The organism is Microcystis sp. 49638_E5, from assembly GCF_021300285.1.
Taxonomy (GTDB): Bacteria; Cyanobacteriota; Cyanobacteriia; order Cyanobacteriales; family Microcystaceae; genus Microcystis; species Microcystis aeruginosa_C.
In genome coordinates, this window is record NZ_JAJTDH010000037.1 from 1 (window position 1) to 49,334 (window position 49,334).

The 49,334-nt window shown below is 42.6% G+C and carries 49 protein-coding genes; 27 read left to right on the plus strand and 22 right to left on the minus strand.

Annotation, left to right across the window (positions count from 1 at the left end):
* On the minus strand, positions 1–857 hold an 857-nt coding region (locus LW728_RS12240; RefSeq protein ID WP_287766807.1), incomplete at its 3' end, for an RNA-guided endonuclease InsQ/TnpB family protein.
* 713 nt (positions 858–1,570) lie between these two features.
* On the opposite strand from LW728_RS12240, the gene LW728_RS12245 reads away from it, so the two are divergent.
* Complete coding sequence (locus LW728_RS12245; protein ID WP_002739006.1) at positions 1,571–1,771, plus strand: NblA/ycf18 family protein; 201 nt, start codon at positions 1,571–1,573, stop codon at positions 1,769–1,771.
* 133 nt (positions 1,772–1,904) lie between these two features.
* Positions 1,905–2,786 (plus strand): universal stress protein, encoded by an 882-nt coding sequence (locus tag LW728_RS12250; RefSeq protein ID WP_287766809.1) that lies wholly within the window; start codon positions 1,905–1,907, stop codon positions 2,784–2,786.
* A 292-nt stretch (positions 2,787–3,078) separates the two neighbouring features.
* Here the strand turns inward: LW728_RS12250 and arsC are convergent, their stop codons facing one another.
* The 4 genes from arsC to LW728_RS12270 form a co-directional block, all read right to left on the minus strand.
* Positions 3,079–3,477: an arsenate reductase, glutathione/glutaredoxin type gene (gene arsC, locus LW728_RS12255; RefSeq protein ID WP_002802325.1), complete on the minus strand. Its 399-nt coding sequence runs from the start codon at positions 3,475–3,477 to the stop codon at positions 3,079–3,081.
* A gap of 23 nt (positions 3,478–3,500) precedes the next feature.
* Entirely contained in the window at positions 3,501–4,148 is a 648-nt protein-coding gene (arsH, locus tag LW728_RS12260; RefSeq protein ID WP_287766810.1) for an arsenical resistance protein ArsH, read from the minus strand.
* A gap of 9 nt (positions 4,149–4,157) precedes the next feature.
* On the minus strand, positions 4,158–5,303 hold the full coding sequence (gene arsB / locus LW728_RS12265) for an ACR3 family arsenite efflux transporter (RefSeq protein ID WP_002737294.1): 1,146 nt from the start codon (positions 5,301–5,303) through the stop codon (positions 4,158–4,160).
* 125 nt (positions 5,304–5,428) lie between these two features.
* On the minus strand, positions 5,429–5,767 hold the full coding sequence (locus LW728_RS12270) for an ArsR/SmtB family transcription factor (protein ID WP_287766811.1): 339 nt from the start codon (positions 5,765–5,767) through the stop codon (positions 5,429–5,431).
* 194 nt (positions 5,768–5,961) lie between these two features.
* Between LW728_RS12270 and psb30 the strand changes: the two genes are divergently transcribed.
* The 4 genes from psb30 to LW728_RS12290 all read left to right on the plus strand — a co-directional run bounded on the left by psb30 (position 5,962) and on the right by LW728_RS12290 (position 12,010).
* Positions 5,962–6,081, plus strand: coding sequence for a photosystem II reaction center protein Ycf12/Psb30 (gene psb30, locus LW728_RS12275; RefSeq protein WP_002736367.1), 120 nt, complete (start codon positions 5,962–5,964; stop codon positions 6,079–6,081).
* A gap of 224 nt (positions 6,082–6,305) precedes the next feature.
* Positions 6,306–8,636 carry an NACHT domain-containing protein gene (locus LW728_RS12280; protein ID WP_288105266.1) on the plus strand — a complete coding sequence of 777 codons (2,331 nt, stop codon included), beginning with the start codon at positions 6,306–6,308 and terminating at the stop codon, positions 8,634–8,636.
* Between the two features lie 10 nt (positions 8,637–8,646).
* On the plus strand, positions 8,647–10,062 hold the full coding sequence (locus tag LW728_RS12285; protein WP_287766813.1) for a hypothetical protein: 1,416 nt from the start codon (positions 8,647–8,649) through the stop codon (positions 10,060–10,062).
* A 391-nt stretch (positions 10,063–10,453) separates the two neighbouring features.
* A complete protein-coding gene (locus LW728_RS12290) occupies positions 10,454–12,010 on the plus strand; it encodes a M16 family metallopeptidase (RefSeq protein WP_287766815.1) in 1,557 nt (518 codons plus the stop codon).
* A gap of 270 nt (positions 12,011–12,280) precedes the next feature.
* Here LW728_RS12290 and LW728_RS12295 read toward each other — a convergent pair whose 3' ends face one another.
* Positions 12,281–12,682: a sll0565 family protein gene (locus LW728_RS12295; RefSeq protein ID WP_287671536.1), complete on the minus strand. Its 402-nt coding sequence runs from the start codon at positions 12,680–12,682 to the stop codon at positions 12,281–12,283.
* A 72-nt stretch (positions 12,683–12,754) separates the two neighbouring features.
* Here LW728_RS12295 and LW728_RS12300 point away from each other — a divergent pair, with 72 nt between their 5' ends.
* Positions 12,755–13,036, plus strand: a complete 282-nt coding sequence (locus LW728_RS12300) for a DUF6439 family protein (protein ID WP_002800662.1) — start codon at positions 12,755–12,757, stop codon at positions 13,034–13,036.
* Here LW728_RS12300 and LW728_RS12305 read toward each other — a convergent pair.
* The 5 genes from LW728_RS12305 to menA form a co-directional block, all read right to left on the minus strand.
* Positions 13,033–13,434: an ATP-binding protein gene (locus LW728_RS12305; protein ID WP_002800661.1), complete on the minus strand. Its 402-nt coding sequence runs from the start codon at positions 13,432–13,434 to the stop codon at positions 13,033–13,035. The two genes, LW728_RS12300 and LW728_RS12305, sit on opposite strands and share 4 nt — an antisense overlap.
* Positions 13,435–13,775: 341 nt before the next feature.
* Positions 13,776–15,143 (minus strand): 23S rRNA (uracil(1939)-C(5))-methyltransferase RlmD, encoded by a 1,368-nt coding sequence (gene rlmD, locus LW728_RS12310; RefSeq protein WP_287766816.1) that lies wholly within the window; start codon positions 15,141–15,143, stop codon positions 13,776–13,778.
* 2 nt (positions 15,144–15,145) lie between these two features.
* Entirely contained in the window at positions 15,146–15,598 is a 453-nt protein-coding gene (locus LW728_RS12315) for a DUF29 domain-containing protein (RefSeq protein ID WP_002800657.1), read from the minus strand.
* Positions 15,599–15,654: 56 nt separating this feature from the next.
* Entirely contained in the window at positions 15,655–17,349 is a 1,695-nt protein-coding gene (locus LW728_RS12320; protein ID WP_002800655.1) for a helicase HerA domain-containing protein, read from the minus strand.
* Between the two features lie 172 nt (positions 17,350–17,521).
* Positions 17,522–18,430 (minus strand): 2-carboxy-1,4-naphthoquinone phytyltransferase, encoded by a 909-nt coding sequence (gene menA, locus LW728_RS12325; protein WP_287671531.1) that lies wholly within the window; start codon positions 18,428–18,430, stop codon positions 17,522–17,524.
* Positions 18,431–18,659: 229 nt separating this feature from the next.
* Here menA and LW728_RS12330 point away from each other — a divergent pair, with 229 nt between their 5' ends.
* On the plus strand, positions 18,660–18,953 hold the full coding sequence (locus LW728_RS12330) for a hypothetical protein (protein ID WP_002760270.1): 294 nt from the start codon (positions 18,660–18,662) through the stop codon (positions 18,951–18,953).
* Here LW728_RS12330 and hrcA read toward each other — a convergent pair.
* The gene (gene hrcA / locus LW728_RS12335; RefSeq protein WP_002800652.1) at positions 18,940–20,016 is read right to left on the minus strand and encodes a heat-inducible transcriptional repressor HrcA; all 1,077 of its coding nucleotides are present in this window, start codon (positions 20,014–20,016) and stop codon (positions 18,940–18,942) included. The two genes, LW728_RS12330 and hrcA, sit on opposite strands and share 14 nt — an antisense overlap.
* 338 nt (positions 20,017–20,354) lie before the next feature.
* Positions 20,355–20,693, minus strand: coding sequence for a rhodanese-like domain-containing protein (locus LW728_RS12340; RefSeq protein ID WP_002800651.1), 339 nt, complete (start codon positions 20,691–20,693; stop codon positions 20,355–20,357).
* Positions 20,694–21,070: 377 nt separating this feature from the next.
* On the opposite strand from LW728_RS12340, the gene sbcC reads away from it, so the two are divergent.
* From sbcC to recJ, 3 genes are all read left to right on the plus strand, one after another.
* The gene (gene sbcC / locus LW728_RS12345; protein WP_287766818.1) at positions 21,071–24,094 is read left to right on the plus strand and encodes an exonuclease subunit SbcC; all 3,024 of its coding nucleotides are present in this window, start codon (positions 21,071–21,073) and stop codon (positions 24,092–24,094) included.
* A gap of 19 nt (positions 24,095–24,113) precedes the next feature.
* Positions 24,114–24,368: a MoaD/ThiS family protein gene (locus LW728_RS12350; protein WP_287766819.1), complete on the plus strand. Its 255-nt coding sequence runs from the start codon at positions 24,114–24,116 to the stop codon at positions 24,366–24,368.
* 69 nt (positions 24,369–24,437) lie between these two features.
* Entirely contained in the window at positions 24,438–26,720 is a 2,283-nt protein-coding gene (gene recJ, locus LW728_RS12355; RefSeq protein ID WP_287766820.1) for a single-stranded-DNA-specific exonuclease RecJ, read from the plus strand.
* 57 nt (positions 26,721–26,777) lie between these two features.
* On the opposite strand, the gene LW728_RS12360 is transcribed toward recJ, so the two are convergent.
* Positions 26,778–27,758 carry a spermine/spermidine synthase domain-containing protein gene (locus tag LW728_RS12360; protein WP_287766822.1) on the minus strand — a complete coding sequence of 327 codons (981 nt, stop codon included), beginning with the start codon at positions 27,756–27,758 and terminating at the stop codon, positions 26,778–26,780.
* A 174-nt stretch (positions 27,759–27,932) separates the two neighbouring features.
* Between LW728_RS12360 and accA the strand changes: the two genes are divergently transcribed.
* Positions 27,933–28,922, plus strand: coding sequence for an acetyl-CoA carboxylase carboxyl transferase subunit alpha (accA, locus tag LW728_RS12365; protein ID WP_002744097.1), 990 nt, complete (start codon positions 27,933–27,935; stop codon positions 28,920–28,922).
* Positions 28,923–29,409: 487 nt separating this feature from the next.
* On the opposite strand, the gene LW728_RS12370 is transcribed toward accA, so the two are convergent.
* The 3 genes from LW728_RS12370 to rplU all read right to left on the minus strand — a co-directional run bounded on the left by LW728_RS12370 (position 29,410) and on the right by rplU (position 30,928).
* Entirely contained in the window at positions 29,410–30,087 is a 678-nt protein-coding gene (locus LW728_RS12370; RefSeq protein ID WP_287766824.1) for a phytanoyl-CoA dioxygenase family protein, read from the minus strand.
* A 147-nt stretch (positions 30,088–30,234) separates the two neighbouring features.
* Positions 30,235–30,504, minus strand: coding sequence for a 50S ribosomal protein L27 (gene rpmA, locus LW728_RS12375; RefSeq protein WP_002744094.1), 270 nt, complete (start codon positions 30,502–30,504; stop codon positions 30,235–30,237).
* A 34-nt stretch (positions 30,505–30,538) separates the two neighbouring features.
* Entirely contained in the window at positions 30,539–30,928 is a 390-nt protein-coding gene (rplU, locus tag LW728_RS12380; RefSeq protein ID WP_002800643.1) for a 50S ribosomal protein L21, read from the minus strand.
* A 194-nt stretch (positions 30,929–31,122) separates the two neighbouring features.
* Between rplU and murQ the strand changes: the two genes are divergently transcribed.
* The 9 genes from murQ (at position 31,123) to LW728_RS12425 (ending at position 38,040) form a co-directional block, all read left to right on the plus strand.
* Positions 31,123–32,043: an N-acetylmuramic acid 6-phosphate etherase gene (gene murQ / locus LW728_RS12385; protein ID WP_287766826.1), complete on the plus strand. Its 921-nt coding sequence runs from the start codon at positions 31,123–31,125 to the stop codon at positions 32,041–32,043.
* A 27-nt stretch (positions 32,044–32,070) separates the two neighbouring features.
* A complete protein-coding gene (locus LW728_RS12390) occupies positions 32,071–33,561 on the plus strand; it encodes a site-2 protease family protein (RefSeq protein ID WP_002800641.1) in 1,491 nt (496 codons plus the stop codon).
* 180 nt (positions 33,562–33,741) lie between these two features.
* Complete coding sequence (locus LW728_RS12395) at positions 33,742–34,107, plus strand: DUF4164 domain-containing protein (RefSeq protein ID WP_287766827.1); 366 nt, start codon at positions 33,742–33,744, stop codon at positions 34,105–34,107.
* A 109-nt stretch (positions 34,108–34,216) separates the two neighbouring features.
* Positions 34,217–34,795, plus strand: coding sequence for an esterase/lipase family protein (locus LW728_RS12400; protein ID WP_002800639.1), 579 nt, complete (start codon positions 34,217–34,219; stop codon positions 34,793–34,795).
* Between the two features lie 94 nt (positions 34,796–34,889).
* Entirely contained in the window at positions 34,890–35,312 is a 423-nt protein-coding gene (locus tag LW728_RS12405) for a ssr2422 family thylakoid membrane protein (protein ID WP_287664160.1), read from the plus strand.
* 69 nt (positions 35,313–35,381) lie between these two features.
* Positions 35,382–35,840, plus strand: coding sequence for a 50S ribosomal protein L9 (gene rplI / locus LW728_RS12410; protein ID WP_002737358.1), 459 nt, complete (start codon positions 35,382–35,384; stop codon positions 35,838–35,840).
* Positions 35,841–35,939: 99 nt separating this feature from the next.
* The gene (locus LW728_RS12415; RefSeq protein ID WP_045358415.1) at positions 35,940–36,524 is read left to right on the plus strand and encodes a chromophore lyase CpcT/CpeT; all 585 of its coding nucleotides are present in this window, start codon (positions 35,940–35,942) and stop codon (positions 36,522–36,524) included.
* A 22-nt stretch (positions 36,525–36,546) separates the two neighbouring features.
* On the plus strand, positions 36,547–37,347 hold the full coding sequence (gene xth / locus LW728_RS12420) for an exodeoxyribonuclease III (protein ID WP_287766828.1): 801 nt from the start codon (positions 36,547–36,549) through the stop codon (positions 37,345–37,347).
* 138 nt (positions 37,348–37,485) lie between these two features.
* The gene (locus LW728_RS12425; protein ID WP_002800635.1) at positions 37,486–38,040 is read left to right on the plus strand and encodes a hypothetical protein; all 555 of its coding nucleotides are present in this window, start codon (positions 37,486–37,488) and stop codon (positions 38,038–38,040) included.
* On the opposite strand, the gene LW728_RS12430 is transcribed toward LW728_RS12425, so the two are convergent.
* The 4 genes from LW728_RS12430 to LW728_RS12445 form a co-directional block, all read right to left on the minus strand.
* Entirely contained in the window at positions 38,041–38,358 is a 318-nt protein-coding gene (locus tag LW728_RS12430) for a hypothetical protein (protein WP_002782546.1), read from the minus strand.
* A gap of 119 nt (positions 38,359–38,477) precedes the next feature.
* Complete coding sequence (gene crtR, locus LW728_RS12435) at positions 38,478–39,371, minus strand: beta-carotene hydroxylase (RefSeq protein WP_002800634.1); 894 nt, start codon at positions 39,369–39,371, stop codon at positions 38,478–38,480.
* Positions 39,372–39,532: 161 nt separating this feature from the next.
* Positions 39,533–39,952, minus strand: a complete 420-nt coding sequence (locus LW728_RS12440) for a helix-turn-helix domain-containing protein (RefSeq protein ID WP_002800633.1) — start codon at positions 39,950–39,952, stop codon at positions 39,533–39,535.
* Positions 39,936–40,235, minus strand: coding sequence for a type II toxin-antitoxin system HigB family toxin (locus LW728_RS12445; protein ID WP_287766830.1), 300 nt, complete (start codon positions 40,233–40,235; stop codon positions 39,936–39,938). Before LW728_RS12445 ends, LW728_RS12440 begins: the two co-directional genes overlap by 17 nt.
* Positions 40,236–40,667: 432 nt before the next feature.
* On the opposite strand from LW728_RS12445, the gene LW728_RS12450 reads away from it, so the two are divergent.
* From LW728_RS12450 to LW728_RS12470, 5 genes are all read left to right on the plus strand, one after another.
* Positions 40,668–41,222: a PEP-CTERM sorting domain-containing protein gene (locus LW728_RS12450; RefSeq protein WP_287766832.1), complete on the plus strand. Its 555-nt coding sequence runs from the start codon at positions 40,668–40,670 to the stop codon at positions 41,220–41,222.
* A 119-nt stretch (positions 41,223–41,341) separates the two neighbouring features.
* Positions 41,342–41,641, plus strand: a complete 300-nt coding sequence (locus tag LW728_RS12455; RefSeq protein WP_287766834.1) for a nucleotidyltransferase family protein — start codon at positions 41,342–41,344, stop codon at positions 41,639–41,641.
* Positions 41,642–42,079: 438 nt separating this feature from the next.
* Positions 42,080–42,361: a DUF433 domain-containing protein gene (locus tag LW728_RS12460; protein WP_104396872.1), complete on the plus strand. Its 282-nt coding sequence runs from the start codon at positions 42,080–42,082 to the stop codon at positions 42,359–42,361.
* Between the two features lie 160 nt (positions 42,362–42,521).
* Complete coding sequence (gltB, locus tag LW728_RS12465) at positions 42,522–47,096, plus strand: glutamate synthase large subunit (protein ID WP_287766835.1); 4,575 nt, start codon at positions 42,522–42,524, stop codon at positions 47,094–47,096.
* Between the two features lie 94 nt (positions 47,097–47,190).
* Positions 47,191–48,492 carry a Swt1 family HEPN domain-containing protein gene (locus LW728_RS12470; RefSeq protein ID WP_287766837.1) on the plus strand — a complete coding sequence of 434 codons (1,302 nt, stop codon included), beginning with the start codon at positions 47,191–47,193 and terminating at the stop codon, positions 48,490–48,492.
* 163 nt (positions 48,493–48,655) lie between these two features.
* Here the strand turns inward: LW728_RS12470 and LW728_RS12475 are convergent, their stop codons facing one another.
* Positions 48,656–48,775 carry a type II toxin-antitoxin system Phd/YefM family antitoxin gene (locus tag LW728_RS12475; RefSeq protein WP_002777099.1) on the minus strand — a complete coding sequence of 40 codons (120 nt, stop codon included), beginning with the start codon at positions 48,773–48,775 and terminating at the stop codon, positions 48,656–48,658.
* A 244-nt stretch (positions 48,776–49,019) separates the two neighbouring features.
* On the opposite strand from LW728_RS12475, the gene LW728_RS12480 reads away from it, so the two are divergent.
* On the plus strand, positions 49,020–49,259 hold the full coding sequence (locus LW728_RS12480; protein ID WP_052275296.1) for a hypothetical protein: 240 nt from the start codon (positions 49,020–49,022) through the stop codon (positions 49,257–49,259).
* Positions 49,260–49,334: the final 75 nt, after the last annotated feature.

Below are 49,334 nucleotides of genomic sequence, written 5' to 3' on the forward strand. Positions count from 1 at the left end.
ACTAAGTTTCTTACCTTTAAAGCTTCATAGACTACCAGATCATTAGACTGGACTAACGCCAAAGCGTCTTTAATTGCTTTGTCTTTACGTTGTCTTGATACTTTAAGATGAAGCCTAGCTACTTTTATCCGTTGCTTGTGATAGTTGTTAGACTGTTTCTTTCCTTTGCGAAATTGTTTTGATAATCTCCTTTGTGCTTTTTTCAGTCGTTTTTCTGACTTTCTTAAATAACGTGGATTCTCTACAGTATTGCCTTGAGCGTCAGTATAAAACTCTTTTAACCCTAAGTCAATTCCTGTTATTTGTCCCGTCGGTTTATGGTATTCTTGCCGTTCTACGTCAATCAGAAACTGGCAATAATAACCGTCAGCACGTCTAACAACTCTTACCCGTCTAATCTGTTGCTCTGAATAATAAACTAAGGTCTTTTGACTACACCATAAATCAAATTCTCCTGCTTTAAAGCCATCAGTGAACTTGATTTTACGTCGATCATCTGATAGTTTGTAGCCCGTTAGTTTATACTCAACCGAACGGTTATGTTTTTTGAACCGAGGAAACCCCTTTTTTCCCGGTATCTTAGCATGACAATTATGGTAAAACCTAGTAATTGATTGCCAGGCTCTATCAGCAGCCGATTGACGAGCTTGAGAGTTTAATTTATTAACCCATGGTGTCTCTTTATTATTAGCTAGTACCGCGCAAAGTTTTTGGAGATCATTGCGGGTTGTCCCTTGATTGGACCGCCAATAACGAACACAAGAATTACGCACAAACTGAGAAGTTTTGATAGCTTCATCAAGCCGGTGATATTGCTCTGGTGTTCCGTTTTTTAGCTTTGCTTCTACGACTAGCATCTAACAATCCTCGACCCTTGGCTAAGTTAATTATAACACAGTTTACCCACAGATGGTGGAATTAAACCGATGCTCTGCGGTTGATATTCTGGTCGGATTTCATCCCCCGCAAAGCTGAGTATCTTGTCGAAAAATGTAGCGGGGGCATTCATCCGACATTTTAGGTAAAAACTTGTGCGACATTCCGTGCCTGTATGCTGATTTTTTTAAGGCAAACAGAGCTAAGGAGGATGTTTCCCAGCGATAAGCTTGTAGTTTCTGCACGATAGCGGCTGTGTCCGTCAATTTTGACTATCCTTAACGATTTCAACGAGAGGAACGGAATCTAGGGGTTACGTTTTTAGCTGTTAACAGGGCTAATCATTCAACTTACCCGATTTATGTCGCTCTCTTCGATTATTACAGAATCTTTACACAATTTGTCAAATATTTTCTCTCGCTCTGGTCGGCCCTGGGGAAAAATAAGTATAACTACTTAAGTATTTGTTCACAGTAAGCAAAATTTTATTAAAACTCTTGCTAAATGTATCATTATATGCTTCTTTCCTTTTGGCGGCGGGGTATCCTAGCTAACAGGAGGGAAAAAGCAAAACCCTCTCTACAGGTACATTGACACTTTGTCAAGTATTTGTTACATTAGTTAAAGAAAAGAGGTGATACCGATCACCCATCTCGCTTGTTATCAACCACTGTCTTCATCGAGGAGGAACACCATGTCTCAACCGATCGAACTTTCCTTAGAACAACAGTTCAACATTCGTTCTTTTCAGACTCAGGTAGAAAAAATGAGTCAGGAGCAAGCGCAGGATTTCCTGATCAAGCTCTACGAACAAATGATGGTCAGAGAAAATATGTACAAAGCTTTTCTCAAACACCAGTGGGGTCTAGATTCTAATCCCTGGGCCCCCCAATAACTCATTTCACCCCTGCGGGCGACCTCTTTCTCCGGCTGGGTTTCTGCGGAAACGAGCTAGGGATGCGGGGCGCATTTCTTCACCTTTTTAGCTATTCTTAGGGAAGAATAACCGAATTGCTAGGGGTTAATTTATGTTCGAGCGCGCTTTGATCTGTACAGATCTTTTCGATGGTCTCCATCGTCTTGTCCATTGTGTGCCACACTTAGCCCTGAGCGGCTTAAAACAAGTTATCTTCCTCCACAGTATTCCGGTTTGGGAACAACCCACCCTAGCTGCCGTAGATCAAGCGAAAATTGACGCGGCTAAAGAAAAATTATCCCCAGCTTTAGCAAATATTCCCGACGGTATGACAGTTAGTCTGGAAATCTCTAACCGTCGTCCCGTGGATGCCGTGCGGGAAATCCTCGCGCATCACTCTATTGACGTGATTTTGATGGGAAATCCCATGCGCGGTGCCGTCCAAGAAAAATTATTCGGTAGTACCAGTTTAGCGATCGCAGGTATTACCGATATTCCGCTGCTGATTTTCCGACCGCAATTATTATCAGTTTATACTCACGATGAATTAGCCCTGCGCTGTCAGCATCTCTGGAAACATTTATTAATTCCCTACGATGGCAGTCCCGACGCGATTTATCTAATTGAACAGATGGAAAAATACGCCCAAACCCGCGCCCCCGGCTCTTTTGAGCAATGTCTCCTCGTCCGGGTAGTGGAAAATATCAGTCGCGATCCCAGTGTCACCGAATCTCGTTTAAATGATGCCCGTCGGGAATTAGAATCGGTGCAAGTGCGACTAGAAAAACTCGGTTTGCAAGTACAGAGCCAAGTGCGACAAGGAACACCTGTATTAGAAGTTTTGACGGCAGCGGAAGAAGATGACATCAGTGCCATCGCAGTGGCTACCTGCCATCGTTCCAATATGTTGGAATGGTTAGCCGTGCGTCGGATTAATGAAGATATTCTTCATCAACTGTGGTTCCCCTTATTATTTTTCTCACCGAAGGGATAGACTGGAAAAAAAGGCTCTCTTGGGGATAAACCACAGAGACACAAAGGACAGAGAGAGGAAGACAGATTCGATCACTAAAATCGATCACACAAACGACAAGAGAGCCGCAAAAATTTGGGATAAATTAACTTAAGTAAGTAGTTATAATTAAATTAAAAATAGATTTTGCCTCTGATCCCCCCTGCCCCCCCTAGGGTTGATTCATAGTAGGGTTGATTCATAGTAGGGTTGATTCATGAATCAACCCTACCCAAACTCCTTGATAAGGTGGGGATCTGAAAACTTTTAACAACTACCTACTTAACTGTTCAATTAATCCCACAACTTTAGCCTTAATTTCATCGCGAACTCGGCGAAAAGTTTCGATAGGTTGACCATCGGGATCATCAATTAACCAATCCTCGAAAATTTCCTGTAAAACCCATCCTTCCGGCAGATTGACACCGCAACCACATAGGGAGATAACGGCATCATAATCTTCAGGATTAAAATCCCTAATTGGTTTAGAAGTTTGGTCGGTAATATCGATACCAATTTCCTGCATAACTGCGATTGCTCCGGGGTGAACTTTGGCCGCTTCTAATCCAGAACTGGTGACGGCAATTTTACCCGCACCTAAAGTTTTAGCGAAACCTTCGGCGATTTGGGAACGACAGGAATTTTTTCTACAGGCAAACATAACTTTTTTCATGATTTTAACTCCTAGAAATTGATTTAATTAATAGCTTTATGGGCAATTGTGGCTATTTCTTGGGCGGATTTTTCCTTCCTTTCACTATAGCGATCAGTCAGATAATCTACCTGATCTCGCAGGAGAATGGTAAACTTATAAAGTTCCTCCATTACATCAATAACTCGATCTCGATAGGGGGAATCTTTCATCGTGCCATCCTCGTGAAACTCTTGATAAGCTTTAGCCACCGAAGATTGATTAGGAATAGTAAACATTCGCATCCAACGACCAAGAATTCGCAGAGTATTAACCGCGTTAAAAGATTGGGAACCTCCGCTTACTTGCATGACTGCTAAGGTGCGGCCTTGGGTAGGTCTAACCGCACCAATACTTAAGGGAATCCAATCAATTTGGTTTTTGATAATGCCGCTAATATTGCCGTGAAGTTCGGGAGATGACCAGACTTGACCCTCAGACCATTGACTTAATTCTCGTAATTCTTGCACCTTGGCATGAGTATCGGGAACACTGCCATAAATCGGCAATTCACGGGGATCAAAAAAGCGCACTTCTGCCCCATATTCAGTGATAATTCTGGCCGCTTCTTCTGCTAGTAAACGACTGTAGGAACGTGGCCGCAAAGAGCCATACAGAAAAAGAATTCTCGGTTTGTGAGTCGATTGGATCATGGTGAATAATTATTTGTAAGAACTCAAGCAACGAGGATCAAGAAGGGTGGCTTTTTCTGGATCTCTGGGAAACCAAAAGGCGGTTTTTTTACAGAATTCTACCAACATTAACATCACAGGTACTTCAATCAATACCCCCACTACTGTCGCTAAAGCAGCCCCCGAATTCAATCCGAATAACATCACAGCAGTGGCGATCGCTACCTCGAAATGATTACTAGCACCAATTAAAGCAGCGGGAGCGGCATCTTCGTAAACTAAATTGAGTTTGAGAGCGGCCACATAACTAAGTAAAAAAATCAGATTAGTTTGAATAAAGAGGGGAATAGCAATCAGGAAAATATGCAGGGGATTACTAACAATTAAATCGCCTTTGAAAGCAAAGAGGAGGATTAAGGTTAACAATAAGGCAGTGATTGCCACAGGACTGAGATAGTGAAGAAAACGCGATTCAAACCAGGCCCGTCCTTTATGTTTAAAAATCCAGTGACGGCTATAGATACCGGCAATAAGCGGTAAACCAACGTAGATTAACACAGAAAAAACAATGGTCTGCCAGGGGACTACAAAATTATTAGCTGCCAGTAACCATTTACCTAGAGGAGCGTAGAGAAAAAGCATCGCTAGGGAATTGACTGCTACCATAATTAGGGTATGACCCTGGTTACTGTAGGAAAGATAGCCCCACATCAAAACCATGGCCGTACAGGGAGCAATTCCTAGTAAAATAGCTCCAGCAGTGTAGGAACTAGCTAAACTTACCGTCTGTCCTCGGATAATCTCCGTTTGACTCAACCAAGGCAGAAACAGCCAGCCGAGAAAAAATTGAGCCAGCGCCACCATGGTAAAGGGTTTGATCAGCCAATTAACCACTAAAGTTAAAATAACTGGTTTGGGAGTACGGGCAGCCCGGAGAGCCTGAGAAAAGTCGATCTTAACCATGATCGGATACATCATGAAGAAAAGACAGATGGCGATCGGAATAGAAACGTTATAGATACTCATGGCATCTAAAGTCCGCGCTACGTCCGGAAATGACCGACCGAGGGCAATTCCCGCCAAAATACAGAAAATAACCCAAAGGGTAAGGTATTTTTCAAAAATACTAAGGCTACCGCCAGCTTTGGCGGCTTTAGGATTGATTTGATTAGTCATCGCACAAAGGTGGAAAGAGAATAATGGGAGATTGGGTAATCCACCTTTATTATTTCAAAAAAAGTTGATATGTCAAGAGGAAAAGCTAGTTATAAAGCTTTAATATTTCTAAAAATCTTGATTGGTTACTTATTTTCCTCGCAGAAACGAGCGGGGACGAGGGAACTAAAACGACGATATTCGGATAGATATTCTTCTAGGAGAAGAAATTGAGATAGATTCAGGCTGTAGTAGATCCAACGACCCTCTTGACGACTGCGGACTAAATTAGCTTCTTTTAGCGTTTTTAGGTGAAAAGATAATTTAGATTGGGCGATATCGAGATGATCGCGCAATTCACAGACGCATAATTCCTGATGTCGCAACAGTTGCAAAATTTGCAGCCGTAGGGGATCCGAGAGTGCCTGAAAACCAGTGTAAATTTGGGTTAACGAGTCGGGAGATGTGGCCAGAGAGTTGAACATTGAGATAGTCCCTCGGTGGGAAGGAAATAGGAAAGCGGGAAAATTCAGAATTGCAACAAAACTTTATGTATTTTTGTATCGAATCAGGAAAACCAGCGAATCATCCCCTGTATGATAGACAATGGTTTTGACCAGAGACAATGGTTTTGACCAGATTAGCCTTTTAAATCATTGTAAACAGGTTAGGAGACATCATGGAATTATTTGCGGCTCTCAATTTAGAACCCATTTTTCAACTCACCTTCGTGGCGCTAATCATGTTAGCTGGCCCCTTTGTCATTTTCCTACTAGCTTTTCGTGGTGGCGACCTATAAAAATCGCCTCCCCCCCATTGTTATTCGTGCTTTTTTTGACTTCTCTCCTCTTTAGGGAGAGATTTTTTGTCTAAAACCCAGTCATCAGTTATCAGTTATCAGTCATCGGTTATCATACTGAATCTGGTTATTAAAAACTGATTATTTATTCCCCCTCGTGCATGAGTGCCTCTCCTTAATATGTAGCCTATACTGTATAAATCAGTGTTATATTGGTAGCCAGGATGTGGGAAAAAGGCAAAGAAACGGTACAGACAATGAAGTTTATTCACTGGAAAAAGCAGCAGTTATTGATGATTTTTGTCCTAGCGCTGGCAATTTCAGTCGCGTGGGGGACAATTTTGCCTGTTTCTACTAAAAAGCTTCCTGCACCTAATCCCTGTAACCAACTTAGGGGAGATATTCAAAATCGGGCAAAAAAAGATGCAGAAGCTGACCGTTTGAACTTTTTTAATACTGATAAAAAGAAAAAGACAATTGGTGATATTTTAAATTTGTATAAAGAGGTAAATTCTCAAGCTTCTTGTTTTCCACAGGATGAATTATGGGATATCTATGAACAACAATATGATATTAATAAATATCCTGCCTGGATACCTGGGCTTGTTATTCTTGTTTTGGGTGGTATTTTGTGGAATGTTATTAGTGATACCTTAAAAAAATGGCTCAATCAGTCTTTAGAAGCGATTAGTAAATGGATTTATAAAACCTTCGCTGGAACACCCTTATTTGAAAATATTGCTCTTAAAAAGTATCGACAAGCATTAATTAATAAATATCAAAAACTTAATATACCTTTTCGTCCTCATCGTCCCCTAGAAATGCGGGAGATTTATGTTTCTTTAAAAGCTTTTAAAGCGAGCGATCGCTCTTTGATTGAAGCAGAAAATGCGGTGCAAAAATACCGCCGCTTAGTGGTTAAAGGTGCGCCTGGTTCGGGAAAGTCGATGTTATTAAAGTATCTAGCACTTTCCTATTCAGAAGGACGATTCAAAAATTTATCCGATCGTCCCGTGCCAATTTTACTAGAATTGAACCGCCTCAATGAGGCTAATTTGACAGTAGAAAAGTTAGAACAACATTTAGTAGAAGTTTGCGATCGCCATAATTTTCCCAAAGCTAATCGTTTCATCTCTCAAGGTTTAAAAGACGGACGTTTGCTGCTGCTTTTAGATGGGTTAGATGAGGTTAGTAGTGGCGTTCGCTCTTCTGTTGTTCGGTGTCTTAAGGACTTTTTAGAATTAGAAAATTATAAAAAATGTCGAGTAATTATTACCTGTCGGACGGCTGTTTATCATAATGAGTTTGTCGATAATACCGAGGAAACTTTAGAGATTGACGAATTTAGTGATCAACAAATGCGCCGCTTTTTGCAAGCTTGGAAGTCGGAAATGCCGCCAGAGAAATCAGTAGAACAATTGATTCAAAACTTGCGAGCTAAACCGAAAATTATGGCACTGGCGCGGAATCCCCTACTGTTAACAATCATCGCTTATCTTTATACTGATACTCCCTTCGTTTTACCTCATTCGCGAGCCGAATTTTACACTAAAGCTACTGATGTTTTATTAGAATTGCGCGATCAAGAAAGAAATATATCTAATCAATATAGTGGTGTCAACAAGCGGCGAGTTCTGCAACATTTAGCACTCTATGCTCAGAATAGCACTAATCGACAACAGCAAGATCGCCGCAGTCTTCTTGATTCTGAAGTATGGGAACAAGTTAAACAAGTCTTACCTTCATTAAATCTAGAGCATAAAGAGGCTAATTCTATCGTTGATGAAATCGTCAAACGCAGTGGATTATTGCTTCGCATTGATGGCGGACAGCGTTATTATTTTCCTCATCTCACTCTACAAGAATATTTCGTAGCAGCAGCTTTAACAGACAAACAAGATGAATTAATTCAAAAATGGCAAAATGCTCCTAGCGACTGGCTAGAAATTGTCAAGTTATGGTGTGGATTGGCAAACAATAGTACGGATTTAATTACGGCGGTATATCAACAAGATGCACTGACAGCATTTGAATGTCTAGCAGATGCTCAAGAAGTAAAAGCAGAAGTTGCTCAGGAGATTATAGATTATTTTAAGACACAATTGAGAACCGATGAATCAATTTGTAGTGCTTTTGGCTCAGTCGCGGCTGATTTTCGTCCTAGAGGGAAAGCATTATTTAATTTTTTAGTTGATAGTTTAGATGATTCAGCCAGCCAAAAAGCAGCGGCTCAAGCCTTATCTGCCACTAATTTGCCTCAAGCAGTAGAAAAATTAGTTATTTACTATGATCCCAATCAACCCCATTTTATAGAAGTGCGAGAAGCGTTGATCAGAATGGGAGGTTTAGCAGTTAATCAACTAGAATCTTTAGCTCGAAAAGGCTCTATAGAAGCAATGGATGATTTAGTTAAAATTGCCATACCAGAAGCGGCTGAGGCACTTGAAAGATTGCAGGAAGATCCGAACTTAAGCGGAAAAGTAAGTTTTCGACTTGCAGCACTGTTGAAGGAGTTAGAAGATAGTCAAGCTGAACGCAATCGCACTCTATCATGAAGGAAAACTAATGCTATTCAGATTCATTCGCCGACTAAAAAATCGAGCCGTTAAACAAAAGCGCCAGCCACAAGAGGTAATCGAAACGGACTTAAATTGGATTTGGCAACCTTTTGAAAATTCAAGCAATTTTCAGTTCTCTGCTACTGTCAAGAAAGTTGCTGCTGCAATTATTGAAAGCTCTGCTGATGATATTCCCACAATCACTCTTGAAGTCGATCCTCGGTTAGTCATTCCTTTATGTGCGATTCAGTTACAAGATGAAATTAATCTGACTCAATTAAGTTCTTTAAAAAATGAATTGGAATCAGTTACAGTTGAAAATTTAGACAATAAAATAGAGTTTGTTGATCGAGTTTTAAGTAAAATCACTCCAAAGCAGCGTTGGTTATATTTATTTAATAGTCTGACACTTGAATTAAAATTTGCCTTACTGTTTCGCTTAATCAACTACCGCCGCCCCACAAGAAACGACTGGCGCAATCTTTTTGAAAAAATAGAATATGAGTTTAAAAAAGGCCGAGAATATCTAATTGTTTTAACTGTTGTCTTCTTGCTTTCTCTTGGATCTGTAATTGAAATATTTGCTATTATGCTCAATCAGCCAAAAAGTTGGGTTAATGGCTTGATGGCAATCACAATTGTTGTTGTCTGGTCTTTTTTAATAGTTTTATGGCGAGAATTTAAAGCCAAAGAAGAAAAATCAGAGCTATCAGAGCCAACTTTATTGATGCAATTGGGCTTACTGGGACCCTGGACGTTTTGCCAAGAATGGTATCGACTACTCAGAAAAAACCTAGTTTGGGAAGGGGTGACAGCTTTGTATGAGGCTAAGGGTGTGGCTAAGGCTTTGGCTGTGCCTCTAGCTGTGGCTGTGGGTGTGGCTTGGGCTGTGGCTGGGGCTGGGGCTAGGGGGGTTGCGGCTGCGGCTTGGGCTGCGGCTGTGGGTGTGGCTTGGGCTGTGGCTGCGCTTCTGACTGTGGCTGCGGTTGGGACTGTGGCTTGGGCTGCGGCTGGGGCTGGGGATGTGGCTGTGGCTGTGGGTGTGCCTGTGGCTGCGGCTGTGAGTGTGCCTGTGATTGTGGCTGTGGCTGGGGATGTGGCTGTGGCTGTGGCTTGCGCTGTGGCTGGGGCTGGGGTTGCGGCTATCGGCTCGGGCTTGGGAATTTGGTATCGGGCTAAAGAAAAAACAGATTTAGGATGGGTGCGATTCTTGTCGATATTGGCTTTTCCCTGGTTTTGTTGGTTTCCCATTGTATTTGGGTTTACCTCTTTTGCTCTGTATCATCGCCTATCTTGGGAATGGCAATCAATATCCCTATTTTGGCTAGTTATCTTCGGATTTTGTACTGTCCTTTGGGTGCGAGGTAAAGAATTAGAAGAAAAAGCCCGCAACCCCCTCAGAGGCATTTTAGATGGGCAGTGATAGTCGCCCAAACAGTAATAAACTTGACGATGTTATATAAATTCTTCTACTGTTGAGATACAGTGAACAGTAAACAATGAAATGATAACTGATAACTGATTACTGTTTACTGGACGGCTACGCCGTGCCTTTGGCAACACTGAAAAAAGCGCCCCATCTCCCCTCTCCTAACAATCGACTGCTAAGATCGAACAGAGCGATCAATCTCTGGTTCTTCTAGGTTCTGTGTGATAAGTTTAACTTACAATATGATCGATCGATCTTTGTGTCCTTTGTGTCTTTGTGGTTCGTTCCACCCCCTCGCTAGGAGGAATGTATCTTAGAATACATTTTACCTACCAAACCTGGGAGAGCCGATCTCTCGCTCCCACGACACCTGATAAAACTATCTATGATCATTAAAAATAACCCCTATTATCGGGCTGTAATCGGCTTTTGGGTCGCTTTCCTTGTGTTTTGGGGTTTTGGAAGTTTCTCACCCCTTTTTGCCCAAGCAAAAGAGCAACCAGCCGATGTACAATCGATTACCCCCTACCTTAAGCAATTTCAACAAAAAATTACCGAATTTCGCCTCGATAACGGACTAAAATTTATTATCCTAGAAAATCGCGATGCCCCGGTTATTTCCTTTGTCACCTACGCGGATGTGGGAGGTGCCGATGAACCAGACGGTAAAACAGGAGTTGCCCACTTTTTGGAACATTTAGCCTTTAAAGGCACAAAAACCATCGGTACTAGCGATTATCTTAGCGAGAAAAAAGTCCTCGATCGCCTTGAAGCTATAGACAAAGAACTGCAAGCAGCCAAAAAAGCGGGTAAAAGCGCAGAAGTGGCTAAATTAACGGAAGAATTTCAAAAAACTAAGGCAGAGTCCGAGAAATTCGTCCAACGCAACGAATACGGGCAAATCGTCGAAACTCAGGGAGGAGTCGGTTTAAATGCCACCACTTCCAGCGATGCAACTAGCTATTTTTACAGTTTCCCGTCGAATAAATTGGAATTATGGATGTCTTTGGAATCGGAAAGATTTTTAGAACCGGTGTTCCAACGGGAATTTTACAAAGAAAAAGACGTAATTCTGGAAGAAAGACGGATGCGGACGGATAATAGCCCCTTGGGTCTATTAATCGAAGCTTTTCTCGATCAAGCTTATACTGTCCATCCCTACAAACGTCCCGTTATCGGCTACGATCGAGATATTCGCAATCTGGAACCCTCAGATATCCAAAACTTTTTCGATAAATTTTATCCTGCCAGTAATTTAACCATAGCTATCGCCGGGGATGTGGACCCAGAACAGGTCAAACAGTTAGCTAAGGTTTATTTTGGTCGTTTTCCCGCTAAACCGAAACCCCCACAGGTGACGGTAGTGGAACCGAACCAAACCAAAACAAAGGAAATTACCCTAAAATTAGCCTCGCAGCCTTGGTATTTAGAAGGATACCATCGTCCCGCCCTCAATCATCCCGATCATGCGGTTTACGAGGTTATCGCCACTTTAATGAGTGAAGGAAGAACTTCGCGACTGTATAAAGCTTTAGTGGAGGACAAACAACTGGCCCTCGCTGCCCAGGGATTTAACGGCTTTCCGGGGGATAAATACCCGAATTTGCTGTTATTCTATGCTCTGAGCGCTCCTAATGTCAGCCTGGAGGAAGTAGCGCAGGGTTTGAATTTGGAATTGGAAAGATTGAAAAATGAACCGGTTTCGGAACAGGAATTAGAACGGGTTAAAAATCAACTACGGGCAGCCCTATTAAGAGGTCTTGATTCTAACATGGGCATGGCGCGATCTTTGATTGAATACGAGGTAAAAACCGGCGATTGGCGTAATTTATTCGCCCAATTAGATGCTTATAATGCTGTCACCGCGGCCGATATTCAACGGGTGGCTAAAGAGACTTTTACCCCGGAAAATCGCACTATTGGCCGAATTTTACCGAAATAGAGAGATGGGGAGATAGGCGATTTTTCAGTGAGCAGTATTAGGTGAGCATTCCCTGAAAAAAAGCTACCTTCTCTCCTCTTCTAGGTTCTGTGTGATAAGTTTAACTTACTATATGATCGATCGATCTTTGTGTCCTTTGTGTCTTTGTGGTTCGTTCCACCCCCTCGCTAGGAGGAATGTATCTCAGAATACATTTTACCCACCAAATCCAAGAGAGATCCTTCTCTCCTCCCCAGTGCCGTCTTAACAAATAATTTAGATACCAGTTCATCACCCACTGCAGGATCGCAGAATCCAACCCAGTAAGACTCCAATACCACCAAAGCGGACAATTTGCCAAAAAACTTCCCCCAGCAGTCCGCGACGGATTCCTTCCCAGAATAGGCGCTTTAATTCCCCTTCTTTGAGTAAATTGCTTTCTAAAATTACCTCTAATTCTTGAATCTGTTCGCGAATTTGTACCAATTCCTTTTCTAGTTCAGGTAGGGGATTTTCCCGCCATTGGGGTTCTATTTGGCTAAATTGTGCTTCTAGGTCTTTTTTTTGCTGTTCTGCTTCTTTGATCTGTCGATAACGGTCTTTTAGTGTTGCGATCGCCGCTTCGACTTCTGCAATTGCTTGGGTAAATTCTGCCGATTCATCGTTAGGGTATGGGTTTTCTTCTAAGGACATGGACTCGATCCGATTGCCTGCGTCTAAACTATAGTTATAGACGATTTTACGGTTTTACGAGACCTTTTGATTATGATTCCATCCCCTGTCTCTTCCTCATCTCAGACTCTTGATGATCTATCTACCCTGGAATTGGCGCGGATTTTGGCGGAACGTTTGGCGATCGCACCGATTGACTGGCATCGTCTGAAGTCCAACCGTAATGCTCGGGCCGCTGAACAATTAGGGACGGCTTTGGTGTTTTTATTAGATAATCAGCCAGAAGAAGCACTTCCTCGGCTACAACAGGCTACAGGCTGGCTCGATCGCTCGATTTCTGCTCCTCCCTGTCCTTCTCACGGTCATGCTCATTAATTCAACCAGCGTTCCTGTTTAATTTGTTTAGAAAGTTTTAGTTGGGTTCCTGTTTGATTCCAGTGAACTTGGTCGAAGATTTGATATAACATACACAGTCCTCGGCCATTTTCCGCTTCTTCGGGGGGAAAATTGGGACAATCGCAACTACAGCCATGATGGTGACAACCTGGCGTAAATCCACAACCTTCGTCGGTAATTACCCAAGAATACTCGTCTTTACTGCTGGAAAAGTGAACGACCACGGTTTTGCTGGGATCGAGATGATTGCCGTGTTTAGCGGCATTAACTAAAGCTTCTTGCAATCCTAATCTAATTTCTGGTTCTAATTCTTCGGGAATACTAGCGGTCAATAAATCTAAAATCGGACAAAGATACAAGGTGGAAGCGAAACTCATGGTGTTCCAACTTCGTTTGCTTGTTGGCAGTGAAATAGCAATCACGCACTTTACCTCTAGCTTATATTCAATGACTGTTCTCTTACAGAAAGATTAAGGTCTCTTAACCGTCGATCTAGTTGATTGCCATACCTAATGAGTCATGTTTTATCCCTTTTCTGTCTCTGAGATTGATTAGATATTTTTATGATTGATCTACAAACCAATCGAGAATCAAGGCCACTTTGAGCGGGTAATTAATCAAAAAAGTAGTTGACTGGAACGGATACTAATATGCTATAATTCTTAACCATTGACTTTTCAGCTATAAACGGCTAAAGTGTCTGGGTTTTCCTCCCATTTCATCCTACCATATTCGCTGTTTTTTGTCTAAGAAAAGCGACGCATTCGACGTGGGGAGTTTGGGGAAAGAAATCAGCTGTTTGCACTTCTAGCAGTTGATAATCGCCTGTTTTACAGAGATATTGCAAGTCTCTGGCTAAAGTTGCACTTTGACAACTGATATAAACAATGCGTTGACTTTGCAGCTGTAACAGACTATCAAGGACAGAGCGATCACAACCTTTGCGGGGCGGATCGAGTAGAATAATATCGGGTTTAACTGTCAGTTGCGGTAAAGTTTTTTCTACGGCCCCTAAAATAAAGGTTGTGTTGGTAATATTATTTAATTGGGCGTTAATCTTGGCTCGATCGAGGGAAAAGCTATAGGATTCTAGTCCAATCACCTCTTTAACCCGTTTAGCGAGGGGTAAAGTAAAAGTACCGATGCCACAGTAGGCATCAATAAGAATTTCTTCACCTTTAAGGTCTAATTTCTGACAAATAACCGCAAATAAGGCTTCAGCAGCCTCTGTATTAACCTGAAAAAAGGTATCGGCAGCCAATTGATAGGTTAATCCGGCGAACTTTTCGGTAATATAGTCCCTTCCGGCGATAGTTGTGGTCTGAGTGCCAAAAATAGCATTACCTCGCTCGGGGTTATAATTCACGGTTACACCGACTAAATTGCCGTATTTTGCCAGCCATTGCTGCGCCTGTGTCTCAATTCCCTGTAAATTATGATCATTACTAATCAGGGTTAATAAAATTTCTCCGGTGTGGCGGCCAATTCTCAGGGATAAATGGCGTAATTGTCCTTGGTGGGTCTTTTCATCATAAATTGACCAGCCTTGCTCCTGAATATCCCGTTTTATCTCTGCCAGAAACGGATTTAAAGCCTGATCTTGAATCGGACATTGATTGAGATTAATCAGATGATGGCTGCCGCGACGATAATAACCCGCTTGCACGTTGCCGGTGGGGGAAAATCCGAGGGGATAGGTAGCTTTATTGCGATAAGCGAGGGGAGAATTACCGGTGAGGGGAGGATAAACCAAAGGATCGGTAAAACCACCAATTCTGGTTAATACCTCTTGTACTTGCTCTTTTTTGACCTGCAGCTGAAATTGATCCTCGATGTGTTGCCATTGACAGCCACCACATTTATCGGCAACGATGCAGCGGGGACGGATACGATGGGGAGAAGCTTGTAGAATAGTTTGTAGTTTGCCGATCGCATGACTTTTTTTGATATAGGTGATGCGAGTTTGAATGCGATCGCCAATAACCGTATCTGGCACAAAAATCACCTGTCCTCGGTATTTTCCCACACCTTCGCCCGTATGGTTGAGGTCGGTAATCTCGATCTCGATTAAATCACCTTGTTGCATAGTTAGGGAAACCAGTTTTCATCCAGGGTTTCTGCTGGGGTAATAATGACTTCTATGGGAATTTCTTGCTTGCTCAATTTCGAGACTATTTGCCTAGCTTTTCCATAACAAGAATCGAAAATTTCGAGGAGATAAGGTTTTAAGCTAGGACTGTCTTCCAGCAGATCGGCAATTTGAACTCGAAAATTAATAATTTCCGCTTCCCATTTATTAGCATTATACTTTCTTTCCGTCTGCCAATAAACTAACTTGAGCAGATGAGCTAATAATTGAATTAACAAACTTTTGAGAGCGTGTCGATTATTTTTTCCCATGCTTGCTAATTCCTCGATCAGATTAGTCCAGTCTACCGAGGCAAAATCCTCCTGTCGTAATTGGTTAACGGTTGTCTCGATCCATAGCTGAAAATCTCGATCGTATAGGCTGATCTTCGAGATCGGTATTTGAGCGGTCATGGGGGGTAAACAGTAAAAACAATCCAACTCTATTCTACAATCAAAAGTTAATTTTTCTAAAATCCTAGATCAGCTTTGGCAATTTTGGCCGCCGCTAAAACTTCCTCATCGGGTAATTCTCGCCAGTCGGTTGCGCCTATTTCAGTATAGAATTTTTGATCGTAGGCGCGAGTACGAATTACCACCGGCATAGGGACCGCATGACCTAAAACTAAAGCTTGTTGTTTTGAGTCTAATTTTGCTAAAACTGATCGCAAACTTCCCCCTCCAGAAACCCCAGTAAATATGGCTTCGATGTCCTTTTCATCGTTTAATAAACAGGTGATTCTCGTCCCTACCTGAGACATAACTTCGTTATCAATTCCTGAAGGTCTTTGATCGACAATTAAGAGAGTAACAAAGTATTTTCGCATCTCCCTGGCGATAGTTCCAAAAATAGTTTGATGCACCACGGCAGAATCTAAAAATCGATGAGCTTCTTCAATGGTAATCACTAACTGTTGCGGCCGATCAACGGGGTTTTTAGTTTGTAAAAAATATTCAGCTTTTTTAACATAATTAGCATGAATCCGACGGGTGATCATATTGGTGGCTAACATATAGGAAAGCATATTACTTTGGGAGCCAAATTCAATAACAACGTGCTTACCTGCATCTAAAGCTTGTAAAACCTGATCGATATAATTGTGGGGACAAGCACTGCTTAAATATTTCAAACTATCTAGACGCATTAATTTTCTCTGGAGGGACATGATTGATCCCGCATGGCCTTGTTTTTCCGTACAGAAGATTTTAATATCCTCGTTACTCATATTTAATAACTGAGTAATCCAAGATTCTCCATACTCGTTATAGAGAATATTGGCATTATCTAAACTAGCTTCTGAGATGCCTAATTCCCGACCGATTAAACGAATATCTTCGATTTCAATCTGATTATAACTTAAGAATAATTCCTGCGCTCCTCGTACTCCCCGGCGTTTGGTAGAATCGGGATCGAGGGTATAAATTTCCACCTGTCCGGGGAATAATTGACATAATCCTTTCACCGTAGAAACCTCCTTCCCTTCTTTCATCGCTTCCCAACCGTATTCCGAGTGCATATCAAACATGAGGTTAACCCCTGCTTGTTTGCGAATAATACCCGAAATTAAGAGCCTGGTTAAAAAGGATTTTCCCGTCCCGGATTTGCCAAAAACACCGTTACTACGCTCCACAAAGCGATCGAGATTAATACATATTGGCACGTCCATGTCAAGGGGTTGACCAATAGCAAAATTCTTTCTGGTGGGATCATCTTCCCAACCGAAAACCATGCGAAAATCCTGCTCACAAGCTTCATAAACTTGGCTAAAATGCGCGGGAATAGTTTTAACTGGCAGTAATTCTAAATCGGCGCTGGTTTGGGGTTGAAAAGAGCCTAAGGAAGTGTCGGAAACTGCCGGGGAATTACCTCCAGTCGGCGTAAACATGAGCATAGGTGATAGTTCAATAGTACCATAAGTACCGCTACCCGCTAAAACATCGCGCATAAAACTATCATCGGGATGGGGAGGATTCGCGATAATTCGGGGACTAGAGTTACCCAGGGAGACATCGGTGAGGAGACAGAAAAAACGCGAGCGAGTGCCTTGCACCACTAAAAACTTACCGACGCGCATATCTTCTACCGAAATATCCGGATAAAGACGGATTTCTAAACCTTCACTCAGGGAACCTTGAATAACCGATCCGAGGGGCTGTTCACTCATGCTAACCTTGATTTGTGGCGATCTATCTCCCTATTCTGTCACTTTTCCGTTAATCGGTGCAAACTCGATCGGGTACAGTCATCAGTGATCAGTAAACAGTGATCAGTGAACTTAAAACTCAAAACTGATAACTGATAACTGATAAAGGGGTTTAAGAAAAAAATCGGGTTGATCAACGGGAAGCAAGGCAATAGCCAAGGGAGAAGAGAATGCCACTAAAAAAGTGAAGATTAACCGCTATAAACTTGCAGTTACTGACTAGCTGAGGTTGATCGTGATTTTGGTTAACGTGGTGGACTAATTGCCAAGCGAAAGGGAGACTAAGGAAGATTAAAAGGGTGAGAGGGGGATAAACCTGCAGCAGCACAAAAACCACCGTTAAAACATAAACGATAACCGTCACTGCGGTTAAAACTTTAGAACCTTTTAAAGTACCTAAACGAGCAATAGGTGATTTTTTACCCGCTTTGAGATCATCGGCGACTTGATGGAAATGGGAACAAAAAAGGATGATAGAAGTGGTAATCCCGATAATAATTGAAGCCGCTAGACTAGAGACAGAAAAAGAACCTGCTTGGGAATAGTAGGCAGCGGCAATCGCCAAGGGTCCAAAAGTAAAGAAACAGATAATTTCACCTAATCCTTGATAACCGAGACGGAAGGGAGGCCCTTGATAGGTATAGCCCAAAAAACAGCAGAGGGCGATTAATTCTAGGATCATCCAATCGCCTCGCCAATAACTAATAGCAAAAATACCAGCAATACCCACTAATAGAAAAAGATTACTTAGCCAGAAAATTAAAGATTTATTGCCAGTTAAATTAACGATCGAATGAGCTTTATTAACATCGATCCCAGTATCGGCATCAAAAACATCATTACTGAGATTTAACCAAGCGAGAATTAAAATAGCTGAGAGGATAAAAGTGGCAAAAATCGGCAGAGAAAATCCACCTGTTTCCTGATAAGCGATCGCTGTTCCCAGAATAATCGGTATAATCGCCACACTGTACATTGGTGGTTTAAGGGCTGCTAACCAGAGTTTTTTGGGTGAGGGAGTGGTGATAGTATCGGTGGTCATAGCTGAATAATAATCAGGAAAACTCGATCGCTCTAGGGATAAAAAACGAGGGTTTAAGGTAGAATTATAGCTTTTTGTGCCTCAACTAGAAAGGCGGCATTTCCTATTTGTGGTGATCAACAGAAGTTATTAAAAATGGCAGGGGTGCAGGGGATGCGCCCAAAATTTAACATAGGGTGTTATTCTCTAGACGGTAAGCTGAAAATTCCTATAACTTTCCTAGCCACCGATGAGAGCGATCGCTAAAGATGATATTCTTTATATTCACCATGAGGATGTACCTGTTTATAAAAAAGGGGGTTCAGTGGTGAGAAATAGTTATTTTTGGGCGCTAAAATCGATCGCCTGTGGAGCGCGTCGGGGACAGGATTGGGAGTTTGATGCGGAGGTGTGGGTGGCGCTGGTGCGGATGTTGCTCTGTTTTGCCAATTCTGGCTATTTGGGGGATGGTGAGACAATTTTAGAGTTTACTGTCGATTGTCCTATTCCCGAACCTTTGCGGGGGATATCTACTTACTTATAGCCTCGCTGAGATAGTTAGCGGTGGATTCTACTAGGGGAATGGTATTTTCGTATAACATTCGCGTCGGTCCGATAATGCCAACACTACCGACGGGAGTATCTCCCTGTTTATAAAAAGCGGAGATAAGAGTACAAGGACGCATGGATTCCAGAGGATTTTCGGAACCAATAGTGATTTTGACTTTTTTAGCTGATTTTTCCGGTTCTGGTCTTTGTAAAATCAGGGGTAAAAGGCGATCCTGTTCCGCTTCCAATAGATGCAGTAACATTTGTACTTGTTGCCATTGGGCGAATTCTGGCTGTCGAATGACTTCAGCGACACCATGGACGATAATCTCCGGGGTGGCAGTGGATTGGAGACTAGCGCCGATTTCTTGGCTTAATTGTTGGAGAAAATGGGTATAACGGGTAAATTCTCGCTCGATTTGCTGCCAATCGAGGTTAATTAAATCTGCCAAGCAATAACCTTTTAATTTTTCCCCGAGAAAATTAGAGAGGATTTGTAATTCTTCTGCTAATCCATCCTTCTTGTCCGTTGCCATAGACTCAGGAATCTCTATCATAACCGAGCGTGTTTGTAAACTATCTGTAACAATAATTAACATTATCTGCCGGTCCGAGACGGGGACTAATTGCAGATGACGCAGGGTATTGGTGAGGGTGTGGGGGAGGGTAACGATAGCGATATAACCGCTTAAACCGGCTAAAAGTTGGGTGGCCCGTTGTAGCAGACTTTCGAGACTCCAAGCAGGAGACTTAGCGTTTTTATGCAGATAATAGCCGATTTTTTCGCCGATACGGTCATCGGGAGTCATTAACTCATCGACGTAGAGACGATAACCCCAATCGGAGGGAATGCGTCCGGAGGAAGTGTGGGGTTGATAGAGTAAACCTTCTTTTTCCAGTTTACCGAGAGCATTGCGAATAGTGGCGGAACTAATAGTAAATTTGTACTCTTCGAGTAGAGTTTTCGAGCCAACTGGTTCGGCCGTGGCAATATAATGTTGGATTGTGGCCTTAAGGATATGTTGATAGCGATCGCTGAGATGGTTTCTAGCGGACATAGGGGAATAATCTTAACAAAAGATTTATAACATTTTTTTAGACAGTATAACGCTTAATCAGTTATCAGTTATCAGTTATCAGTTATCAAGGTTCTTCGTTACTTGGTATGGTTCGATCGGGTGGCATAAATCGACTATATCCTTATCTGGCAAGAGATTTAATTGATTAGTTCGCTCTAGATCAAAAACAATTGACAAAAATCGCAGCAATGTCTGTCTCTATAAGGGTTTCATTCCTTATAACCCCGTCCATTGCAGAAGACAAACCGAAGAACCGTAATCAATGGGGAGAAAGGGGATAGTGTACCCCTCTCTTTTCCCGATGGGGGCGATCAAAATTAGTAACGGGGAATATTAGGATCGACGAGGAGGGAATAAGCATCGATGCCACCGTTAATATTTTTAACATTAGTAAAACCCTGACTTTGTAGCCATTGGCACATCTGTAGGGATCTCATGCCATGGTGACAGATAACGAGGGTTTCTGCTTGGGGGTTGAATTGGCTGGCAATAGTGGGCGACCATTCTTGGTATTGACTCAAGGGTAAAATGGTAAAATTGGCTACAAATGCCATGGCAACTTCCTCCGGTTCGCGCACATCAATAAGTTGTAAATTAGGATCATGATCGGCTAAACGGAGAGCGAGTTCATGGACGCTAATTTCGGGAATGCTCATAGATTTGGTTTTAAGAATCGGTTATCTTTCCTTTAGAGTAGCAAATCGAGGGACCCTGAGCGGTTATCTGTGAACAGTGCCTAGGTTGTGATGATGGTGAGGAGAATTCTGAGGAACAAAAAAAGCGCATTTGTCCCCGGCTGGATTTCAGTTAAGCTTTGATCAGAGGTTATTGCAGGAGGGAGTTATTGATACCGAATAGATTCACCCAGATGTATTGCGCTGAAGCTATCTTTTCCCCAGTTTTTTATCCTCTGATTAATTTCTAATCTGTACTGCATTCTCTCCCTCTCCCCACCTCCCCACTTCCCCACTCCCATCCCCCCACCTCCCCACTTTATAATTCATAATTCATAATTCATAATTCCTCCCAGCTTATGATTCCCCTACAATTAACCCTGAAAAATTTTCTCAGTTATCGCGAGGCAGTGCTAGATTTTCGCGGATTACATACTGCCTGTATTTGTGGTGCCAATGGTGCGGGAAAATCCTCTTTACTCGAAGCAATTACTTGGGCAATTTGGGGAGAAAGTCGCGTCTCGATTGCTGATGATGTCATTCATGCGGGCAGCGATTATGCGCGGGTAGATTTCGAGTTTAGTTATGGGGGAGAAATTTATAAAATTATCCGTAGTCGTCACCGGGGGGGAAAAGCTTCTGGTTTAGATTTTCAGGTGATTAATGATCAAAGTTTTCGTCCTTTGTCGGGCAAAAGTATTAAAGATACCCAAGCACAGATTAATACTTATCTAAAAATAGACCATAAAACTTTCATTAATTCTGCTTATTTACGACAGGGACAAGCGGACGAGTTTATGAAACAGCCTCCCAGTGGTCGTAAACAGATTTTAGCAGAATTATTACAACTCGATCGCTATGAAATTTTAGCAAATAAAGCTAAGGATATATCGAAACAATTTGATGGACAGTCCCTCCAGATTGAGCAGCAAGTAGAAACGATAAAACTCCGTCTTCAGGAGAAAAATTCTTATCGGGAACACCTGCAAGAGTTAAGCACCCAAATTAACCAAATTAATCAAGAACAAGAGGTAAATAATCGGCGTTTACAGCAACTGCAAGGGGAAGAAAATCAGCGTCATAATTGGGAAAAACAGCTGCAGTGGCAAAGAGAACAGGAGCGAGCTTTATTAGCGGAAATCGAGAGATTAGACCGGGAAAAAGTTAGTCTAGACAATCAATTAAATCAAATAAGGACTATTCTTCATCGCAAAAATGAGATTATTACCGCACACGAGCGCCTAATCAATTTAGACCAGAAAGAGGCCAGTTTGTCAAGTCAATTGCAAGCTTGGCAACAGGCCCAGTATGATAAACAACAATTAGAACAGAAATTACAGCAAAAAATTAACGAATTTACCCTTCCCATCCAACAAACGAGCGCTCGTTTAGAAGAATTGGGAAGACAGGAACAAGAAACTCAAAAAATTATCGAGCAAGCGGGAGATATTCAAGCAGGATTAGAGAAGTTAAATTATCATCGTCAACGTCTTCAGGAATTGGATAGATTAGCTTTAAAATATGCTCCTTTAAATAGCAGAAAAGCTGATCTAAATATGCAGTTGGAACGGGAAAAAGCCAGGATTAATGCTCGTTGGGAACAATTGCAAAGAAATCGGCAACAATTAGAGACAGAAATCGCTCGTATTCCTCTACTAAGAGAGGAAGCTCTCAATTTAGCCAAACGGATTAAGGAACTAGATAAAAAACAAACCTATTGTGAACGAGTTGAAGAAAAGGAAACTCTTAAACAAGTGGATAAAAAAAGTTTATTGGATCAACAGAAAAGATATGAAGAACAACTTTTAGAGTTAACTGATAAATTGGAAAAATTAAATATTCCCGATTCGGTTTGTCCTTTGTGTGAACAGAATTTAGACAGTCATCACCGTCATCAAGTAATCAGGAAAACCCATCAACATCAAGAACAAATTCAAGAGCAAATTTGGTCTCTACAGGAACGGATGGCAGACTGCGATCGAGATTTAAAACGTTTAGGGGAGGAATTAGCCCAAATTAAACAAGAATTGCCAGTAAGATCGAATCTACAACAAAAGTATGTGCAGTTGGAAGTCAAGTTAGAAACTATTGAAGAAAAGGAAATAGAACTAGAGAAAACCGAGGAGATACTTGCAGAGTTAGAAGCACTTTTAAGCAGTGGTAATTATGCCCTAGAATTACAGCAAGAATTGCAAATTGTCAATCAAGAAATTGCCTTATTAAATTATGATGAACAAAGTCATGCTTTAGTCAGAGGAGAAGAAAAAAGATGGCGTTGGGCAGAAATTCAAGAATCAGAACTTAAGCAAGCAAACCGTCGTTTAGCTAATATCAATGCCGAGAAACCTAATTTAATTAATCGATTAGCTAGACTAGAACAGGAGAAACAAGAACTAGGTCAAAACTCCCCACTTAAACAGGAAATTGAACGCTTAGAAAAGCTTATTCAAAACTTGAATTATGATCGCGGTGAACATCAGAATATTCAAAATCTGATCCGACAATTACAGGGGGTAAGATTACAGTATCAAGACTGGCAACAAGCAGAAAAAAATTATCCAGAAATAGCCGCTAAAATCGCTGACATTGAGCAAAGATTACAGGTGCGAAATGAGGATCACCAGAAGATAAATCAGGAGTTAGCCAATATTAGTCAAAAGATTGGTACTTTGACCGACTATCGCCAAGAAATAGCTGCATTATCGACTAATATTCAACAGCGAAGACAGATAATTGATGGATTGCTCTCCCAAAAAGGTCGGGTTGAGGAGAAGTTACATCAACTAGAAACTTTAGGTAAACAACTGACAGAAAAAGAGAGTGATTTAGCTAAAGTTAAAAAACAATATACAGTTTATAAAGAGTTAGCCATAGCTTTCGGTAAAAATGGTTTACAAACTATGATGATTGAGAATGTTTTACCAGAGTTGGAAGCACAAACTAATCATATTTTAGCTCGCTTAACTGGTAATCAATTTCATGTGCATTTTTTAACCCAAAAAAGTGGTAAAGGTACTAAGAAACAGCAACAAAAGTCAATCGATACTTTAGATATTATTATTGGTGATACCAGGGGATCTCGTCCCTACGAAACCTATTCAGGAGGGGAAGCTTTTCGGATTAATTTCTCGATTCGATTAGCTTTAGCGAGATTATTGGCACAAAGAGCGGGAACAGCCTTACAAATGCTCATTGTTGACGAGGGATTCGGAACTCAGGATGCGGAGGGATGCGAGCGCTTAATCGCGGCAATTAACGCTATATCCGCCGATTTTGCCTGTATTTTGACTGTAACTCATATGCCCCAATTTAAAGAAGCTTTTCAACATCGCATCGAAGTCCGCAAAACCGAACAGGGTTCCCAATTGATGTTATTATCCTAGGAAAAATATTGATGTAAATATGGAAAAAATTACGGTTACAGTAAAACTATTTGCTATTTATCAAGAAGTCTATCAAACTTCACAATTAAACCTCGAATTTCCTGCCCACACTTCCGTGGCAGCAGTGTTAAACTATATTATAGCCCCCTATCCTCAATTAGAAAGATGGCGCGGTGTTACTCGTTTTGGAGTTAATCTTCAGTTTGTTTCGGGAGAGAAAATCCTCGAAAATGGCGATGAGATAGTTTTAATTCCCCCCGTTAGTGGTGGCTAAATGGAGATAGGGAAAATCACAAAAGTTGACTGTCACCTTTTTTCCTTTTTACTTTTTCCTTGATATCCCGTGTCTAACTGGCAAATTCCCCCATCGGTAGAGCTTCCCCAAGAGTTTTTAAAAATAGTCCAAGACTATACCCCAGAGTCGAATGGCAGCGTCGTGGCACAAATATTATGGCATCGCGGTGTCCGGGATGTGGTGACTCTGGGGACGTTTCTGGATGAGAAAGCTTATCAGTCAAAAACTCCCTTTGATTTTGGGCAAGAAATGAACTTCGCCGTCAAAAGACTGGAAAAAGCCCTAAATAAAGGTGAAAAAGTGACTATTTGGGGTGATTTCGATGCCGATGGTGTCACCGCTACCAGTGTCCTCTGGGAAGGATTGGGACAGTTTTTCCCACCCTATCAACAGTTAGATTATTACATACCCGATCGCCAAAAAGAATCCCACGGCCTCAATTCTCCTGGTATCGAGAAACTAGCGCGTCAAGGAACCAGTTTAATCGTCACCTGTGACACAGGAAGCACGAATATCGCCGAAATTGACTATGCAAACAGTCTAGGCATCGATATTATCATCACCGATCATCATACCCTACCCGACGAGCGCCCCGAGGTGATTGCCCTGATTAATCCCCGCTACTTTGTGGAAACCCATCCTTTCTATCATCTTTCTGGGGTTGCCGTTGCTTATAAATTAGTGGAAGCGATGTATATAACCCTGCCAGATATTCCCAGAAAACCCCTAGAAAATTTACTCGATTTAGTTGCGATTGGTTTAATTGCCGATTTAGTCAAATTGACGGGAGAATGTCGTTATTTAGCCCAAAAAGGTATTCAAAAACTCCAAAACACTCAGCGTTTGGGAGTTAAAAAATTACTCGATTTATGTAACAAAACCGGAGATAGACCGCTGGATATATCCTTCGGTATTGGACCGCGCATTAATGCCGTCAGTCGCATTTATGGCGATGCCAGATTTTGTGTAGAATTACTTACCAGTGAAGATGAAAAACGTTGTCACGAATTAGCTGAACAAGCGGAATTGGCCAATATTCGTCGCCAAGAAATCCAACGGGATATTATTAAACAAGTTCAGAAAAAATTAGAGAGAATTGATCTTTCTACCACTAATGTAATTATTTTAGATGATCCCCAATGGATGGCGGGAATTTTAGGATTAGTTGCGGGACAAATTGCCCAAGAATACCAACGACCAACAATTTTATTAAGTACCAGTGAACCACCTTTTGCTAAGGGTTCCGCTCGGTCAATTCGCGAGATCGATCTCTATCAATTAGTATCCTCTCAATCCCATCTTTTACATCGTTTTGGTGGTCATCCTTTGGCCGCAGGTTTAAGTTTAACCATAGAAAATTTACCCCTATTTATTGAGGGAATTAATCAACAGTTGCGACGCACAGGAATTGATTTAACTTCCCTTTCTTCCGAGATAGAAGTGGATGCGGTGGTGACGGTTTCCCAATTGGGAAAAAGTCTATTTCGAGAATTAAAATTACTGGAACCCTGCGGGATGGGTAATCCGACACCGAAGCTATTAATTCAAAATTGTTATTTTCAAAATCTTTGGCATAAAAATCTTGAGGATTTCAAAGGCAAAAAAATCGCTTATCCCCGGACAACTTTTGAGATCTGGGATAGTTCAATCGAGCAGGGTTTCCCCGGTATGTGGTGGGGTCATCACAAAGACGAAATTGCTGCCGATACCCGTTATGATGCCGTAGTTGAATTAGATTTTAATACCTACAAAAATCGCTATGAAGTGCGCTTAATTGCCCTGCAAACTTATCAACAACAATCCCTAACCTATAGCAATAAAAAAGATTTTTTAATCGACAATCGCCATCGAGAAATTAGTCAAGAAGTTAGCCAATTAAATCCCCTTTTTCTCCTGGAATGTCCCCGGGATTGGACAAAACTTTCCAGGGAATATCAACAGGCAATTTTACGCGATAAAAAGTTAGTTCTTGCCTATGCTAGTCCTTTGAAAAAATCCGCTCACACCACATGGATAAACCTTGTGGGGATTGGGAAATATTTAGCTAGAACTAAAACCAGTATTTCCCGTCAACAATTACAAAACCGCTTAAACCTCAGTTATCATACCCTAGAATTAGGATTAATTTTCCTAGCAGAAAATGGCTTTAAAGTCAAGAAAAATCAAGAAAATTTATCCTTTGAATTAGTCAATCATGAGGCAAAAATTAATAAGATTGAGCAATTTCTAGAAGCAGTGGCCCTAGAAAACTTTCTCCAGCAATACTTTGCTACTGTTCCCCTAGAAATTCTGCAAACAATTCTTAATCATGAAGACTCGATCGATTTCTAGTTATAACCCGGCTCTCTTGGATTTGGTGGGTAAAATGTATTCTAAGATACATTCCTTCTAGCGAGGGGGTGGAACGAACCACAAAGACACAAAGGACACAAAGATTGATCGATCATATTGTAATTTCGGGGGTTTTGCTAGGGTATAAACTTCCGTATTTTGTGCGATTGCTTGACGAATATAGAGAGGAGTTTGTAACATTCCGAGTAAACTCATGCCATCAATTAAACGTAATCCTCCCGTAGTTGTATCGGTGATTAATTCATCCACCACATCGGGATCGGGACGAGTATTTAAAGGATGATTAGCACAGAGAGTAAAACCCCAAGGGGAACCATAACTAGGAGTGGGAGCGCAATAGGAATGAACGTAGGGAAAAACTGCTTTTAAAGTATTCACCAAACGCGCATGATACATCACCGAAGGGGGAGAAACCGGGCCAGATTGGACAACCACAATGCCATTTTCTGCCAAAACTCTTTGTAGTTTTTCAAAGTATTCTTTCGTAAATAGGGGGAAAGAGGGACCCTCTTCGATGGGATCAACCAGATCAGAAATAATAATATCCCATTTATCATTAGTGGTGTCTAAAACCTCTAAAGCATCAGCCACAACTAACTGAAAACGAGGATCATCAAAAGTGCCTTGGTGCATTTCGGGAAGATGTTCCTTACAAGCTGCCACCACATCCCCATCGATATCGATCATCATCACTTTTTCGATTGTTTTCCAACGCAATAACTCCCGCGTTGTCGCACCTTCACCACCCCCCAGAATTAAAGCAGTTTTTGCTTCTTGGTGGGCAATCATTGCCGGTTGCACTAATGCTTCATGATAAATAAATTCATCCCCCGTACAGGATTGCCATTTGCCATCCAGTACCAAGGCTTTTCCATAGGCCCCCGATTCAACAATATACATCTCCTGAAAAGCGGTTTTTTTGTAGGCTAAAATCTGGGAAACCCCATGACTATAAATGTCCCAGGGGGTAATATATTCGTTAACCCATAGATCCGCTTTTAGTTCACTTCCTGCCATAACTAATCCTCCTTGGGGTGAAAAAGGCACGATCTACTATTATACGACAATTGACAGATTTAGATCGTTAACCTGAAATTATCTCCAGGTAATCCCGAAGCTGCCGATAATCGATCGCTGAAAAACGGTAAGCTAGAAAAGATTAGCTTCAAGTAAACTTCTAGCCACTAACCTATGACTAAAAACGAGACTACCGAGAAAAAGATTTTTCTCCTAGATTTTGAGAAACCCCTTTACGAATTAGAATCCCGCATCGAACAGATTAAAGAATTAGCCCAAGAAAATAGCGTAGATGTCTCGGAACAAATTAGTCAACTAGACGAACGAGCTAATCAATTACGTCGTGAAATTTTTAGCAATCTCACCCCTTCCCAAAGGCTACAATTAGCCCGTCATCCCCGGCGCCCCAGTACCCTAGACTATATTCAGGCAATCACCGATGAATGGTTCGAGTTACACGGTGATCGCGGTGGTTACGACGATCCCGCCCTTGTGGGTGGTGTTGCCCGTTTTAACGGTCGTCCCGTGGTGATTATCGGACATCAAAAAGGCCGGGATACTAAGGATAATGTGGCTAGAAATTTCGGCATGGCTGCCCCCGGCGGTTATCGTAAAGCCATGCGTTTAATGGAACACGCCCATCAGTTTAATCAGCCAATTTTAACCTTTATTGACACCCCCGGCGCCTGGGCGGGGGTGGAAGCGGAAAAATTAGGTCAAGGGGAAGCGATCGCCTATAATCTTCGGGAGATGTTCCGTTTAGATGTGCCGATCATTTGTACTGTTATTGGCGAAGGTGGTTCCGGCGGTGCTTTGGGCATTGGGGTCGGCGATCGCCTATTAATGTTAGAGCATTCTGTCTATACCGTGGCGACTCCCGAAGCTTGTGCCGCCATTCTCTGGAAAGATGCCAAAAAATCCGATAAAGCAGCAGTTGCCCTCAAAATTACCTCAAAAGATTTAAAAGAGTTAAATATTATCGATCAGATCGTTCCTGAACCCTCCAGAGGGGCCCATGCTGATCCGATTAAAGCGGCAGCCAATTTAAAAGCCGCTATTAGTGAAAATTTAGAGGCTTTATCTTTGTTAACTCCCCAACAACGGCGCGAATCTCGTTATCAAAAATTCCGCAATTTAGGCGTATTTTTAGAAGCTACCGCTTAATCAGTGATCGGTGATCAGTTATACCAAATCCTGTTCACAAAGTAGAAGCATTCGGATAGGAAATCTACGGTTTCAGCGATAGGTTATTACCTCAATGCTTCGCCCCTACTTTCAAAATCTTGCACCTGCTTCGCAAAAAAGCCCCAAACCCCTTACCTCGTCTATATTTTACCTTTATTCAGCCAGCCCTAATTAGTGCGATTAATTCCGAGTTATTATTGGTACATTAATCTTACCAATTAAAAGGCCCCAAAGCCCGATCGTTGTAATCGCCACCCTCGGCAATAAAATGAATTACCATCGATTTACGGGTTAGCAGGTTATTATTAATCTTCCCCCCACCATGAATTAACATTCCGTGCCAGAGAAGAATCTCTCCTTTTTTAGCAGTAAATGATTGACAATCATAATTCTGAGCGCGCTGGTTAACATAATCTTGGTATTGGGGAATTTGAGCGGCAGTAATATTTTTAAGATTGACGGCGGGCTAGTCTGGAAAAAAGTCAGTTACTTTGATATTTTTATGAGATTTAGGATAAAAAATTAGCGGGCCAGCATCGGCGGAAATATCTTCCAAGGCAATCCAAACACCGACTAAATGATTAGCAGGATGAACATAAAAAACTGCCATATCCTCATGCAACCCCTGCTCTGTACCGTGCAGAAAGTTGATGGAATATCTCGGTTCGCAGGATTTGCCAATAATTAAATTAACTAAATCTCTCAGATTTTGATTGTCAAAAATTGCTCGAGCAGCGGGGGAAATCTCATGAAAGGCATGGAGTCGCCAAATAGAATTAACTAAGGCTTTTCTTTGCTCGATATCTAGGGCTAAAACTTGCTCGTGACTTAAACTCGCCGGTAGATTTTCTGCTTGAATGCCTTCAATTCTTAATCCAGGTATAGCCGATTCTAGGACAAATAAATCGGCTAATTCTGCTACTAAATTATCGATCGCCGTTGCGGGAATTAAATCTTTGACAATACAATAACCCAATTCTCGCCAATGGTCGAGGAGTTGATATTCTCGTTCGGAAATTCGCCGTTGTTGACGAGCTTTTTGCAGGGATTTTTCCGCTCGCGAGCGATCTAACCAGGGTAATTCGGCAGTAGAATCGAAAGACCAGGGCAAATTTTTTAAGATATCGGCAATTTTAAGAATCATACTCAGTTCATCTTTTCCGAGCTACTTTCGGACTATTTTAATCTATGAGCGCTCGATCTACCCTGTCAACAGATATAAATTATCTGAAAAAACCCCCTAGGATGAGTTAGGAGGTTACAGGGAAAAAATCAATCAGGGTTGATGGGATTAACTAGCGCTAACTTCAGCAGGATAAACGCTAACTTGACGGCGACTTTTATCCTTGTATTCAAATTTGACCACACCATCAATTAAAGCGAATAAAGTATCATCGCCACCACGACCGACATTTTTACCCGGGTGAACTTTAGTACCCCGTTGACGGATGAGAATATTTCCCGCTTTTACCACTTGACCACCGTAGCGCTTAACGCCTAGGCGTTGGGAACGAGAATCGCGTCCGTTGCGGGTACTACCCGTACCTTTCTTATGAGCCATAATTTCTCTCCAAATGCTTTTTTGATTCTAAAAGTTATTCTTCTTCATCGCTACTATCTTCCACAACTTCAGCGCCGGAGGTAGCAGCAGTGGCGACTAGGGTTTTACCGTTATAATTGATTGAATCAATCATAAAACGGGTAATTTCTTGACGATGACCGCGTTTTTTACGGGTTTTCTTTTTCGGGCGCATTTTATAGACAATAACTTTTTTGCCCCGACGATGTTGCATGACAGTCCCTTCCACGGTGGCCCCTTCGATAAAGGGCTGACCGATGCTAATATCATCCTCATCATGGATTAATAGCACTTTGTCGATGGTATGGGTACTTTGTTCATCGACGTGAAGAAGTTCGATATCGTAATAGCGACCGGGTTCTACCCGAATCTGTTTGCCACCGGTCTCAATAATTGCGTAACTCATGAATTTTCTGCGCTCGTTTTGCCGTACAGGTAGCTGAAAAAATTCCAGCTTTTGTGCTAATGTCCTCACCTGATCCGAGCAGGAATTGACACAATTTACTATTATCTAATATTCGGGCGGCAATTGTCAAGCTTTTAGCCCACCGATTGGCTATATACTGAAAATAATCTTACGAAAAACTCAATTAAACCGTTATGGAACAGTGGGAAAGCAGAGGACACCTGTTAACCGAACAAATTAACCCAAACAGCCTCAATTTAGACCAATTAAACCCGCTCGAATTGGTGGATCTCTTCAATCGCGAGGATGCCCAAACCCTAAAAGCGATCGCCATGGCCCGGCAAGAATTGGCCCTAGCGATCTCCCTGACCAGTCAAGCTCTGGCTAAAGGTGGTAGACTCTTTTACATTGGGGCGGGAACCAGTGGCCGGCTGGGGGTTTTGGACGCGGCCGAATGTCCTCCCACCTTCTGCACTCCCCCGGAATTGGTACAGGGAATTATTGCTGGTGGAGCGGCGGCGCTGGTGCGTAGTTCCGAAGATTTGGAGGATAAAGCGGAAGATGGGGCGGCGATTATTGCCCAGCGAGAAATTGACGAATTAGACGTGGTAGTGGGGATTACCGCCGGGGGTACCACCCCCTACGTTCACGGGGCTTTACAGGCGGCAAAACAGCGAGGTGCGACGACGATTGCTATTAGTTGTGTCCCCGCCGAACAAGTCGAGATCGCGGTGGATGTGGATATCCGCTTATTGACCGGACCAGAACTTCTGGCCGGCTCCACCCGCCTGAAAGCGGGAACAGTGACGAAAATGGCTTTAAATATCCTTTCCACAGGGACAATGGTCATGTTAGGCAAGGTTTACGGCAACCAGATGGTCGATGTGGCTGTTACTAATCATAAACTCCATGACCGCGCCCTGCGGATTATCTGTAACCTTAGCGATATTAGTCGTGAGGAAGCGGCAATTTTACTGGAAAAAAGTGGCCGCCGGGTTAAACTGGCTTTGTTAATGCAGAAAACGGGACTTTCGGCGGCGGCAGGACAAGAATTGTTACAAAAGCATCGAGGGCAATTACGGGCCGCCCTGCAAGCTTATAATCAAATTGATTGATAAAAACCTATTGATTTTGACTTTCCTATGGTTAATATTTCTTCGGAAATTGCTGCGGTCGCTGTTATTTTCCTCGTCGCTGGTGCTATCTTGACTTGGAGTTTTTATCGAGCTAAACCCTACGGCCAACTGGGAATTTTACCTTGGTTACAATCCTTGGTACTAATCGCTCCTTGGTTAATTTTTTTCGGGCTATTTGCGGCGGGAATTTATCTCAATCTAGCGGTAATTCTCTTTTTACTGGTTGCTTCCACCATTATCTATATTTATTTGGGCAACCGTTTACGGTTACTGAAAACCAATCAGATAATTGAACCGAAATTTAACCAGGCAGTTAGCCAGTCCGTTACTCCTCTAGAAACCACGGCAGCGGTGACAGTAATTGTACCAGATGTGATTCCAATTCCCGAAGAGGATTTAAAAGTTATTCAGAGCATTTTTGGGATAGATACTTTTTTTGCCACCGAGACTATCTCTTTTCAGGAAGGGGCAATTTTTAAAGGCAATTTACGAGGAGAACCGGATATCGTTCACTCTCGCTTAACCCAGAAATTAAGTAATCATTTTGGCGATAAATATCGTTTATTTCTGGTGGAAGGAACCGAGGAAAAACCTGTGGTAATTATCCTTCCCAAAACTAACGATCCTAGTCCTGCCACTCTTGCTCAAAAAAATCTCTCTTTAGTTTTGTTAGTAGCCACCATTGTCACCAGCTTAGAAGCGGCGGGAATTTTATTGGGTTTTGATTTGTTTAGTAATTGGCAGAGATATCGAGAAGCAATTCCCCTGAGTTTGGGTTTATGGTCGGTATTAATTGCCCACGAAATCGGTCATCTAATTATCGCTAAACGCCATAATGTTCGTCTCAGTTTACCCTATTTTCTTCCCACTTGGCAGATTGGTTCTTTTGGGGCGATTACTCGTTTTGAATCTTTATTACCTAACCGCAGTGTCCTATTTGATATAGCTTTCGCTGGTCCTGCTTTGGGAGGTTTGGTTTCTTTAATCTTATTAATTGTTGGACTGACTTTATCTAATTCGGCCAGCCTTTTTCAAATCCCTAGTACCTTTTTCCAAAGTTCAATTTTAGTGAGTTTTTTAGCGCGGATAGTTTTGGGCGACGAGTTACAAAATGCCGTTATCTCCGTGCATCCTTTAACTGTTATCGGTTGGTTAGGATTGGTGATTACCGCCCTTAATTTACTGCCCGCAGGACAGTTAGATGGTGGCAGAATTGTTCAGGCTATTTATGGTCGCAAAATTGCCCGCCGCACCACTGTGGCCACTTTGGTCATTTTGGGCATTATTTCCTTAGTTAATCCCAGTAATCCGATTCCTCTCTATTGGACAATTTTAGTCGCTTTTTTACAAAGAGAGTTGGAAAGACCGAGTTTAAATGAGTTAACCGAACCCGATGACACCCGCGCCGGTTGGGGTTTATTACTACTCTTTTTAATGTTAGCGACTCTGATTCCTTTAAGCCCTAGTTTAGCAGGACGGTTAGGCATCGGTGGCTAAATACTTCCCCGAAATTCTTGCCATTGATTGCCGTCAAAAAAAAGCTTGACAAAAACTCAAGTCTTGACTTATAATTTTCTTATAATGGGAATCCGTGTCCGCCTATAGACCCCTGATTTTTCCGTAAAATATAGCCTCCAGCATTTACCCCTGAAGATTTGACTTTTGGAGTTGCTCAAAATGTCTAACGAAACTGTCACTTATTCCCTAGAAGCTGTCCTGACAAGGATTGAGGGGAAAATCGACTCTCTGGAAAAACGTATTGACGAGAAAATCGACTCTCTGGAAAAACGTATTGACGAGAAAATCGACTCTCTGGAAAACCGTATTGACGAGAGATTTGACAAGATAGAAGACCGGTTAACTAAAGTAGAAATAGGACAGGCCGAACTCAAGGGAGATATTAAAGCTTTAGACGAAAAAATCAATGGATTAACTGCAAGGGTTGCCTATCAGGAATTCACCAATCGAGGGATTCTGATAGCACTGGTGGTCGCTATTTTAGGAGGTGCCGCTAAACTTTTTGGTTTTTTCCCTAATCCTTAGAAGTTGCCGGTAGCCGTACCTAGTAGATAGGCTCTTCCCAAAAATTTTTCGCTCATTACCCCGATCATCCGTTAGAATAGATTCAGAATTCAAGGATAAAATCTCATCTATGAATCCCGTTGTTTTGGTGCATGGTTTTCTGGACACTACGGCTGTTTTTAAACCGATGAGCGAGTATTTAAATTATCATGGTTGGCAGGTGCATAGTTTTAACCTAATTCCCAATCATGGTTACGAAAAGTTAGAAGTTTTAGCAGGTCAGGTGGACAATTATATCGAGAAAAACTTTGCTAAAGAGCAGAAAGTAGATCTGATTGGGTTTAGTATGGGAGGATTAATTACCCGCTACTACCTGCAAAGATTGGGAGGAGTGGCAAGAGTGCAACGTTACCTAAATATTTCTGCTCCGAATCGAGGCACTTTAACCGCGTATAGTTTACCCTTAGATGGGATTAGACAAATGCAGCCGGGGAGTCAATTTCTAGAGGATTTAAATCAAGATTGTCAACAAATTTTAAATAAAATTAAAACCACAATTATCTGGACTCCCTACGATTTAATGATATTTCCTGCCCATAGTTCCCGTTTATCGGTGGGCAAAGAAATTTCCATTCCCGTATTGCTTCATGCTTGGATGGTCAAAGATAGCAAAGTTTTAACAACAATTAAAGAGACCTTATTAGAATAGAAATACTGGTTGTCTCCAACACCTGAACAAGATCAAAATATTACCGACAAAAACGTTAATTATCATCAAAAAAGCTTGACTTAACGTTATAATTGTGCTAGGCGATCAAATTCCCCTAGGTGTCACTATGTCCACTCAAGAACCCACCCTAACCGATGTTCTCAACGAATTGAAAAGCTTCCAAACAGCAGTAAATCAACGTTTTGAAGCGATAGACCAAAGTTTTGAGGCGATAGACCAACGTTTTGAAGCGATAGACCAAAGTTTTGATGCTATGGGGCAACGCTTTCAGGAAATAGACCAACGTTTTGATGCTATGGGGCAACGCTTTCAGGAAATAGACCAAAGATTAGACAAGCTCGACTATAAATTTGACACCTACGAAAAAGCCTCCGAGAAAGTGCTGAGATTAGCCACAACAATTATTATCGCAGCCGCCACCGTAGCGGTTTTACCCTCGGCCTTTCAGGCAATCGGCCCCCTATTAACCCAAATAATCGCCGCCGGCAATAACTAACTTGTGATCGAGACTTGACGATTGCATGGTATGATAGGGGTTTTGGAACTATTGTTTTAGGTCAAGATCATGGCGAAACGAATGCAGGTTATCCTCAATCAAAAAGTCAGCAAATTAGGCGAAAATGGCGATGTGGTGGAAGTAGCCCCCGGTTATGCCCGCAATTACCTTATCCCCCAAGGTGTGGCCGTTTTAGCCACCAAGGGCGCGATTAAACAGGCAGAATTTAGGAAAGAAAAAGAGCGTCAACGTCTCCTCGCTGAAAAACAAGAAGCGGAAACCAGAAAAACTGCGATCGAAAAACTCAGTCCCTACACCATCCCTAAACAGGTGGGTGAAAATGAGGCAATTTTTGGTACTGTCACCAGTCAAGATGTGGCCACGGTTATTCTAGAAAATGCTAAATTAGAAATCGATCGCCGTGGTATTACCGTCCCCGATATCGGTCAATTAGGAGTCTATAAAGTACAAGTCAAACTCCATCCCGAAGTTAGTGCCGATATAGAAATTAAAGTAATTGCACAATAACAATTATCGGGGCATAGTTATCAGTAATCGGTGAAAACTTATCAGAGCAATTAACTAGCTGATGGCTGATAGCTAATAGCCATTCACATCTCAAAAACTATGACTCATCCCACGGATCTAAAAACCCTAGCACGCTGGATGGCGGCGGATTTTAGTAATCAAGAACAAGCTTTTGCTAATCCGCCTTTTTTCGCCCATATTCGCGTGTGTATGCGTCCTTTACCCGATGAATTACTGGGGGGAACCAGTTTATTTTTAGAGCAGGCCTACGATTTTATGCTCAATACTCCCTATCGTTTGCGAGTATTTAAATTGTCGGTAGTCGATGACCATATTGAACTAGAAAACTTTAAAGTTAAAGAGGAAGCTAACTTTTTTGGTGCTTCTAGAGAACCCCAGCGTCTCAAAAATCTCAGCTTAGAACTATTAGAACCGATGGCGGGTTGTGATATGAATGTCACTTGGACAGGTAACAGTTTTAAAGGGGTGGTGAAACCGGGTAAACAATGTTTAGTCTTTCGCAAAGATAGAATGACTTATTTGGATAATAGTTTTGAAATTAGTGAACGGGGATTAATTAGCGTTGATCGCGGTTTAGATCCCGAAACCGATCAATTAGTCTGGGGTTCGATCGCCGGTCCCTTTGAGTTTGTGCGTCGCAGTAGTTTTGCTGAGGAAGTGTGAGAAAAATTCTCGGTTTTTAGCTATGAAAATCGCCACATGGAATGTCAACTCGATTCGCAGCCGACAAGAGCAGGTAATTAACTGGTTACAACTCAATCCCGTTGAGGTTTTATGCTTGCAAGAAACCAAGGTAATCGATCGAGATTTTCCCAGAGAAGCTTTTGAATCTTTGGGTTATCATCTCTATATTTCTGGACAAAAATCCTATAATGGTGTGGCGATTTTTAGCCAGAAACCCATGGAGGATATCACTGTGGGATTTAGTCCCATTATCGGCGAAAATTTAACAGGAGAACTAGACGAACAGAAACGGCTAATTACTGGAGTAATCGGCGATATTCGGATTATTAATCTCTACGTTCCTAATGGTTCTTCCCTAGATAGTGACAAGTATATCTATAAGCTTAAATGGTTAGAAACTCTTAGGAAATATCTAGATAAAATTATTAATTCTCAACCTGAAGAATTATGTATCTGCGGAGATTTTAATATTGCCTTAGAAGATAAAGATATTTATGATCCCAAAGGCAAAGAAAATCATATCATGTCTTCAGCTAAAGAAAGAGAAGCTTTAGAAAAGGTCTTAGAAATTGGCTTACAAGATGCCTTTAGAAAATTCACATCGGACCCAGGACATTATAGTTGGTGGGATTATCGCAGCGGCGGTTTTGCTCGTAACCGAGGTTGGCGAATCGATCATCTTTATTTAACTCCTCAGCTATACGAAAAAGCCGTTAATTGTCTGATTGATCGAGAACCCAGAAAACAAGAAAAACCTAGCGATCATACCCCTGTTATTCTGGAAATATCAAGCCAAAAATAGCTAAAGGATCAACCTAGACTTTGCACAGCCAGAATTTTGCTCTGTTAGCTTCCCTAACCGGGGACTTTCAGCTTGAGGATTTATTCGGTAACGAGAAAATGCTATGATTCGGGTTGAATTTACCAAGTTTATTAAATTATGCGTTCTCCCCAATTAATTGTTCTATTGCTCGGTTTATCCCTTCTCCCCAGCATCTCCCCCCCTTTTGTCCACGCTAATCCCTCGATAGTGCCGGTGAAACAATCGAGTAATCGCGATGGGGGACAAACAATCAAGGAAGCGGAAATTAAAGCAATGATTCAAGACATTGAAACCGCTATTAAAGATAAAAATATCGCCCTAATCCTCAAACACTATGCCCCGTTTATTTCCTCGCAATTGACCATTAAAACCGATGCTAGTACCGAAATTTTTGAGTTAAATGGCATCACGGAACATAAAATATTTTTAGAGGAATCCTACAAAAATATTAGAAGTATAGAGGTTCTTTCTGAGAATTGGGACGTGGATATTCTTGCTAATGAGGAGATGGCGATTATCACTCGCGAGCGGGTAATCAATATTACCAACACCGAGGGTGATAACTATATAGTGGCATCGGAAGCAGTGGCTAAAGTCGCTCCCATCGACGGTAAATTGAGGATCTTTTCCATTCAAGAAACCGCCGAAGTGGGACGCAGACCAAAAAAATAATCAACCTCTCCGGTTGGGACTGGACCAACCCGACTCCCGCCGTCTTCTTCCCTCGATAAAACCGTCATCGTAGTCTCTAGAATTGCGCGGATTATCATAGCGGGCAAAGTTAAACCCGTCCTCTAGTCCGCGCTGAAATTCTTGCTCTGGTGGCACAAATCGATAACGTTGTCTATTATCCTGTACCGCCCGGTTGATTAACAAGGCCCCCGCTCCAATACCCACGGCCTCACCAAAGGTTAAAGACCTAGCATAATCGATGTTAATTGTCAAGAAAGTTGTTGTTAAAATTAAGGCTTTTCCCCAATGCTGACCCATAAAATCCTCCTTAAAAAAATCAAGTTGACAAAGAAACCATTACAGATACAGAGTTTCTCATAAAATCGACCACCGACTTCCCAAAACGGAAACCTTGTACCTCACCATTACGATAACTGCTATGAGCTAGATTTAGAAGAATGGGAGTGAAAGCGAATCCCCAAAAAGACATCGTAGAGGAAACTCCAGAAATTCTTACCTTGCAGTAAACCTAAAGACTGTTCACACTCTTTTGCGTCTAAAAGCGGTTTAGTGGCATAGTATGCCGGTTGGTATTTGTACCAGGGAATCGACGGCCAGAGATGATGCACGAGATGATAATTCTGCCCTAAAATCAGCAGATTTAACAGGGGACTGGGGTAAACGCGGGCATTTTTCCAACGATTACGCTCTTGGAAAGGACGATGGGGGAGATAATCGAAAAATAAACCGAGGGCAATTCCCACCACTAAAGCAGGAACAAACCAAAAATTCATCACATAGCTGATAAAACCGTATTGACAGGCGACGATGACTATGGTAGCCACAAAAAGACGACTGAGGAACCATTCCAGCAGTTCGTATTTCCGCCAGAGTTGCCGCTTAAAAAAGAAAATCTCGTGATAAAAAAATCTGGCCGCAATCATCCACAAAGGGCCGCCAGTGGAGACAAAATGATCCGGATCATTTTCGGGATCGTTAACGTGAGCGTGGTGCTGTAAATGGACTCTAGTGAAGACTGGAAAGGCAAAACCGAGCATTAAAGCACTGCCATGACCTAAAATAGCATTAAATAGCCGATTACTATGGGCAGAATTATGAGAGGCATCGTGGATAACTGTCCCCGATAAATGTAAAGCGAGGACATTAGCACTAAAACAAATCCAGTCAGGCCAGGACCATAGCCAATAGCCACAGGTAGATAGGGTTATTAGGCTCAAGGCACTGAAAAACATGGTAACGTTTGGGTTGAAGCCCCCCGGTGCTTTTAAATACTCTTTGGGGACTGTCAGCAACATCTCGGCCGACTGCATTATGGGTGTTGCTCCTTATTGTGTTCGCTTTACTGGCGTAAATTATCATACTACGGCTTTTTCATAAAGTTTTGTAACATTATCTTAATTAATCTAAAGTTATGAAGAAAGTAAGGATTTGTTATATGGTCTTCCCCCCCAGTCCCCGAGGGAAAGCGAGGCTACAAGAGAAAATCACGGGCGCTTAACGCCAGTTTCGCACTTAAACGATTAAAAAATTCGGCTAGAGACTCGGCTTGAGAGGGAGCGATCGCCTGTTTCCCCCCTATCACCGATTCTACTCTATCCCGATCGCCGAAAATATCCACAAGACACTCCCTATCGATATCGAATTCATCCAGTAACGATTCTAACGTAGCGGTAGGATTTGTTCGGGCGATCGGATAATGTTTCCGCTCGTATTCTTCCACTAATAACACCAATAAATCGAATAATAGTCCTTCGTCCTTGCTTAACTCCCGTGACATCATCCCTTCAATTATGCTTAAAAATCGCTCGTATTCTTGGGAGTTATTAATCGGTTTCGGTTGATACTGCAATAGTAAATCACCATAGGTTAATGGATTAGAAGTAGGGATCATTTTTCCAGTTCTCCTTATTGTATTCAGCGTGACTTAGAATATATTTAACGAAAATGGTTTGACGAGAATAATTGATGTCAGCGATTAAACGGTATTTGTTTCCCTTGATATTAAAAACTGTAAAATTTCCCACCGCCTCCGCCTTCGGGTAGCGACCTTGAACCTCTACTAAATTTTTCCAGTTAGCCTTACTAGCGAAGTTATACCAATCCCTAAGAGCTTCTTCTGCGTCCGAGTGGCGTTCCCAAAACTCTCGTAATTTGACTTTACTGATCACGCCCATCGATCGCTAGTTTTATTGTTGTTTTTAACTTAGATAAGTAGCTGGTTATAATTAAATTAAAAATGGATTTTAGGTTCGATCCCCCCTGCCCCCCTTGATAAGGGGGGTGCCGATCCCCCCTGCCCCCCTTGATAAGGGGGGTGCCGATAGGCGGGGGGATCACCCTTAATAAGGGGGGCATCTGATAATTTTTAACGCCTACCTACTTAAACATCGATCGCTCTGATAATTATAGTGTATGCCAATTTTACCGATCGCTCCCCGCACCCCAGAAAAGCGCACCACTTCGCCGCTCTCTTGGGAGATCGCTCTAAATCCCGAATCGAGTAATCAATAGCTAGATAAAGCATAATAAATATAAATTACAAAAACCTTGACAAAATCGCGGGGGGGGGGTAATATTTGGGAGAATTTAGCTAAACAATGTATTCTATGCCACTTAAAAGTTCCCTTTGTTATTCCGTCGCCCTCGCCACGGTAGCCACCGCCACCCTCGCACCGGTTGCCAGTGCCGCAACTTTTAACTTTTCCTACACCTCCAGCGCAGGAACGATCACTGCGACGGTGGACGGAACCCTGCAACCAGATAACAACAGGGTATTCGTCAGTTCTATCAGTAATACCACCTTTAACGGCTCTCCCGCCCCCGCTCTTCCGTTGATAGGTTCTTATCTCAATAGCATTCTTGCTGGTGGTGTTGTTGTAACGGGTCAGGCGGTGCTATCCCTAGACGGAGCGGGACTGGATTTTGTCGCTTGTAACACGACGAATTGTATTGATGGATTCGGCTTTTTGCCCCCTAACGCTATTGTAGGTAACACGACCGACCTGTTCGCTTCCGGCAGTGCCTACGGTTCTACTCTTCCTGAACTCTTCGTTCTCGCCAATTATTCCCTGACCACCGTTCCCGAACCAGCGACGGTTCTCGGTTTACTCTCTGTTGCCGGGGTGGGTTTATTGTGCAAAGGCCGGAAACTGGAAAAGTAATTGTGACCGACTAAAAATTAAATTGATTGGGAACGGGTTGTGCGATTGTGGCAGCCCGTTTTAGTCTTTTATTAGCATCGAGAGATTGATCGCACGATTAACTAAAGGGAGTAAATTAGATGGTAGATAAAATCACTGCCAACGAGATATTGGAACGTTTACGAACCCTGAAACCCGAACTAGCGGAACGATACGCGATCAATCGAATCGGCATTTTCGGCTCGGTAGCCAGAGAGGAAACCCGCCCGACGAGCGATATAGATATAGTGGTATATATGCCCCCCGATCTGCTTAAAAGAGTCAGACTGAAAGCCGAACTAGAGAACCTATTCGGTCGGGAAGTGGACGTGATCCGCTATCGGGATTCTCTGAATCCTTACCTCAAGGCACGGATCGATCGAGAGGCCATCTATGTGTGATCGATCGCTTCTATTCGAGTTAAAAATCGCTTGGAGGGCTTACGGTGATGGAAGGAAAAGAAACAGGACTAATTGACATCCTCGCCGCCCTAAAAGTGCGGCGATTCCTAAACCTCACGATTTAAGTTTCTGCTTCCACCACCGTCGCATACCACAGTTAAAAAACCATGTACTGTCTTACACAGGCGGGGTTTCAGACCCAAAATTTCCGATGAACGGGAACTAGAGGAAATTCTGGAAATGGCACGGGATGCGGCGGAAAAAGCCCGATCGATGGGCGAGGTAATTACAGAAAATTCAAAAAAATGGCGAGAAAGAGCGAAACAATCGCCGCAAGTGAGATCGGGTGGCTGAAGTAACCGAACCGATATTTATGGGGAATAGTCGGGGGTTCGATCGATACGATAAACTAAACGATATCCACTCCAGAAAACCGCGATGGTTCAAGCGACCGAATATCTCTATATCGTTCGAGACGACGAGATCTTACACGGGGAACCAATTATCAAAGGAACCCGTACACCCGTCCGCGCCATCGTCGAAACTTGGCGTCTGGGGGTCGCTCCCGAAGAAATACCCCTAGGAATGCCCCATCTGACGTTAAGTCAGATTTTCAGTGCGTTGACCTATTACAGCGACCATCTAGAGGAAATTAACGCTTATATCGAGCGTAACCACATTCCCGACGACTTAATCGATCCGCTGCTAAAAAATTCGTGAATAATCTCTTCGGTGTAAAGGAACCCTTGTCACATCGAAACATTTCCTTAAGATATAAGACCGAAGGTCCAGTCTGGATACAGAATTGATATACCTAGAATCGCTACTCTGGCTCACCCTCTAGGCCCTTCCCTTCCAGACTGCTAGGCTATTAGACAAGATGAATAACAATCAAACTCCACGGAAACAAGGACTATACGATCCCCAATTTGAACATGATGCTTGTGGTGTCGGTTTTATCGTTCATAAAACGGGTAAAAAGTCCCACGATATTGTTGAACAGGCCTTAACAATTTTACTAAACCTCGATCACCGTGGCGCGTGCGGTGCGGAAAAAAATACGGGAGATGGGGCGGGTATTTTATGCCAAATCCCTGACCTATTTTTCCGGAAAGTGACTGGGGATCTAGGTTTTACCTTGCCGGCAGCGGGACAATACGGGGTAGGAATGCTCTACACGGCCCCTGATGCCGAAATTCGCGGGAAAAGTCGCCAGGAATTCGAGAAAATCGCCGCCGAAGAGGGGTTAAAAGTTCTCGGTTGGCGTGATGTTCCCACGGATAACTCTAGTTTGGGCAATTCGGCCAAATCTACCGAACCCTTTATCGAACAGGTTTTCATCGAACGCGATGCCAATTTAAGCGATGATCTGGCCTTTGAACGCAAATTATACGTTATTCGCAAGCGTTCCCATCTCAATCGTCAATCTTTTAATCGTTACTGGTATCCTTGCAGTATTTCTAGTCGTACCATTGTCTATAAAGGGCAATTAATGCCGGTACAGGTGGGTGACTATTTCCCCGATTTACACGACCCCGACTTTCAAAGTGCTTTAGGATTAGTCCATTCTCGTTTTAGTACCAATACCTTCCCCAGTTGGGAACGCGCCCACCCTTACCGTTATATTGCCCACAATGGCGAAATTAATACCCTGCGAGGTAATATTAACTGGATGCACGCCCGTCAGTCGATGTTTGCCTCACCCTTATTCGGGGAAGACATCAAAAGAATCCAGCCGGTTATTAATATCGAGGGTAGTGACTCCTTAATTTTTGATAATGCCCTAGAATTAATGGTTTTATCGGGGCGTTCTCTCCCTCACGCTGTCATGATGATGATTCCTGAACCCTGGGCAGCCCACGAATCGATGAGTGATGAGAAAAAAGCCTTTTATGAATACCATTCCTGTTTGATGGAACCCTGGGATGGTCCGGCCTCGATCGCTTTTACCGATGGTACGATGATGGGAGCAGTGTTAGACCGCAATGGTTTGCGTCCTTCCCGTTACTATGTCACCAAAGATGACCTAGTAATTATGGCATCGGAAGCGGGAGTTTTACCCATTGAACCAGAACGCGTCGCTTTTAAAGGTCGTCTGCAACCCGGCCGGATGTTCCTTGTGGATATGAAAGAAGGTCGTATCGTGGCCGATGAGGAAATAAAAGCAGGTATTGCCAACGCTAAACCCTATCGCCAGTGGTTAAACGAAAATTTAGTCAATTTAGACGATTTACCGGCGGTGGAAACTGCTCCACCGGAAACTTCTGTTTCCCTAATTCAACAGCAAACCGCTTTCGGTTACACTTTTGAGGAATTACGTCTTTTATTAGCCCCCATGGGCCGGGATGGAGTGGAAGCAGTGGGTTCCATGGGTTCCGATACACCCCTAGCCGTCTTGTCCGATCGCCCAAAACTGCTTTATGATTACTTTCAGCAGTTATTCGCCCAAGTCACTAACCCCCCGATTGACTCGATTCGCGAAGAAATTATCACCTCTCCCATCACCACTATCGGCGCTGAGAGAAATCTCCTGGATCCGCAGCCCGAAAGCTGTCACCTGATTAAACTTAACTCTCCTATCCTCACTAACGCCCAATTAGCGCGTTTACAGGGCAATAGCGAATTTAAAACCGTGACTATTCCCATTCTCTTCGATCCCACTTCGGGAGTCGAGGGGATGCGTAGCACAATTGAGGCAATTTGTCAAGAGGTGGACGAGGCAATTTTAGCGGGCGCGAGCATTATTATTTTAAGCGATCGAGGTATCGATAAAAATCACGCCCCGATTCCCTCACTGCTGGCGGTTGCCGGTTTACACCATCATCTCATCCGGCAGGGAACCCGCACCAGAGTGGGCCTTGTCCTGGAATCTGGCGAACCCCGGGAAGTGCATCACTACGCCCTTTTACTCGGTTATGGTTGCGGTGCGATTAATCCCTATCTAGCCTTTGCCACCCTCGGCAGTATGATCGAGGAAGGTTTATTGGTAGGAGTTGACCACCAGAGTGCCTGTAAAAACTACATAAAAGCCGCCACCAAGGGCGTAATTAAAGTGGCCTCTAAAATTGGCATTTCCACCCTGCAAAGCTACCGTGGGGCGCAAATATTCGAGGCTATTGGCTTAAATCGATCGGTAGTCGATCGCTATTTTACTTGGACAGCTTCCCGCATTGAAGGGGCCGATTTAGAAATTATTGCCCGGGAATCCCTACTCAGACATGGCCACGCTTTCCCCGACCGGGATGTTAATGTGCATACCCTCGATATTGGCGGTGAATATCAATGGCGTAAGGACGGGGAAGCCCATCTTTTTAGCCCAGAAACCATTCATACCCTGCAACAAGCGGTAAAATTGGGCAAATACGACCTCTTTAAGAAGTATTCCCAACTGGTCAACCAACAGAATCAAAAATTCTTCACCCTGCGGGGACTATTAACCTTTAAAAACCGGGAAAGTATCCCCATCGAAGAAGTGGAACCGATTGAAGCGATTATGAAACGCTTTAAAACCGGGGCCATGAGTTACGGGTCCATTTCCAAAGAGGCCCACGAATCCCTCGCTATTGCCATGAATCGTATCGGTGGCAAGTCGAACACCGGGGAAGGGGGCGAAGATTCCGAGCGCTACACTTGGACAAATGAACAGGGAGACTCGAAAAATAGTGCCATTAAACAGGTAGCTTCCGGCCGTTTTGGTGTCACCAGTCTTTACCTCTCCCAAGCGCGAGAATTGCAGATAAAAATGGCCCAGGGGGCAAAACCGGGCGAAGGCGGTCAATTACCGGGTAAAAAAGTCTATCCTTGGATTGCCAAAGTCCGTCACTCCACCCCCGGAGTTGGTTTAATTTCTCCCCCACCCCACCACGATATCTACTCGATTGAAGACCTAGCGGAGTTGATTCATGACCTAAAAAATGCCAATCGTGCGGCCAGAGTGAGCGTAAAACTGGTTTCTGAGGTGGGAGTTGGCACAATCGCCGCCGGAGTCGCTAAAGCTCACGCCGACGTGGTTTTAATCTCTGGTTTCGATGGTGGGACCGGAGCCTCACCCCAAACCTCGATTAAACACGCGGGTTTACCCTGGGAGTTGGGACTAGCAGAAACCCATCAAACATTGGTGTTAAATAATCTTCGCAGTCGCATTGCGGTGGAAACCGATGGCCAGATGAAAACCGGCCGCGATGTGGTGGTGGCAACCCTATTGGGGGCCGAAGAATTCGGGTTTTCGACCGCGCCACTGGTGACGTTAGGCTGTATTATGATGCGGGTTTGTCATCTTAATACCTGTCCGGCGGGGGTAGCGACCCAGGATCCGTTATTACGGAAGAATTTCATCGGAGATCCCGAATATACGGTGAATTTCATGAAATTTATCGCCCAGGAAGTGCGGGAAATTATGGCCGAATTGGGATTCCGCACCTTAAATGAAATGGTGGGGCGAACTGATGTATTAGAGCCAAAACAGGCGGTAGAACATTGGAAAGCGAAAGGAATTGACCTAACTCCAATTCTCTATCAACCGGAGGTAGATGCAGAGGTAGGACGTTATTGCCAGATTCCCCAGGACCACGGTTTAGATAAGTCCTTGGATATAACCATTTTACTGGATTTATGCAAGGATGCCATTGAAAAAGGCGAAAAAGTCAAGGCGACACTACCGATTAAAAATATTAACCGCGTGGTGGGGACGATTTTAGGCAACGAAATCACTAAACGTCACTGGGAGGGTTTACCCGAAGATACCGTACATCTCCATTTTCAGGGCAGCGCGGGGCAGAGTTTCGGTGCTTTTGTTCCCAAAGGGGTGACACTGGAGTTAGAAGGGGATGCTAATGATTATGTGGGTAAGGGTTTAAGCGGTGGCAAAATCATCGTTTATCCGCCCAAAGGTTCCACTTTTGTGGCCGAGGAGAATATTATCATCGGTAACGTGGCTTTATACGGCGCGACCAGTGGTGAGGTGTATATTTCTGGGGTTGCTGGGGAACGTTTTGGGGTGCGTAACTCTGGGGTGACTACGGTGGTTGAGTCCGTTGGCGACCACGCCTGCGAGTATATGACGGGGGGTAAAGTCGTTGTTTTAGGGCCCACCGGTCGCAATTTCGCCGCCGGGATGAGTGGTGGTGTCGCCTACGTCCTCGATGAGTCGGGGGATTTCGCCACTCGTTGCAATACCCAAATGGTAGCTTTAGAGGCGCTAGAAGGGGAAGAAATCGACGATTTACGCGAGTTAATTCAACGCCATGCTGATTACACCCAAAGTCAAAAAGCGTCCCTAGTTTTAGCAAATTGGTCGGAAATGTTGCCCAAGTTTGTTAAAGTAATGCCCAAGGATTATAAGCGGATGTTGCAGTGTATTAAAGAGGCGTTAGATTCCGGTTTAACTGGCGATTCTGCCCTCGATGCCGCTTTTGAAGCCAACGCCCGCGATGTGGCAAGGATTGGCGGTAGTTAGGGTTTAATGGGGGCTGAATAAGCCCCCTTTTTTTCAATAGACAAGTTAAAATAGAGGTTAGATGTTGTTTATAGACCTAACTCCTGTCATTCCAATGGACACACAAAACAATTTTCTCACCTTTGAAATTTTTGCATTTGACACTTCTAATCAATCTCATATCAAAACTCCTGATAATTTAGTCTATCTTCTCGCCTCGAATGATTCATTTTGGAAGGGAACACAACAAATAGGTGATAACAGTCGCCAAATCAAGGATAATTTTATAGAAATTACAGTAAATCCAATTAAATTTGATCAAGACAGCAAAGATAAATGTATTACAGGTTTTTCAATTGTTGTAAAGGGAGAATATGATTGTTTAGAACCTCAACGTATTCCAATTTTAAATTTTTTCAAAGAACAAAAATTAGAAACACTGTATATAGTAAAAGACGAAATTTCTGAGCAGATTGCTGTTCAAATTTATCCTTATATTTATCGTGTGGAAAACCATTTAAGAGCCTACATAACGAAATTCATGACAACCAAGATAGGAGTGAATTGGTGGAAAACGGAAGCCCCCCAAGATTTTAGCAAGAAAGTTAATGACAGAAAAAATAATGAAACAAAATTTGCAAGCTATATTGACAATAAACTCTATCTGATAGATTTTAATGATTTAGGTGAGTATATATACAAGCTTTCATCTGGTTGTATAACCAAAGAGGATTTAATTAAAAAAATTGATAGGCTTGAAGAAACTCCCGAAGCAATTCGTAAATTAAAAGAAGAAATTAAAAGCAACTATGATAAGTTTTTTAAGGAATCATTTAAAGACAGAAATTTTCAATCTAATTGGGAGAAACTGTATAAAATCAGAAACAAAGTAGCTCATAATAATCTTTTTACCAATGACGACTTAAGTGTGGCCGAAGAAAAACACCGAGACTTAATTGAAACAATCAAGAACGCGGAGCAGAAACTTGAAGGACTGATATTAACTCCTGAAGAAGTAGGATTAATACAAGAAGAAGCAAATTCTATAGAAGATAGACAATATCCCATCGAAAAATTGATGGATATAGTAGGAAAGTTACCATCCGAAAAATTGATGGATCCATTAAGAAAGTCACCATCCAAAAAGATGGATCTAGTAGGAAAGTTACCATCATGCCATTCTCTTATCACTCCTTCTGGCTTAAACTTAAGACGAATGAAAACCGAAAAATTGATGGATGCATTAAGAAAGTTACCATCCGAAAAATTGATGGATCTATTAAGAAAGTCACCATCTGACGGGTTCTTCGGTTTGTGCTATGCAATGGACGGAGTTATAAGGGATGAAACCCTTATAGAGAAGGACATTGATGCGATTTTGTCAATTGTTTTCGATCTAGAACGAACTAATCAATAGAACTCTTGCAAGATAAGGATTTAGTCGATTTATGCCACCCTTTAGGAAGTTGATGGGTGCTGCTACTGAGTCGGGATTCCTTGAGTGTGTAACACAGCAGAGTATGGCTATCGATTAGACATTTCAAGGCAGATACTCCGCGAAGTCTTGTAAGTGTTCTTTATCATCGGCTTAATTTTGCCAGTGGGAAATTATTATCGGTAATTAACAATTCTTCCCCTAGTTTGAGATTGTATATCAGTTCGGGCAGTTTGGCTTGAGCTTCTTGGAGAGAGACAATCATAATTTTACGGCAAGCGGGAAGATGAAAGGACTTTCTAGGCCGATAATACTAAATCCGTTGAGTAACGCACAGAAAACGGGTTTCTCGGAGAAACCCGTTTTCTACTCATGCAAAAATAACCAGATTTGTTATAATTTCTCGATTCTAACTGATCGACGCAGAGAAGGGATAGGCGAACCGAAAACCCTCTCCATTAAGGACTCGTGTTAAACTGATTAATCATGCTGGTGTCTAGAAGCGACCTATGCCAAACTTAACCTTAAGCAACGAACAAGTAATCGAATTAGTCAAACAACTCCCCGAAGCACAGCAACAGGAAGTTTATAAAATTCTCATCCTCAGTCAGTGGAGACAGTTGGAACCAGTATTTAACGAAGGAGCAGAAAGAGCTAGAATCGTAGCCAAAGAACGCGGCCGTGATTGGGATACTATGACCGAAGACGAGAGAGAAGAATTTATCGATGAAATCGTTCACGAAAAATAGTGACCTATGTAGTTGTTTTTGATACAAATATATTAATCTCTGCTTGGCTGTCTAAAAGCAGCCCTACATTTTCCT

Coding starts and splice junctions, on each gene's coding strand:
- LW728_RS12245 (WP_002739006.1), top strand. CDS start 1,571: ATGTCTCAACCGATCGAACTTTCCTTAGAACAACAGTTCAACATTCGT.
- LW728_RS12250 (WP_287766809.1), top strand. CDS start 1,905: ATGTTCGAGCGCGCTTTGATCTGTACAGATCTTTTCGATGGTCTCCAT.
- arsC (WP_002802325.1), bottom strand. CDS start 3,477: ATGAAAAAAGTTATGTTTGCCTGTAGAAAAAATTCCTGTCGTTCCCAA.
- arsH (WP_287766810.1), bottom strand. CDS start 4,148: ATGATCCAATCGACTCACAAACCGAGAATTCTTTTTCTGTATGGCTCT.
- arsB (WP_002737294.1), bottom strand. CDS start 5,303: ATGACTAATCAAATCAATCCTAAAGCCGCCAAAGCTGGCGGTAGCCTT.
- LW728_RS12270 (WP_287766811.1), bottom strand. CDS start 5,767: ATGTTCAACTCTCTGGCCACATCTCCCGACTCGTTAACCCAAATTTAC.
- psb30 (WP_002736367.1), top strand. CDS start 5,962: ATGGAATTATTTGCGGCTCTCAATTTAGAACCCATTTTTCAACTCACC.
- LW728_RS12280 (WP_288105266.1), top strand. CDS start 6,306: ATGTGGGAAAAAGGCAAAGAAACGGTACAGACAATGAAGTTTATTCAC.
- LW728_RS12285 (WP_287766813.1), top strand. CDS start 8,647: ATGCTATTCAGATTCATTCGCCGACTAAAAAATCGAGCCGTTAAACAA.
- LW728_RS12290 (WP_287766815.1), top strand. CDS start 10,454: ATGATCATTAAAAATAACCCCTATTATCGGGCTGTAATCGGCTTTTGG.
- LW728_RS12295 (WP_287671536.1), bottom strand. CDS start 12,682: ATGTCCTTAGAAGAAAACCCATACCCTAACGATGAATCGGCAGAATTT.
- LW728_RS12300 (WP_002800662.1), top strand. CDS start 12,755: ATGATTCCATCCCCTGTCTCTTCCTCATCTCAGACTCTTGATGATCTA.
- LW728_RS12305 (WP_002800661.1), bottom strand. CDS start 13,434: ATGAGTTTCGCTTCCACCTTGTATCTTTGTCCGATTTTAGATTTATTG.
- rlmD (WP_287766816.1), bottom strand. CDS start 15,143: ATGCAACAAGGTGATTTAATCGAGATCGAGATTACCGACCTCAACCAT.
- LW728_RS12315 (WP_002800657.1), bottom strand. CDS start 15,598: ATGACCGCTCAAATACCGATCTCGAAGATCAGCCTATACGATCGAGAT.
- LW728_RS12320 (WP_002800655.1), bottom strand. CDS start 17,349: ATGAGTGAACAGCCCCTCGGATCGGTTATTCAAGGTTCCCTGAGTGAA.
- menA (WP_287671531.1), bottom strand. CDS start 18,430: ATGACCACCGATACTATCACCACTCCCTCACCCAAAAAACTCTGGTTA.
- LW728_RS12330 (WP_002760270.1), top strand. CDS start 18,660: ATGAGAGCGATCGCTAAAGATGATATTCTTTATATTCACCATGAGGAT.
- hrcA (WP_002800652.1), bottom strand. CDS start 20,016: ATGTCCGCTAGAAACCATCTCAGCGATCGCTATCAACATATCCTTAAG.
- LW728_RS12340 (WP_002800651.1), bottom strand. CDS start 20,693: ATGAGCATTCCCGAAATTAGCGTCCATGAACTCGCTCTCCGTTTAGCC.
- sbcC (WP_287766818.1), top strand. CDS start 21,071: ATGATTCCCCTACAATTAACCCTGAAAAATTTTCTCAGTTATCGCGAG.
- LW728_RS12350 (WP_287766819.1), top strand. CDS start 24,114: ATGGAAAAAATTACGGTTACAGTAAAACTATTTGCTATTTATCAAGAA.
- LW728_RS12360 (WP_287766822.1), bottom strand. CDS start 27,758: ATGGCAGGAAGTGAACTAAAAGCGGATCTATGGGTTAACGAATATATT.
- accA (WP_002744097.1), top strand. CDS start 27,933: ATGACTAAAAACGAGACTACCGAGAAAAAGATTTTTCTCCTAGATTTT.
- LW728_RS12370 (WP_287766824.1), bottom strand. CDS start 30,087: ATGATTCTTAAAATTGCCGATATCTTAAAAAATTTGCCCTGGTCTTTC.
- rpmA (WP_002744094.1), bottom strand. CDS start 30,504: ATGGCTCATAAGAAAGGTACGGGTAGTACCCGCAACGGACGCGATTCT.
- rplU (WP_002800643.1), bottom strand. CDS start 30,928: ATGAGTTACGCAATTATTGAGACCGGTGGCAAACAGATTCGGGTAGAA.
- murQ (WP_287766826.1), top strand. CDS start 31,123: ATGGAACAGTGGGAAAGCAGAGGACACCTGTTAACCGAACAAATTAAC.
- LW728_RS12390 (WP_002800641.1), top strand. CDS start 32,071: ATGGTTAATATTTCTTCGGAAATTGCTGCGGTCGCTGTTATTTTCCTC.
- LW728_RS12395 (WP_287766827.1), top strand. CDS start 33,742: ATGTCTAACGAAACTGTCACTTATTCCCTAGAAGCTGTCCTGACAAGG.
- LW728_RS12400 (WP_002800639.1), top strand. CDS start 34,217: ATGAATCCCGTTGTTTTGGTGCATGGTTTTCTGGACACTACGGCTGTT.
- rplI (WP_002737358.1), top strand. CDS start 35,382: ATGGCGAAACGAATGCAGGTTATCCTCAATCAAAAAGTCAGCAAATTA.
- LW728_RS12415 (WP_045358415.1), top strand. CDS start 35,940: ATGACTCATCCCACGGATCTAAAAACCCTAGCACGCTGGATGGCGGCG.
- xth (WP_287766828.1), top strand. CDS start 36,547: ATGAAAATCGCCACATGGAATGTCAACTCGATTCGCAGCCGACAAGAG.
- LW728_RS12425 (WP_002800635.1), top strand. CDS start 37,486: ATGCGTTCTCCCCAATTAATTGTTCTATTGCTCGGTTTATCCCTTCTC.
- LW728_RS12430 (WP_002782546.1), bottom strand. CDS start 38,358: ATGGGTCAGCATTGGGGAAAAGCCTTAATTTTAACAACAACTTTCTTG.
- crtR (WP_002800634.1), bottom strand. CDS start 39,371: ATGCAGTCGGCCGAGATGTTGCTGACAGTCCCCAAAGAGTATTTAAAA.
- LW728_RS12440 (WP_002800633.1), bottom strand. CDS start 39,952: ATGATCCCTACTTCTAATCCATTAACCTATGGTGATTTACTATTGCAG.
- LW728_RS12445 (WP_287766830.1), bottom strand. CDS start 40,235: ATGGGCGTGATCAGTAAAGTCAAATTACGAGAGTTTTGGGAACGCCAC.
- LW728_RS12450 (WP_287766832.1), top strand. CDS start 40,668: ATGCCACTTAAAAGTTCCCTTTGTTATTCCGTCGCCCTCGCCACGGTA.
- LW728_RS12455 (WP_287766834.1), top strand. CDS start 41,342: ATGGTAGATAAAATCACTGCCAACGAGATATTGGAACGTTTACGAACC.
- LW728_RS12460 (WP_104396872.1), top strand. CDS start 42,080: ATGGTTCAAGCGACCGAATATCTCTATATCGTTCGAGACGACGAGATC.
- gltB (WP_287766835.1), top strand. CDS start 42,522: ATGAATAACAATCAAACTCCACGGAAACAAGGACTATACGATCCCCAA.
- LW728_RS12470 (WP_287766837.1), top strand. CDS start 47,191: ATGGACACACAAAACAATTTTCTCACCTTTGAAATTTTTGCATTTGAC.
- LW728_RS12475 (WP_002777099.1), bottom strand. CDS start 48,775: ATGATTGTCTCTCTCCAAGAAGCTCAAGCCAAACTGCCCGAACTGATA.
- LW728_RS12480 (WP_052275296.1), top strand. CDS start 49,020: ATGCCAAACTTAACCTTAAGCAACGAACAAGTAATCGAATTAGTCAAA.